Raw genomic sequence first — 57,671 nt, 5'->3', positions numbered from 1 at the left:
CGACGATGATGCAACCGGCAACGGCAGCGCACCTGATCTGGGCAAGTTACAAACCGGACTAGGCATCGACGACGATGACGAAGAAGACGATTCGGAAGAAATTCCGGACGGTATCGAAGACCAGCTTTCCCAAATGGAAGCGCCGGACGACGATGATGAAAATCTTGATTTCTCCGCCGACGACGATGAAGCTGATGATGATGAAGATGACGACGAGGAACAAAAATAAATTTGCGTTCTTCGCTTGACCTCCAGTCTAAAAGCAGGTATTATGTTTTTTGGGCTCCTTGCTACTTGTAGCGAGGACAACTGGACGGTAAGCTCCCTATTCTTATGGATAGGGAGCTTTTTTTATAGTTTTCCGACCCTAAATAATCTTACGAGGAGTTTGCACATGACCAAATATATTTTTGTGACTGGCGGCGTGGTTTCATCACTAGGTAAGGGGATTGTGGCCGCTTCCCTAGGACGGTTGCTGAAGAACCGTGGCTTGAACGTAACCATTCAGAAATTCGATCCGTACATCAACGTGGATCCCGGCACGATGAACCCCTATCAACACGGGGAAGTCTTCGTGACCGACGATGGGACCGAAACGGATTTGGACTTAGGCCATTACGAACGGTTCATTGACAACAATTTGAACAAATATTCAAACGTCACCACTGGTAAGATTTATTCAGAAGTATTGGAAAAAGAACGGCGCGGCGACTACTTGGGCGCGACGGTTCAGGTCATTCCGCACATCACCGGAATGATCAAGGAAAAGATCATGCGGGCCGGCAAGACGCTGGGCGCCGACTTCGTGATCACGGAAATTGGCGGGACTGTTGGGGACATCGAATCCCAACCGTTCTTAGAAGCCATTCGGCAGATGAAGGCGGAAGTGGGCGACGAAAACGTGGTCTACATCCACACCACGTTGGTCCCAACCTTACACGCCGCACACGAAATGAAGACCAAGCCGACGCAACACTCTGTGCGCGAACTGCGGAGCATTGGGATTCAACCCAACATTTTGGTCGTGCGGACCGAGGCGCCAATCACGGACGAAATGCGCAACAAGATTGCCCTGTTCTGTGACGTTAAGCCAAGTTCCGTCATCGAATCCATGGACGTACCCACGATTTACTCGATCCCACTGCGGTTACAAGACCAAGGCTTGGATCAAATCGTCTTGGATCATTTCCAAGTGAAGGCGCCTAAGGCCGACATGGCCAAGTGGGCCAAGATGGTCGACCACATGCAAAACCTGTCACGGACCATCAAAATTGCCTTGGTCGGCAAGTACGTGGCCTTGCACGATGCCTACATTTCTGTCGATGAAGCCTTACAACATGCCGGTTACCCGGTCGATGCCAAGATTGACCTGCAGATGATCGATGCGGAAAAGATTACGGATGACAACGTCCAAGACCTGCTGGGCAGTGCCGATGGCATCATTGTTCCCGGAGGCTTCGGGGACCGGGGCATTGAAGGCATGATCACAGCCATCAAGTACGCCCGCGAACAAGACGTGCCATTCTTAGGAATTTGCCTGGGGATGCAAGTGGCCAGCATCGAATTTGCCCGTGACATTTTGGGCTATAAGGATGCCAACTCCACGGAAATGGACCCTAGCACGACGCACAAGATCATTGACCTGATGGCTGATCAAGCCGACGTCGAAGAAATGGGCGGGACCCAACGATTGGGCCTGTACCCTTGCAAATTGAAGCCGGGTAGTGTGGCTGCGGCCGCTTACGACAACCAGCCAATGGTTGAGGAACGTCACCGTCACCGTTATGAATTCAACAATCAATACCGTGACGAAATGGCGGCCAGGGGCCTGGTCTTCTCCGGGACGTCGCCTGACGATCACTTGGTGGAAGTCATTGAATTGCCGAAGAAGAAGTTCTTCGTGGCAGCGCAATATCACCCAGAATTCTTGTCTCGCCCCGACCGGCCAGAAGGCTTGTTCCGCGACTTTATCGCCGCTGCTAGCAAGGAAGTTCAAGACTAGCCTGGTGTAGGCAGAGCGGAACCGGTTGGCTTTTGGCGATGTCAAGACTCGGTCGAGTTTGACTGCAATCCTAAAAGTAAATAACATTTTTTCCGAAGAGGTCAGTGCAAACTGGCCTCTTTTTTATGGCCTTTTGGAGCTAAAAAACTGAACTATTAGGTTACCAGACTTAGCCAAACGGTCGGTTGGATTGCCCGAGATAATTCGTGCTGACAATTATTTGGTAACGCATTGGTTTAAGTGTGGCATAGGTCTTCAAAAAGACGAATTGCTGGTCAATCCCTGGTCTACCAGTGATACACCACCCGTTCAGCAGTTTTGTGTATTAAGAAATATTTAAGGTAAACATGTTTGTGGACCTTAACCACTATTCGTGTTATTCTAAAGGTCAAAAATGAAACATTACTTATAGTAACGATTTATTTTTAAAAGTTGGGAGGGCTGTGTCGTGAAGAAGAGATGGCTGTGGTTAATGGGTATGATGGCAATCTGGGGACTGGGAACTGGTATCGTGGTTGCCCGCGCTTCCGATACGGCGGTGACCAATAATTTACCGAACAGTTTTGCCATCAACGGGATTTTTAATACGACGAGTACGATTACCGGGGCAACCAACAATGCGACGCTGGTCGCTAGCAATCACGGGTTACAGATTACGGATAATCAGGCCGGTCAAAATGGCGCGGCCTGGTCGACGAGTGATAACAAATTTGACTTGAGCAAGAACGGTCGCTTTTCCATGTGGCTGTACATGGGCAAGAACGGCGCCACAAAATCCGGGCAGGGGATGGCTTTCGTCATGCAAAATGCGTCGGCCACCGGTTTCACGAATTTTCCCAGCTCCAAACAACCGGCGGGACAATCGCTAGGAGTCTGGGGGGTGGCATATAATCAACTGGCCACAGATGCAAGTGCAATCGCCGCTTCAGCGATTCCCAAAAGCTGGGCGCTGGAATTTGATGAGCAAGTCAACGACAGTCGGGTTGGTGGCGATAATGATAGCTTTGATTACGAGTTTATTTATTCTGATCTCCAGCACGTTGGGTCAAACTACCCGGCCGAAACCGCGACCTACGTCCGGCATGGGAGTTCAGACGGTGGTGGCAAGTATTTCTACAACGTCGCGCACAAAGGGGCCTTCGAAACGACGCTGTCCGACGGTGCCTGGCACCACCTCACCCTAGACTGGACGGCACCAACTGGTACCAGTAACACGGGGACCATGACCTATACCCTGGGGGATAAGAATCCGGATACGGGGGCCGCGCAAACGCCAACCAATACCAAAACGGTCGAGGTCGACCTAAGCAAACTGGGTATCAACGCTACCGACAGTACTAAACAGGTTTACTGGGGGTTCACTGGGACGACTGGGAGCCAGTACGCCAACAACGTCGTGGCCTTTGAACACATCCCCGGGTTGGTCAATGCCAGCTCGACCGTGGCCGTGACTGACACAACGACCGGCAAAACGATTACCGACGGCGACAGCGTCAATGGCAACGATGACCTGACTTACACCTACAAACTAAATTATGATGGCGGTAACCAGAACTGGCAAAATATTGAGGCGCAACTACCGAAACCTAATGGGGTCAGCTTCTCCGCCGGGACCATTACCTATGCGGATGGCAGTACCGAGGCCCTCAGCAGTAGTGAGCTGTCCGCCAGTTCGGTGGCCCACACGTTGGCGAAGAGTCTGTCGACGGCCAATGCCAGTGCCACCATCAAGTTGACCGGCAAAGCCGATGCGGTGACCACAGATACCACGGTGAACAGCACGACGAGTTATTTCAATGGGAGCAACGAAATCAATTCGGTGACCACCCCCAGCTACACCATTTATCCTGCCCAGCAGTGGGTCTTGGCGCTGTCATCTGGCAGTACGGCGTCCGTCCAGCCGGGTGAGTCGGTCGACGTGGCCGGTGGGGTGAGCATGGATGGCGGCACGGCTGACACGACGACCAACGATCAGATCACGATGCACGCCAGCTTGGACAATGGCCATACCATTGATGATTTCACCTTGAATGGCAGTGCCAGTGATCCGGACGCGCATGGCGCCTTCCATCTGACCATTCCCGCAGATAAACTCACGACGGGGACGAATAACTTGACCCTGTACGCGACCGACGACCGTGGCAATAAGTCCAATACAGTTCCGGTCACGATTACCGTTTCCGGGACGCTGGCCTTCAAGCAGGTCAATCCGGAGAGCTCCTTTACCACCACGCAATTGACGGGAACGTCGGCTCTGATTGGGCGCGCATCTGACTGGGACGTGTCCGTGGACAACGGGATGGGCAAGGGCTCCACGTGGGCAGTGACGGCTAAAGCCAGTGACTTCACGGAAAAATTAACGTCGGCCAAGCTGGCCGGTGAAGCCGTCTGGGTCGATTCTCAGGGCAACCAGCATTCCCTGAGCCAAAGCCAAGTCGTGGCCAGCGGCACTAACACGGCCGCCAGCCAGACCACCGATATCATCGACGGCTGGGGCAGTGAGGGCGGCGTGATGCTCAAGGTCAATAGTGATGCCTTGGAGGGGGACTACCAGGGAACCATCACGTGGACGTTGAGCAATACGGTTAGCTAAAAGCCATGTAAATGAAAACAGGTCCGAAACAAAGTGCGGTTTCGGACCTGTTTTTGAGTTGAGAATCATGAAGTGGCTACGCTAGAATCACGCGTGGGATAGTGCTGTGTGGAAGTGAGTTACTATCCGCTAGAAAATAGTTGGCAGTGATGGGTCGTAGTCGGGTGACTAATGGGTAACAATCACCACCGTAGCCGAGAGTTCGTTAGAGATGGGTTCAGCTGTGGGAGTTCCCTTAGCGGCATGGTTCACGGCGCTTAGGGAACTGGCAAGTTGGAGACGCGGGTTACCGGCTCCAACTTGAGGTCCAAGACCGTACTTTGGCTTGGACCGGCGCCCTCAGCGTTCCAACCCATCTCTAGCGAACGGTAAGGCGGCCAGTGTCCCCCATAGCAGGCGGAACGTTCGGGCCACTGACGGAGGCGCTGATTTAGCAGATCTGATTTTATTCAGACCGCAATGCCGTAGCGGCGTCCTTCTTGGCGGCCATCCGTGCGGGGATGTGGCCTCCCAACATGGTCAAAACGGTACTGATGACGATCAGCACGATCCCATGAACCGGGTTCAGATGGGCGACGTTGCTGAGATCCGTGATGTTTTTCAAGACCACGTTGATGGGGAACGTCAGGAGCCAAGCGATGACGACCCCGAGGACCCCTGAGCCAATCCCCAGAATGAAGGTTTCGGCATCAAACACCCGGGTGATATCCTTCTTCCGGGCCCCTAAGGCCTTTAAGATCCCGATTTCTTTGGTCCGTTCCAAAACGGACGTGTAGGTGATGATGGCGATCATGATCATACTCGTGACCAGAGAGATTCCGGCGAAAGCGACCAGGACGTAGGTAATAGCATCCATCAGGCCCCCGGTCAGGCTGGAAACGGTCCCGGCCATATCGGTGTAGATGACCTTGTCGGCTTTCTTCTTGCCGTGGTTGTATTTGTCCAGGTAATGCAGCACCTTGTCTTTGTTTTTAAAGGTGTTGGGGTAGATCAGGATGCTAGCTGGCGTGGTGGAGCCACCCAGGTAGCTGACTAGCGACTTCTTGGTCGTGCTGTCGACGCTTTGGCCGGTCATGACGTTGTCGTCGGCCTGCTTTTGGGCCTTAACGATCTTAGAATCTTTGTTCTTTTGAATGATGTTTTGAGTTAACTTATCACTGTAGGCAATGCCGGAGGCCAAGACATTTTCGGAAGACTTGGACTTGACCTTGACGATACCCGCGATTTTTAACGTCGTGTTGTTCTGGTTATTGTAAAGGGCGTTCGTGGCCTTGTTGGGCACGTAATTCCCGGTCGGCAGGCTTTGGTAGTAGTCGTTGTTGTTGACGACCTTCAGCGTAGTGCCGACGATTTGGTTGTAGCGGAATTTCTGATTGTCCTTGGCGGTGAAGCCCAGGTTCTTCAAGGCGTTGATGTTGGTCGAGCCGTCACGGTCAACGATCAAGATGACGTCGTTGGCGCTTTTCGGATAGCTTCCGGAGACCAGCTTGTAGTGTTTCTTTAAGAAGGTGACGCCGCCGTCACTGGCGCTCGGGTAAACGGATCCCCCGACCCCGGTCGACGCGGCCATTGCGGATTGCATGGCGCTAGCGTTGTTCGAGCTGTTGCTGTCGGCATTGGAGAAGGAGACGGTCTTGGTCTTGCCGTTGACCTGCCGCAAGAGGTTCATGCCCGTCGAGTAGGTGTAGGTCACGTTCTTGCTTAACTTCGAATCCAAGTTTTTAATATACTTTAAGTATGACTTGGTAAGCTTATTGGTATGGGTGGCCTTGTCTTGCTCACTCACCTTGGCCGTGACCCGTTTTTTGTTGTTAGCTTTCACCTTATCGTTGGCCTGTGTGCCAGTGGTGTTGGTTGCCGTTTGGGCAATGGTGACTGGGAACTGCGCCAAGGTGTTGGCCTGCGTCTTGTTGATCTGCGTTTGGAACCCGTTGGACAGAGCCAAGACGACGGCGATGCCGATGATCCCGATACTGGAGGCAAAGGCGGTCAACGCGGTCCGGCCCTTCTTGGTACGAATGTTGTTGAAGGATAGCTTCAAAGCCGTCCAAAAGGTCATCCGGGTCTTCTTGAGCTGAAATTGTTCGGCGTCGGCGTGTTCGTTGTAGGGATTCGAATCGTTTTGAATCTTCCCGTCGGCAAATTCGATGATCCGATCGGCGTATTGCCGGGCCAAGTCAGGGTTGTGGGTGACCATGATGACCAGCCGTTCCGCGGAGAGTTCCTTGATCAGCTGCATGATCTCATCGCTGGTCTCGGTATCCAGGGCACCGGTCGGTTCGTCACACAACAGGATCTCGGGCTCGTTGGCGATAGCCCGGGCGATGGCGACCCGTTGGAGTTGCCCCCCGGACAATTGGTTGGGTTTCTTATTGATGTGGTCGGTCAAGCCAACGCGGTCTAAGGCTTTGAGAGCCTTGTCCTTCTTTTCGGCATTGCTGACACCGCTCAAGGTCATGCCCATTTCAACGTTGTCGAGGATGCTTAAGTGGCTGATGATGTTGTAACTCTGGAAAATGAAACCGACCGAGTTATTCCGGTAGGCGTCCCAATCGGCTTCCGAGAAGTCCTTGGTCGACTTGCCTTCGATCGCCAGGTCCCCGGAATCGTAAATATCCAGGCCACCGATGCCATTGAGCATGGTCGTCTTCCCGGAACCACTCGGCCCGAGAATGGCGACGAACTCTTGGGAACGAAACGCCACAGAGACATCATCCAAGGCCTTGGTGACGGAATCACCCACATGATAGTATTTCTTAATATGTTTGAGTTCCAGCATTTTAAAATAATCCTTCCATTTTTTGATTTCGGCTGTTGTTAGCAGTAGTTTTCTGATAAAATATACATTATTGCAACACCGTGTCTTATATCTTATAAAAGGAACCTGACACTTGGCAACCGCCAATGTCAACAGAACTGTTGTGAACGCAACAGTTTTGGCCAACCTGTTGCTACAATCAGTTATTGATGGCTCAGGTGGTGTTAACCTTACCATATTAATGGGGGTAACGGCACGTAATATTACTTAGCAATGCGCGTAAGTGAAACTGTAGGTAGAGGTGAAGTGTGATGGTGGGTGTCAAAAATAACCGGCGGGCGCAGTATACCCAGCGAGTTATTCAAGAGACAGTGTTATCTTTGTTGGAAAGTAAACCGATCAACGCCATATCGGTCACAGCCGTTTGTGCTCAGGCCGATGTGAACCGCACGACCTTTTACCGTTACTATACAGATATTTATGACTGCGTTGCCAGCATTGAAAAGGCCTTTGTCAGTGAGCTGCACCCGTTTGAGAGCGGTACACCGACCCAGGCCTTGGAACATCTATTGACGGCGTTTTATCACGACAAGAAGCTCAGTAATCTGGTCTTCGTCGAGGGGAAAACCAAGCTGCTAGAGCGCATGCAAGACCTGATGCGCCAAAGCGGCCCGGAACCGCCGTTGATCAACGATTACCAGGGGATGTACATCGGCGCGGGTCTGCAGAGTATTCTGAAGAAATGGGTCAAAGACGGGATGCCTGAGACGCCGCACCAATTGACGCAAATTATTATCGATACGATCCTGGCCAGAAACCTAGATGACCTGCGGAAGACTGCTGGTAAGCTGGGATGACTGATAGCGGCCATTTTGGCGGTGATTGGTATCGTCCGTTTACTGAACTAATGAAGCCGAAGTTCTTCGCTGGCTGGCTGTTGCGTTAGCCACCAGTTCTGACTGGCAAGATGACCCGTTCAGACCAGCGTGACTGGCTTAACCGCGTGCAGTGAAATTGCAAATGATCAGCTCAAATATTACATTTTGCCCGAAATACCGGGAAACAGTTGTCTTTTTGCCTGGGTTTATTTATCATGGTATCTGACTGTATGGAATTAAATGGAAGATAAATTAAGTGAGGAACACATCACAATGAAGAAAATGATTATTCACGGCGGCCGACCACTTTCAGGAGAAGTGACCATCGGCGGCGCTAAAAACAGCACAGTAGCTTTAATTCCGGCAGCGATTTTGGCTGATACGCCGGTCCGGTTCGACATGGTTCCGGATATCCTTGATGTGCACAACCTAATGTTAATTTTAAAATCAATGAACGTGCATTCCACGTTTGAAGACGGGGTCTTGACCATTGACCCGACGGAAATTGTGGAAGCACCCCTCCCAAGTAAGGCCATCAAGAGCTTACGGGCATCGTATTATTTTATGGGGTCCTTGTTGGGGCGGTTCCAACGGGCCACGCTGAGTTTTCCTGGCGGTGACAACATCGGGCCACGGCCTATCGATCAACACATCAAAGCGTTCAAGGCGCTGGGTGCGTCGGTGGATGAGCACGATGGCACGGTGCGCATCACGACCGGTCCGGAAGGCCTACACGGTGCGCGCATCTTCTTGGACATGGTCTCCGTGGGGGCCACCATCAACTCCATCTTGGCGGCGGTCAAGGCTGTCGGCACGACGGTGATTGAAAATGCGGCCAAGGAACCGGAAATCATCGACATCGCGACCTTCCTGAACAACATGGGCGCCCATGTCCGCGGTGCCGGGACCGATGTGATTCGGATCGAAGGGGTGCCAACGCTGCGGGCGATGAACACCCACACGATCATTCCCGACCGGATTGAAGCCGGGACTTACCTGTCCATGGCAGCGGCCGTGGGCGAGGGCGTCGTGGTCAAAAACGTGATTCCCGAACACTTGGAGGCCTTCACCGCCAAGATGATTGAGATGGGCGTTCGACTCGAAATCAATGAGGATAGCATTTACGTACCGCGCGCAGAAAATCTCAAGCCGATTCAGGTCAAGACCATGCCGTTCCCTGGCTTTGCGACGGACCTGCAACAGCCGTTGACGCCGTTGTTATTCAAGGCGGACGGCAGTAGTGTCGTCATCGACACGATCTATCCCAAACGCATCAAGCACATCGCCGAGCTACGTAAGATGGGTGCGCACATTCGTTCCGAAGAGGGCACGATTGTGATCGACCCGAGCGATGACCTGATTGGCGGGCAAGTGCAGGCCGGCGAGATTCGGGCCGGTGCGTCACTGGTGATTGCCGGGCTGATGGCCGAGGGCGATACCGAGATCAGCCAAGCCGATAACATTTTGCGGGGGTATGACCGCATCGTTGAAAAATTAACGGCGCTGAACGCCGACGTTGAGATTGTCGACGACACTTTAGTGGAAAATGGCCAAGATTAGGCATTGCCGCTAAGCGCGATTCATGGTATAATTCAACGGTTGACGATAAAATCAATCTCTGGTCCAGTAAATGGATCAGGGCAAAAGGAGCGTATTACATTATGAAGCAAGGAATTCATCCAGATTACCGCGAAGTTGTGTTCCAAGACTCAAGTACTGGCTTCCAGTTCTTGTCTGGTTCAACGGCAACTTCTGACGAAACGGTTGAATGGGAAGATGGCAACACTTACCCATTGATCCGTGTCGAAGTTACTTCTGATTCCCACCCATTCTACACGGGTAAGCAAAAGTTTACTCAAGCCGATGGTGCTGTGGATCGTTTCAACAAGAAGTACGGTTTAACCAACGACTAATTATAAAATTTATGATTTGTCTTCGCCGGCGCGCAGGTTTTCCTGCCGCCGGTTTTTTTTGACCATTTCTATGGAGAAATCGGGCACCTAACGCTTCGTGGTGTCCTGGCCGGGATGGGTGGCTGTGGGCAATTTTCGGCGAATTTCGTTAAGTTTTTGACCGCGGTCGATCCTAAAGCTTTGTTTTTGGGTGGGAAAAGGGTAGAATGCAAAGACGAAGAGACCGAATTATTTGGGGATTGGAGTAAGTGCTATGGCCGACAAAAAACAACGACAACCGAAACGGCGGTGGCGGTGGTTGTGGAGTACGATTTTTGCCCTCCTGATCGTCATCTCGCTGGGGTTGATTTTCAATGAACAAATTAAAAATTGGCTGATTTCGTCTTATCAGCCGCGCATTTCGCGCAAGTCAGTGAAGAAAAATGAAAAGAAAAAGGCGTCGTACGACTTCAGTAAGGTCAAGTCGCTGGACTTCTCGACGGTGGCCAAGGCCCGCTGGAATTCGGCGGACATCCACGTGGTCGGCGAAATCTTGATGCCACAGTCCAAGATTCACCTGCCGATTGCCAAGGGCGTCAGCAATGCCGTGTTGGCGTTGACGGCGGGGACCATGCGGCCGGATCAACAGATGGGGCAGGGCAACTACCCGCTGGCCGGGCACCACATGTCGTCACAGACGATTTTATTTAGTCCGTTATATTGGAAGACTCGGGTGGGGCAGCTGATCTACCTGACCAATGCCAAGCGCGTCTACGTCTACAAGGTCAGCGTGCGGAAATTCATTCCGGCCACGGACGTTGGGGTGGTCGCGCAGACCAAGCAGAAGTTGGTCACACTGATCACCTGTGACGCCACCGGGGCCAATCGACTAATGATTCGCGGCAAATACGTGAAGCAGATGGCCTACAAGAACGCCCCAGTCTCGGTCCAAAAGGGCTTCCACAGTGGCTTTAACAATAAGTAAGCTAATGAAATCAGCATTTTTCTGTCCAGACGACGAAAAATGCTGATTTTTTTAGTTTTTTTGAACTTTTTTTAAAATTTTTTTGGACAAAATCCCATGTTGCCGGGATTAGCCGGAAATCCAGATGTATCAAGGGTTTTGCACTGGTCGTTTATAGGGATTAAAACTAATGTGGTTAGTCTAACACCCGTATGAAGTATTAACGAAATCACGAGCAAAATGGCGTTTTGAAACAGAAAATCCCGACTGAACCGTGAATTGAAAATGGCTATAAATGCCGGTATGACGGCGTTTAAATTGTAATCACATTTATATTATAAACGTTTATAACAGACATGAAAGGATTTTCCCCTTACTGGTTCTCGCCACAGATAATTAAGAGTGGACAAAGACGGAGAAATGCGCTATTATATGTTTGTAAGGTTGATACAGAGATAACCGCCAAGCATTGGGGGCACGATTAACTAGGGTAATCCCGCAAGGCAGTGACATCGATCAGCCAGGGTTGACAGAAATTTATATTTAGCCGAAAAGGCTCAAAGGGGATAATCAATATGTTTAAGAAGACTTTAGGTTTCGTCACTGTTGCTGCTGCAGTTGTTAGTTTGGGTTTAGCTTCAGCGACGACTGCCAACGCTGCTGATACTGGTGATCAAAATTCAAAAAACACTACTGCTAGTGTTGAATTAAAAGCTGGCACAGGTACTTCAGGAGCTGTTACCTTGGTTTCTGCACCAAGCATTGTATTTACTGCTGGAAACTTAACTGGGTCTGCAATCACGGCAACTAGCGAAGTTTCGAGTGACCTGGTTGTTAAGGATGCCGGATCAGGTGCTGGATGGAATGTTACGGTTTCCGCAACACCAATGGCAGACTCAGCTAAGAACGTTTCGTTATCTGGTGGTAGTTACACCATGAACTTTAATCCATCAGCTGAACAAACTGGAACAGATCAAAACACCTCTACTGCACCTATTGCACCAAGCACGAAGATTGAAACTGGGGCTGATACGACTGACTCTGCTACAAACGTCTTTACTGCTGAAGCTGGGACTGGTGTTGGTACTTGGAAGGCTGGAATGACGGCAACTGAGTTGGCAGTTCCATCATCTGCTGTTGAAGGAAACTACGTGTCTACCTTGACTTGGACTTTGGGTCAAGCTCCAGCTTAAGTATAAGTAATTTAAAAAAATAAATTCTAAGGGTGGTGGCTAATGTAGCCACCACTTTTTTATCTAGCGTATAAACTTGTTGTTAGGACTTTCAGCAAATTTGAAATTGGTTTTAATGGTTACCGAACTGCATTAGTGGATAATATGATTAATATGCTTTTAAGAGCTATATAATTGGAAAATAAAGAAAAATAGGCGAATGCTTTAACTATTTGTATGCCCCCTATAAAGATTACGACAAAAATATTTTTTACCACAGATATTTAATTGTGGACAAAGACACAAAACGGTGCTATTATAATTTATGTAATCAGATGAATTCATCAGATGTTTTGTAATAGATATTGTTAATTAAATGTTAGGCAAGTGGAACAGGACGTGAGGATGGGACAGCGATGCGATTACGAGATTTAGGTTTGCTGGTGCTGAGCCTGCTGATCGTCGGTTGGGGCCTCCCAACGACTGCTCGTGCGGATGATGTTCAGCAGTCACACTACTCGGTGACGCTCACTAAGCCGGCAACGAGCACGTCACCAATCACCAATAACGGTGCTGGAGCATTAATTACGGGTGATGATGGTGACCAGGTGAGCGGCCAAAAGGGTAATGGCAATCGTCATTCAGCCGGAACAACATCACCGGCCAAAACTAACGGCGGTCAAGGGGCCACTGTTAGTCCAACAAATAGTCGGAATGGTCAGGCGGCCTTGGTCGCTAGCCACAGCACGACGGGACGATTGCCACAAACTTCTGAAACCTGGTTCGGATTGGGAACCATGGCGGGCGTCATCTTATTGTTGCTGGTTTGGATTGGAATCTTATTTAAGAAAAGAAAACAACAAAATTAGTTGAGGGAGATCTTTATTATGACTAAGAAAACTTTACAATTATTAGCTTCTGTTGCTTTGGTTGCAGGCTTGGGTATGACTACGGTTACGGCCAACGCTTCTAAGGAATCCGGACAAGGGACTCAAGACACGACTGCTAAGGTTACATTGAACAGTGACAATGGTGCTGGGGATAATGGTAACGATGGTGATGGTGATGGGAGTAACGTTGCAGGTAAATTGGCAATTGTTTCTGCGCCTGATGTAACGTTTGACAATGGGACTATCAACGGTCAAGAAGCTTTGAAGCTAGACGGAACTTTTTCTACGAGTGAAAATTCTTGGAAGGATAAGGGAAGTGGTGCTGTAGCTGTTGTTGATCCCGGGACTGCGAGTGGCTGGAAGGTTTTAGCCTCTAATACGGTGATGAAGAATGATGATACTTCTATTACCACTGGTGCCGCTGCTGCTATTCAAGGTGGGACTATTCATTATACTGGTGCCACGCTCAGCTCATTAGATAGCGGGGATGCCAACCCAGCAAGATTGGATAACGAAACGGTCTCACTACCAACGGCCGGAACTGATAACGTACCTGTTTACAGTGCTAATACGGGTAATGGTGTTGGGACTTGGCTGGATACTTTTAGCGGCGCAAGCTTGACAGTGCCTGCTGGAAACGCTGCTGGCTCATACACTTCAACAGTAACTTGGACCTTAAGCAACACCCCTGGTACCACGGCATCAACAACTGATGCTAAGTAATTAATCGCAGTCAAGAACGAAAAGGGAGGGCTGCGTAGTGACTAGATGGACATCGTTAATCGTGACTTCGTTGGCCCTCACGGCTTTGGTCTTGGGTGGGTCAACCGTCGCGCAAGCTAGTACTACTCCCGATGGTAGCCAGAACACGACTGCCAAAGTTACCCTCAAAGGTGGCGACACCTCTGGGTCCGTTTCTCCCCAGAATCCGGATGGGTCGGGGAGTGCGTTTCCCGGCGATGACTTAGATCCTGACAATCAGGGGACTGGGTCGACCGGGGACCTGACGATTGACTACGCATCGAATCTGGTATTTGATGAAAATAGTTATGCAAACGGGATCATCACCGCGACGGCGACGAACCATCAAGCCTTCGTGCAGGTGAGTGACCGCCGCTACACTGGGGATGGCTGGCAATTGATGCTGACCCCCAGTGTTTTGGTGGGTCAAGCGGACTCGACGAAGATTGACGGCAGTGATGCGTCGGTCGAATTGGGCGTGACCAAATTTCTCGCGTCGGGGGCGACCGTCAGTCAGTATCCGCACGTCACCACGACGAGTACCACCCGCTTACCACTGGGAGAAATGGCTAAGGTCGGTCAAGCTGACTACGGCACCGGGCTCGGCACCTGGATTTATCGGCTCAATTACGACACCGCGGCGCCGACCAAATTGCTGGTCAACGGCAGTGCGGTCGCCGAGACACAGACCTACACCGGGGTGCTGAATTGGACCTTAACCGATTCCTTACACTAAAAATGTTAAAGTTTCTGAATGCGGTGGCGACAGTCACCGCATTCTTTGTTACAATGAGTTTAAAGTTGAGTTTTTATGGAGGTTGGGAGAATCATGAAACGTTGGCTAAAAATTTTGGTAACACTTGGGACGTTACTAATGGCGTTCGGTTGGGTCCAACAGACCGAAACGGCTCACGCTGAAAGTGTTGGTTACTCGGTCAGTGCCGTTTTGCCGAAGAACCAAGACGATAAGAAGGTCACGTATTTCGCGTTACGGGTTAAACCAAAACAACAACAGAAATTAACGATTGTTATTCGTAATACCAGTAAATCAATGAAACGGTTCCAAGTGGGGGTCAACCAGGCCATCACCAACGACAACGGGGTCATCGACTACAGTAAGGCCAATCCGACACTGGATAGCTCACTGAAGGTCGGTATCAAGGACATCTTCAGCAAGGACAGCACCCAAAAGGTCAACGTCCCGGCGAAGAGTACCAAGCGTGTCTCCGTCTCCTACACCATGCCAGCCGACAAGATCGACGGGATGATCTTGGGTGGGGTCTACGTCAAGCAGTTGACCGCTAGTGACAGTTCCAGTGCCAAAAAGGGTGTCACCATCAAGAACGCCTTTGCCTACGTCATCGGGGTCCGGCTCCGTGAAAGCAGCGTCGATGTCGCCCCTGACATGCGCCTGCACACGGTCAAGGCGGGACAGATCAACTCATACAACCAAATTCAAGCCAACTTGCAAAACCCGCGGCCAGGCCTGATGAGTGAACTTAAGATCAAGTCGAAGGTCACCAAGGCCAACGATTCCAAGACGGTCTTGAGCAATCAAAAGAGCAACATGTCCATGGCGCCAAATTCAAACTTCAACTACTCCATTCCGTGGGGCAGTACGCAGTTAAAGGCCGGCGAATACACGCTGACGCTGGATGCCTACGCCAAGGGCGGGTACCACTGGCACTTCGTCAAGAACTTTAACGTGACGCAAGCCCAGATCAACCAATTAAAGAACAAGATCAACACGCCGCAACAAAAGAATTACTTCTGGTGGTTCGTGGCCGGCGGGATTTTGATTCTCCTGCTTCTGCTCATCATCATCTACCTGTTATTGAAGAACCGGCGTCGCGATGACGACGATTCTGATCAGACGGATGCAAAATAACTAAAATGACTACGCCCGACTGGCGGTTCTGCGAAGAACCGTTGGCCGGGCGTTTTTGTATTTATCAGCTGTTAGTTCACTTAACTGAGTAAGTCCTCTTTCTAGGGTCAGACAGCCCCCGAACCCGGCCGGAACCCCCAATCTGGGGGCGGAACATCGTATAATGGGGTTAGATATTGAATGCGGTAATGATTAAGGTGCACGGACAGCACGGGTCGACATTGAGGGGGAATGTCGTTATGAGGTTGCGAAATTGGGGAATCAGTTTGATGGCGATACTGGCGTTCTTATTGGGCGGTATCCTGGTGGCCCATGCCGACGCGCCGGCGGGGTTGCCCGTCTCGCCGTACTTTAAGGCGGGGACCTTTAGTGGTGGCAGCAATTCGGCGACGGTCTTGCCCGGGCAACAGGACACGGTCCAACTGACCGATGCCGCCAACCAGTTGGGCACGATTTGGGCCAACAAGGATGACTATTACTTTGAGTTGGACCACGACCAAAAGGCGTCGATGTGGCTGTATTTTGACAACAAAGGCGGGAACGCCGGCGATGGCATGGCGTTCGTCTTGCAAAATGACCCGCGTGACTACGCAGCCGTCTCCCGGACCCAGCTGACCGACGTGCCGGCCGCGGGGGAAACTCTCGGCGTGTGGGGGAGTCCAGACGCCTACACAGTTCCCGGGACGGACGTTGTTGCACATCAGGCGATTCAAAACAGTTGGGCGTTAGAGTTCGATACCTTCCCGAATACGACGCCAATGCCGAGTGGGCTGGGCAAGTCTACGACCTTTGATACCTTTATCAACTACGTGACGGATGAGAAGACCAAAAAGCCCCACATCGCTTCGAATTATCCGGCCAAGTCGGGTACCTATAGTAAGCGCAGTTATGGCGACCAATACTATACGGTCATGTTCCACAAGGGCATTTTGAACCCAAGCCTGTCCAACGGTGCGTGGCATCACATGACGTTGCAATACACCGCCCCCAGCAGCTATCCGGGGACCGGGCAGATGACCTATACGTTTGACGACAAGGACCCCGCAACCGGAATGCAAACGGGGTCGGACCAAACGGCGACGGTCGATATTGATACCAGCACGGTGGACCCCGATAACACGGGCCGGGCCATGTGGGGCTTCACCGGAGCGACTGGCCAGCTGTACGAAACCAATCAGGTCGTCTTCGAACAGATTCCGGGGCTGGTCGATGCCAGCGCGGCAGCCCATGTGTATGACCGCACGGAGGACAATTTGGAGGTACCCACGAACGGCACAGGCCTGATCATGGGGGGCGACCGGCTCCTGTTACAATACACATTAAAGTATGAGGCTGGCCGGAGATCCTGGGATGCCATCAAGGCGGCCATGAAGCTGCCGGCGGGCGTCACGGTGACGTCCGGTAAGGCTACCTACGCGGACGGGTCACAAGAAGACGTTGCGTTGGGAGACTACCAGGCCGGCGATGACGAGCTTGATTACCCCCTGCAAAAGGGCCTGTCCGCGACTAATCGCACGGCAACGGTGTCATTGTACGCGACGGCTGACAATCCGGCGCAAAATACGGTGGTGGCCGGGACCACCAGTCACTTTACCGGTCCGCTGGCGATTGCCACGGCGGATATGACCGGTTTTCAGGTGTACCATTCGGCCGTCGACTTGACCACTGCCCTGACCAGCGCTAGCCACGTGACCGTTCAGCCGGGTAAGACCACGACGGTGACCGGGACCGCCACGCTCAAGGGTGCCACCGCCAATGCGGCCTTCACCTTACACCCGACGTTAAACGGCCAAGACATTGCGACGTCGTCCTTCGATTCGACGAAGCAGGCGGATGGCAGCTACACCGGGAATTTTAGCTATCAACCGTTGGCGGGGGACCTCCACACGGGACTCAACACGCTGACCCTGTACGTCGCCGATGCCAGCGGCAATGCCTCGACGGACGTGACGGTGCTGATCAACGTGGCGGGCATCCTGAGCTATGCGACGGTGCCCAAGACCGTTGCCTTTGCCGACACGGTCTTGACCGGCCAGGCACAGCAGTTGGCACGGCAGGGAAATTGGCAGCTCCAGGTCAATGATGCCCGGGGTACCGGGTCGAAATGGCAGCTGACCGCGCAGTTGACTCAGCCCATGACGGCGACCAACGCCCCAGCGACCCGGCTAGATGGCGACCTGACCTATCAGGCTAGTGCCACCGCCACGCCCGTTGTCATCGATACGACCGGCGTGGTGGTCGCCAGTCATCAGGCCACTAGTGATGATGATACGACCAACGCCTTGAACTGGGATGCGGATGCGGGCATGCTGCTACACGTCAATAGCAGCGCCGTCAGCGGCACCTATGAGGGCGAGATTACTTGGAACCTGGCGAATGCGCCGGGTTAATGAATTGTATAAGTGTGGCGAAACGGAGGACTACCAGCTATGGCTGGTGGTTCTTTTTTGGGCTTTGAGGATAGTATTACTGTCAGTTACACTTTGAACTTGATGTACCTTTGAGTAGTTTTGCTGTTGCTGATGGTCAAATGGATAAATGCGATAAAACCGCCGATAGAGGATGTCTAAGACGATAATTAAATAAAATAAATTATCGTTAAAGGCCTAAAACGTTGGCGACTTGTGATATAATAATAGTCGTTGCGAGTGTTAAACGTTTTGGGGAGTAGTGATTATTTTATAATTAAAATGATTTCGGCTATCCGCCATTAGCGTAGACAACTGGTAGTAAAGGCAGTTGTTGCCCCAGCCGTTAGGTCATTTAACTAACTGAGCTGGGCTGAGAGTGAGCCAAAAGGCTGAACCGGCTGCCCTTTGGCGCACGTTTCAGCTATGTAAAGGTGAAACGTGCCTGGGGTAGTTTTGTCCCAGGAACCTGATTTTTGAGAGTTGGAGAAGGGTGACAAAATGAAATTGCGAAAGATGATGATGGGGCTCGGGGCCTTGGTGCTGGCGGTTAGTTGCCAGTTGGTAGTCGCACAGGCGACGTCCATGCCGGAAAATGTTAGTGTCCCCTTGAGCAAAGCGCCACGAGGAATCAAAATTGATAATTATTTTAAAGTCCCGGACGAAAGCGATGGGATTGCCAATAACTCCGCGAAGATTGCGGATACAGATTACGGTGACCAGCAGGCCGTTCAACTGACCGATGCCAATAAAACCGGTGGTGAACTGGGGTTGATTTGGACCAGCGATGGTGCCGAGATGGATCTGAGTCAGAATCAAACGGCGTCCATGTGGTTGTATACGGGGAACGAGATGAGTAGTAGCGGTGACGGGATGACCTTTGTTATGCAAAATGACCCCCGGAAGCTGGGGGCCAGTGCCATCAATACCTCTGATTCAGCGAATCCCACGCCCGCAACTGGGGAAACACTGGGTGTGTGGGGCGATGATTATGACAACGAGAAGTTTACGACGCCGGAGTCACTCGCCGCTACGGGAATTCAGAACAGTTGGGCATTGGAGTTTGATACGTTTTTGAATAACAACCTTCCTGATATCCCGGACAATAGTTCTGCAGGGAATACCGTCTGGAAAAATTATTTTCAAGATTTAGCCAATAGTGGGAACCAATTTGACGTCGGTATGAAAGGGATGCACATTGCTTCGGGGTATCCGGGAGCGGCTCAGTCGTACGACGTGGTCACCCAGGCCTTTAATTGGACGGATTATGAGAGTTGGGATATCCTTCATCTAAATGGAACGCCGCAGTCGGCTTCATATCACTATGCAAAACTCTTGCACGACGGGGCCATCGACACTGGCAATATCTTGTTGGGGAGGGGTGTCTGGCAACACATCACCCTGAATTGGGATGCCGCCGCTAGCAAGATGACTTATACGTTCGACGATAAGGACCCGAACACCGGGGCGGCGAAGACGGGGACTTCCAGGACGGTAGCGGTGAATAAGAAATTATTGGGCTTGACTGAGGACAATCAAAAGATTCGCTGGGGCTTTACCGGGACGACTGGGGGCAACTTTGAAAACAACCTGGTCGTCTTCGAACAGGTCCCCGGTCTGGTCAGTGCTAATGCGACGGCCAAATTGACCGATGAGACTAAAAACCAGACCATTGACGACGCCAGCGATGAGGTGAATGCGGGTGACCGGATGCACCTGGATTATAATTTAACTTATACCGGCGGCCGGGAATCCTGGAAGTCGATTCAAGCCAAATTGAATTTGCCAAGCCAGATTAAATTTAGTAGCGCCCAGATTTCGTATGCCAATGGCGATTCTCAGACGATTAGTGGGTTAGATAGCGACAGCGTCGATGGTCAGACCATCAGCGCAGCCTTGAATCAAGAGCTCTCCAGTACCAATGCCAGCGCGACGATTTCCTTTACCGGAAAAGCCGTGGCGGGGAGCGATAGCGAAACGACGGTGGCGGCGACTAACAGTAGCTTTACCGGCGCTAACGCCATTACGCAAGCGACGCTGAACGGTTTTAAGGTCGAGAAAAACGACGATGCCGCGATGACGTTATCGCTGACTGGCGAAGGCGTCGATGCGACCGGCACATTGGGCAGCCAGAAATTGACCAAGCCCGCCGACGTTGCCGTGACCGGGAAGATTACCTACACCGTGGGCATCGCCGACACCAACAGTAACCTGACGTTGTATCCGACCTTGAACGGAACACCCTTGCCGACGCAAACGTTAAGCAATAACGACGCCGCCGGAACCTTCACTTACAAATTGACCGCGAGCCAGCTTCTGTCAGGCCAAGACAACAAGTTGACGCTCTACGCAACGGACAGTAAGGGCCACTCGACCAACGACGTCGGCTATACGGTGACCCTCTCGCCGGGAACGCGCGAACTAGCAGTGGGGACCCGTTCCACTTTCAATGCCGACAATCCGGTGGATATGACGGGAACGGCGATGACACTGCAGCCGGATCACAACTGGGACGTCACGGTCAACGATACCAAGGGTAAGGGGGACAAATGGACGCTGACCGCCGCGGCAACACCGTTCATTTCCAAGCTGCGGGGCAGTCTGTCCGCCCACCTCGACTACGTGACCAGCGACGGTAGCGTGTCGAACCTCCAGGCCGGTGCGGCCGAAATCATGACGCACACAGCGGCTTCGGATGACGATGTGCTCAACGTAGCGGATGACTGGAGCGATACGCAGGGACTGTTACTGAAGGTGAATTCGGACGCCACTCAGGGCGCTTACTACAGTACCGTGACCTGGACGTTGGGGGATGCCCCCGCTTAAGCAATTTCATGCAAGACAATGGGACCTACAGACCTGATGGCTGGGGTCCTTTTTCTTTGCGGTATTTACTGACTTTCACGCAGCGTGGTCTGCTAAAGAGTGGATGAGTATTTGTGAAAAAATGTTTTATAAATATTGTTATATCAACGATTTGACTAGCATAATCTGGTTGATGTGGTATACTAAACGAAACTAGTAGGCAGTGTTACTATTGTACAGTGAGTAATATAAAAATACTGATATGTCATTGCCGGTGAAAATCATGCGTAAGGGGCATCGGCGTGGTTAAATTTTTGGGGGCGTCAAGGCCATTTGGTGGTGTCCAGGCAACGCGAGGGGAAGTTCAGTGATGAAGTTAAGCGAATTCGTATTGGGATTGCTGACGGTAGGGATGCTGACTGGTGGCGTCATTAAGGCGCATGCCGATACTCCCGCTGAGGGCGATGTCAAAAGAGCATTGCGGCTGGCACCGCAGGGCGTGAAGATTGATGATTATTTTGAAAAGGGAGATATTTCTAATAATTCGGCGAAGATTGTGGATACTGGGCGAGGAGAAAAGCAGGCCGTGCAGTTGACTGACGGGGGCCAAAATGAGTTGGGCATCCTTTGGACCAGCGACTTGGCGAAAATGAACTTGCAGCAGGATCAGACCGCCTCCATGTGGTTATACACGGGAAATAGCTGGAACAGCGGTGATGGTATGGCCTTTGTAATGCAAAATGATGAACGGGGTATCCAGGCCAGTGCTCTTGATCAGCGTAATGGTACGGCGATTCCGGCTACTGGTGAGACTTTGGGGGTCTGGGGTTATGATGTTAACAACCAGTACAGTGCGGAACAGCTGGCTAAGGCGGGTATTCAAAAAAGTTGGGCGTTGGAATTTGATACTTTCTTGAATAGGAACCTCCCCACTGAAGAAAAGGACGGGGATAGTAAAAATTCAGATAGATGGAAAGAGTTCTTTCTTAAGCAAGAAAATTTTGCCACGCAATTTGATTTGGATAAGCATATCAATGGTAAGCATATCGCTTCGGGCTATCCGGGGGATGCAAGCGCGTATCAAGTATTTCGTAGAAACTTTAAATGGGACGTAAATTGGACTACCGAGGAATGGGGATGGGGTCTCTTAGGTTATGCTAAATATCCTGTACATCATACAAACACCCACACCTCATCATATCCGTATGCCGTTTTAAAACACGACGGTCTGATCTTAACGAAAGGGTCGACGAGTCCCTTAAGCTCAGGTTACTGGCAACATGTTACCTTAGTTTGGGACGCTTCAGCTAGCGAGATGAAATATACTTTTGGGGATAAGGATCCTAAAACGGGTGCGGCCCAAGCAGGTACTTCTTGTACTGTCAGAATTGATAAGTGCAAGTTGGGCTTGAAAGATTCTGACACAGACCAACGTATTCGCTGGGGATTTACAGGATCAACTGGCGCCAATACAGAAAGTAACCTGGTCGTTTTTGAACAGGTCCCCAGCCTGGTTAGTGTCGCCGCGACGGCACAACTAACAGATATGACTAGAAATAAGTCTGTCAATACAACCGATAGTGTGGTGCACGCGGGTGATCGGCTCAAACTGACTTATGATTTGAAGTATATTAGCGGACGAGAGTCGTGGAAGGATGTTCAGGCCAAGCTGCAGCTCCCAAGCAACGTTCGTTTCACCAGCGCAAAGGTTGAGTATAGCAATGGATACTCACAAACGCTTCAGGTCCCCAACAACTCACTGGCTAAATTGGCAGATAAACTAAATCAGGAACTCTCTGCAGACAATCTGAGTGCGACCATTTCGTTGAATGGAATTGCTGCTGCTGGGCCGACCGCTGAAACAGCTGTGTCGGCGACTAATAGTAGCTTTGCAGGGATAAACGCTATTGCCCAGACGAGCTTAACGGGGTTTAAGGTCATTCAGACTGATGATGACAAGATGCAATTGAGACTTACGGGTCCCAACAGCAGTGCGGATGGGACGAGCGGTGCCAGTGACTTGACCAAACCACAAGACGTCGAGATAACGGGTAATGTTTCTCATACGAAAAGTGATTTGCAAAAGGATCAAATTCTAACGATCCAACCAGTGTTAAACGGAATCGAACAGCCAACGCAAGTCTTTGACAGCACTGCCGGTAAAGGGAATTTTACGTATAAATTAGCCGCAGACCGCATTCTTTCTGGTCGGGAGAATACGTTAAAACTCTATGTCACGGATAGTGAAGGACGCTCGACCAATGACGTGACGTATACGGTGACCTTAGCTGCCGGTTTTCGGGAATTGGCCGTGAGCCCTAAGGCGTCATTTAATCACGGCAATCCCGTCGAGCTGAAGGGGGCCGCCATGACGCTACCGCCAGATAATAATTGGCAAGTGACGGTGAACGATACCAAGCAGATAGGGGATCAGTGGGAATTGACCGCCAAGGCAACCTCCTTTATTTCCAAGTTAAATCAGCCACTACCGGCGTATTTGGCGTATGTGACCAAAGATGGCACGAGTGACCTGCAACAGGGGATGGTAACCGTCCTTACTCACAGGAAGACCACGGCCAATCCAGAAGTGGTGAACGTGGCCAATACGTGGCAACAGGGGCAAGGGTTGTTGTTGAAAGTGGGATCAGATGCGGTTCAAGGCTCCTATTACAGCGAGATAACCTGGGTTCTGCGGGATGTACCAAAGTCGGATTGACCGACCGGTGAGAAAAAATGTGTTTATAAAATTTGCGTATAATACTGTTAATAGCTGGATTGGTAACCAGTAAGATTCATTGTAGGATTAGCTTGTAATGAAACCTTTGCAGGCAGTACAGCACAGACGATTGTGGGGGAGAGCATATGTGGAAAGCGTTATTGATTGGTGTATTGGGGTTGGGGATTGGTTGGCAATTGCTAGCAAGTCCGGTAGTGGTTGCCAAAAGCGATGAAACCAGTGAAACCAGTGCATTAACGACCACGCCGCAAGGTATCCCCATCAAAGCTTATTTCGATACTGTTCAGTCAGGGTTTAGTAAGGCGACGGTTGAAGGGTCCCAGAATCCCATGGCTAAGCGTACCGAAGTTGCCCGATTAACGACTGGTTCTTGCCAGGTAGGAGCGATTTGGTCGAAGCCCGAACAACGCTTTGACCTCACGCAAAATCAAACAGTATCGATGTGGCTGTATTTTGGAAACCAAGGGAAAGACGCGGCGGAGGGCATGGCGTTTGTGTTACAAAACGATCCGCGTACCACTGAAGCGATGACGCGGTTTCCCGGTCAGCATCCCAAGGATATTCAAGGGGAAACGCTAGGCGTTTGGGGTGTAGATAATCATAATCAGGAATTGAGTCGTAAGAAAACCCAACAGAATGTTGCTCAAACGGCGATTCAGCGTAGTTGGGCCCTGGAGTTTGATACCCACTTGAATACAGACTATGTTTACCGCGGGATAAAGTCGGCGAATTCGTTTGATTTGGCAGGAAACCAGCGTCCTTTGGTAGGGCCTCACTTGGCGGCGAATTATCCGGCGGAACCCAGCAGCTATAGCCCCCGGCTCACGTATAATGTTTTTAAATATCATCGGTATGTCTATTTAAAACATGAAGGTCTCATTCAAGCCGGAAAAGGTGATTACACGTTCCTGGCTAATGGCCAGTGGCATCACGTGACCCTCAACTATAAAACCGAATCGGCTGACAGTCCAACGGCCCTGATGACCTACAGTTTTGACGATCGTAATCCAATCACGGGAATCTCAAATCGGGAAGGGGCGGATGCAACCTTTAAAATTGACAAAAGTAAAATTGATCCCGACAAAACCGGAAAAGCATATTGGGGCTTCACGGGTGCCACCGGATCAGGGATGGCGGATAATCTGGTCGTCTTTGATCAAGTCCCCGGAGTGGTGACCGGTGACGCAACCGCTACGTTGACTGACAGCAAGCAACGGGTTATTGAAGAGGGGGATGTGGTGGCGCAAGGTGAGCCGCTACAGCTGACTTACAAACTCAAGTATCAACAAGGCAGAACCAATTGGCAAAATATCCTGGCGCAAATCAATCTACCGGAGAAAGTCGCCTTTGATACCGTGACGATTCACAATGCCGATGGGAGCTTAGATGAAGTACCCGCGACGGATTGGTCAGCTAACACTAAGACGTTTAAGCATCAGCTGACCAGTCCATTGGGGCCACACAATACGTGGGTCACACTCACCTTCACTGGAAAGTCCCTGGCGCAAAGTGGTGTCGTCCATCCCCAAATCAGTAGCTTTACCAGTGACGAGGCGGCCGCGGAAAGTACGACGCCGGAGTTCAATCTTGGTCAACCGGCCCTGTCACTGGTGTTGGATACGCCGATATCTGGGCCGATCGATAACGAACACGATTACTTTTTGAAGGGCCACGTGGTATTTCATGAGAAGCCCTATCCCAATACCGACTTACGCATTGTCAGTAAGCAAAATGGAGTCACGCAATATCAGTCATTAAGTAAGAAGGACGCTGCTGGTGAATTCACCTATAAAATTCCGGCTAACAGGCTGCATACGGGTAAGAATTCCTTGGAGCTGATGGTTATTGCCGAAGATGGGGTGTCTAGTAACCCGTTACTGGTGACAGTCGAGCCCCAGGAAAAGGAGGAAACTGAGGCAGGGCAATTGGCCTTTGGCACCTTATCCGAAAAGCTAGAATTTACAGGAAGTTTGGCTGGACGATCTCAAGAGTTATTTGGTCATAAGGGCTTTCGACTGGTGGTCAAGGATGAGCGTCCCCACGGTGTCTGGTCGCTTCAGGCGGTTGCGGAGCCGCTAATAGAGCAAGACACTAAGAAACCTCTAGCAGGGCAATTGGTATACAAAAGCCAGTTTGGAGACCAACCTTTAAACGGGGCCGATGCGCAGCTGATCGATGAGCATGACAATGAAGGCAAGCAGACTGAAACAAATGTTGCTGGTGATTGGCAACATAACAAGAAAATGGACCGGGGCCTATTCCTCAGACTAGCCAGCAGTGCCATCGCCGGCAACTACCAGGGGAAAATCACTTGGATCCTCACCGACGCCATGTAAAAGAGCCTGGAAAACCTCCCAGGCTCGTTCGCATTACCTTTACATAGCTGAAACGTGCACCAAAAGGAGCCGCGCCTTTAATGCTCGCCGACTAATCTCCTTTTGGCCCACTCTCCATAACTAAAACTAAGCAGTCGTCAACGCATCCAACCAGGCCGGCAATGCTTCCGCCAGTTCCTGATAGGTCAGTTCAAACTTGTGCGTATACCACGGGTCGTCGATGGCTTGACCGGCTCGTCCCGGTAAGATGTCCAAGCACAGCTTGATTTTCTCCCGGTCAGCGGCTGACGGGGCCATGCGCTGCAGGTTGTAGACGTTGCTGTGATCCATGGTAATGATCACGTCGGCCCAGTCGAAGTCGGCCGCGGTGATGGGACGGGAGCGGTGCTGGCTGGCATCTAGACCGTGGGCGCGCATCGCCTTTAAGGCGCCGGGGTGGGGATGATTGCCCTCCTCTTCGGGACTGGTGGCGACGGAAGCAGCCGTGAATTGGTCGGTCAGATGTCGTTCTTTGATCAACTGATTGAAGATAGCCTCGGCCATGGGAGAACGACAGATGTTGCCAAGGCAAACAAAGAGTACGTGTTGCATGGGAAACCTCCTAATTAATGGTTAAGACGGGCAGAGTTGCTGGAGTCCGGCTTCACCGTTTGTTATGATGAGTGTACCAGAAAAATAGGAGGAGTGAGCATATGGTAGCAACTATTATTATCATCGTTATTGTGGTCTTGCTAGCAGCTTGGTACATTAGTGCCTACAACGGCTTGATTCGGACCCGGACTCACGTGCAAGAATCGTGGAGTCAAATTGATGTGCAATTGAAACGGCGAAACGACCTGATTCCCAACCTGGTCTCAACGACCAAGGGGTATGCCAACTTTGAACAGTCGACGTTAAAGAAGGTCGTGGCCTTGCGTAACCAACTGACGGCCGTGCCTGACGGCGACCACCAACAGACCATGGAAGTTTCCAATCAACTGTCCACGACGTTACGGTCACTGTTTGCCTTGTCAGAAAATTACCCCGATCTGAAGGCCAACACGCAGTTTACGCAATTAATGGAAGAGTTGACCAACACGGAAAACAAGATTGCCTACTCTCGGCAGTTGTACAACAGTTCCGTGGCGAACCTGACCATGAAGATTCAGTCTTTCCCTAGCAACATTGTCGCCAAGGTCCATCATTTCCAAGAAAGCGACTACCTGCAGGTTCCAGAAGAAGAAAAAACGGCGCCGAAGGTTAACTTCGATGACTTTAATCAAGATAAGTAGGCGATAACATGTTATATGACCAAATTGCCATGAATAAACGGCGAACCGGCTATGTCATGTTTGGCTTTGGCGCGCTGGTCCTGGCCTTGGGCGCGGCACTGGGATACTTGTTTTGGAATAGCTGGGTGTCGGGTACCGTAATTGCGGCCGTGGTGGCGGTCGTCTACATGTTGATCATGATCAGCCAGTCGACCAACGTGGTCATGAGCATGAACCATGCCCGCGAGATCACGGACGTCAGCCAGGCCCCGCAATTGTGGCACCTGGTGGAAGATATGGCGTTGGTTGCCCAGGTGCCCATGCCACGGGTCTTCATCATTGATGATCCCAGTCCCAATGCCTTTGCGACGGGCAATGATCCGCAACACGCGGCGGTGGCGGCCACGACCGGTATCTTGGAGCGATTGAATCGCGAAGAGATGGAAGGCGTCATCGGCCATGAAATGTCACACGTCCGCAACTATGATATTCGCCTGCAGACGATTGCGTTGGCCTTATCCGCGGCCATCAGTCTGCTGGTCAACTTTGCCAGCAACTGGTTTTGGTGGGGCGGCGGTCGCCGGCGGGATGATGACCGCGATTCGACTGGCAATGTCATTGGCATCGTCATTTCGATTTTCCTCGTGATCTTGGCACCGTTGGCCGCCAGCATCGCGCAGATGGCCTTGTCGCGGAATCGAGAATACCTGGCCGATGCCGCTAGCGTTGAACTGACACGCAATCCCCAGGGATTGATCAGTGCGTTGCGCAAGATTGACGACAGTGAGCCCATGAAGGAAGCCGACCCTAACAGTGCGGCCTTGTACATCAGTGACCCGTTCAAACACCAGCAGAAGTTTGCCGAGTTGTTCGCGACTCATCCGCCAATCGCGGACCGGATCGCCCGGCTCGAAAAAATGTAAAAAAGGTGGGTGTTTTGAGGGTGTTTCGTAGTACAATTAAGTGTGATTGAAACTAGGGGAAAGAGTGTGCAACCATGCGCGGAAATTTTATTTATTTAAGTCTAGAACCCGTGACGAATATGATTTATTCGTTGGGCATTTCACCAGCTGATTTTCTGAACGGCGTACCAGCCATACCGAATCAGCTGCTTTTGTTAAACGAAGAGTCTGGCGCCGATGTGGAGATCAATCCCCACACCCGCCTGCAGACCATCACGGGACAAGCGCAGATTCGGCGTTACCTGTTGGCCAAACATGACCGGCCCGTCAAGTGGTTAGACTATACGCATGGCGATGACCTCGACTTTTTATTGCCTAGCGAGATTGCGGAGCTTTTGTACTTGGCGCACATGGAGACGCATTTGCGGACGCCATTTTACGCCAAGCTCCAAAACGAGTACGCTTTTTTGACCCTGCGCGATGGCTTTTACAAGACCTACTACCGGCACCTGGCCGACTTCGACCACGTGTTGGAAGTGAGCATCAAACGCCATCTGCGGGCCATGCACAACAATCGCTGGGTCTTTGCCCGGCCGTTAGCCATCAGTGATGTGCCCCACGAAATTCTTCTGCAGCTGATTCAAGGCTTGCTGGATGGGATGATCGTGGCGTTTGACCAGCTGGTGGAACGGCACCGCATCTACGTGATTCCGGTGCGCGCCATTACCCATCCGGAGCGACAAAACACCTGGTACACTCAAGAAGAGGTGTACGCCGATTCGCGGGAAGTGGCGAGTTTACGCTACGACCTGGCCACGCGGGAATGGGCGTTGAGCATCCATGATAATCAAGTTTTCAGTGATGTCGCGGATTTAATTTAACTTAAACTAAAGGGAGTTAGACCAGCGTCTGGCTCCCTTTTCATACACCCGGTGATAGATTTTTGCGGGAGTTTTAAGTTAGTAACCGGTAATCCATGGTATAATGTGACTCAGAATCTAATGCGGAACGAACTAAGCGGACCAAGTGGCCGCGTAGCTTGCAATTTGAAACCGGAACGGTCGAGGGGATCGTTTCGTTAAATTAGGAGCAGAAAACATGAAAATGCAGCTTGCCGAAATTGCTCATGCTGTGGGCGCAATCAATGATTTTGAAGAATGGCGGAGTGTCAGTGTCACGAGTGTGGCCTTTGACAGCCGACATTTGCAACCAGGGGGACTCTTTATTCCGTTGACTGGTGAACAGGACGGGCACAAGTTTGTCCAGTCTGCCATCGATCACGGGGCCGTAGCCACACTGTGGGCCCGCGACCTGGCCACGGCGCCAGTGGATTTTCCAGTGATTCAGGTCGCTGATTCGCTGAAGGCCTTGCAGGATTTGGCACAGTACTACCTGTCCAAAATCAATCCTCGGGTTGTGGCCGTGACCGGAAGTAACGGGAAGACGACGACCAAGGATATGATTGCCGCCATCTTGAGCACCCAGTTTAATGTGACCAAGACTCACGCCAATTTCAACAACGAGATTGGTGTGCCGATGACCGTCTTATCCATGGAACCCAACACCGAAATGTTGGTCGTGGAAATGGGGATGGACCGACCGGGGCAACTGGACTTTCTCAGCAAGCTAGTCTCACCGGACTTAGCTGTAATTACGATGATTGGGGAAGCCCACATCGAGTTCTTTGGGACCCGTGACCGCATCGCCGACGCCAAGATGGAAATCACCCATGGCCTCAGCGATGATGGCATCTTCGTCTACAATGGCGACGAACCATTGCTCCAAGAACGGGCCGCGGACCTGACCCAACGCCAAGTGACGTTTGGGCAAGCGGCCACCAACGATTTGGCCGCAACCGACATTCAAGGGACTGCCACGGCGACGACCTTTACCACGAACCAGTGGCCAGACTTAACGTTCACGATTCCCATGATTGGGACCTACAACGTGAACAATGCCCTGGCAGCCTTGGCCGTGGGTAACGTCTATCGGATTCGGCCGGAGAGTGCCCAAAAAGCGCTACAAAACGTGCCGTTGACCGAAAACCGGGCCGAATGGCTACAGAGTGCCAATGGTGCCGCAATTCTGAGTGACGTGTACAATTCCAATCCGACGGCTGTTAAGGAAGTCTTAGCGGCCTTCTCGAAGACGCCGGTCACCGGTAAGCGTTACGTTGTCTTGGGTGACATGCTGGAATTGGGTGATCAAGCCGACGCCATGCACGCGGGGCTGGCCAGTGCCATCGATCCGACTGCCATTAGTCACGTGTACTTGGTTGGACCGCACATGGTGGCCTTGCAACAAGCCTTGGCTCAGCAAGCCCCAGATCTAGCGGTGACCCATTACGAAAGTGCCGACCTGGCAGCGCTTTCAGCCGATTTGCAAACCATTTTGACCCCCGCTGATCAGATTTTATTGAAGGGATCTCACGGGATTCATTTGGAGCAAGTATTGGCGGCATTACAGGATTCTAGTGAAAAATAAGTCAATGATTAAGCAGCTGCCGCAAGTCGTGGGAGTTGCTTATTTTGTTTCAGCGTTGTATGATGGCTTAGTTGTATTTAAGAAACGAACTTACCCCGCCTTAGCCAATCATGGTCCGCGTCACGGAAAACGGATTTTTTCCAAGAACCTTGAGGCACTAAGGCGACGTACCCATTTAGGAGGAAATTATTTTTGAAGTTTAAAGAACTGGGTCTTTCCGAGGACCTACTGAACGCAGTTACGACAGCAGGTTACGAAGAAGCGACCCCAATTCAAGCCGAGACAATCCCCATGGTTTTGGCTGGTCAAGATGTGATTGGACAAGCCCAAACCGGGACTGGGAAGACTGCGGCCTTCGCCTTACCTATCTTGGAAAAGATTGATAAGAGCAATGAAAACGTTCAAGCGTTAGTGGTTTCACCAACGCGGGAACTTGCCATTCAAACCCAAGAAGAAATTTACAAATTAGGTCGTAACGAACGGGCTAACGTCCAAGTCGTTTACGGTGGGGCAGACATTCGTCGTCAAATCAAGTCCCTGAAGAACCACCCGCAAGTGGTTGTTGGGACCCCGGGTCGGTTATTGGACCACATTCGTCGGCACACCCTGAAGTTAGACCACGTCCAAATGTTGGTCTTAGATGAAGCCGATGAAATGTTAAACATGGGTTTCTTGGATGATATTGAAGACATCATCAAGCAATTGCCAGAAAAGCGGCAAACGCTGCTCTTCTCCGCAACGATGCCACCCGAAATCAAGCGGGTTGGTGTGCAATTCATGCAAGATCCTAAGCACGTGAAGATTAAGGCCAAGGAATTAACGACCGACTTGATCGATCAATTCTACGTCCGTTCACGTGACTTTGAGAAGTTTGACATTATGACGCGCTTCTTCGATGTACAATCACCTGATTTAACGATTGTCTTCACGCGGACGAAGCGCCGGGTCGATGAAATCTCTAACGGACTGCAGGCCCGTGGTTACAACGCTGCCGGTATCCATGGGGATTTGACCCAAAAGCGCCGGACGCAAATCATGAACCAATTCCGTCATGGGCAATTGGATATCTTAGTCGCAACCGATGTGGCTGCCCGGGGGATCGATATCAACGATGTCACCCACGTGTACAACTACGATATTCCGCAAGATCCTGACAGTTACGTGCACCGGGTTGGCCGGACTGGCCGTGCCGGGAAGCATGGGGTTTCCATGACGTTTGTAACGCCAAACGAAATGGATTACCTGCGTGAAATCGAGAAGCTGACGAAGGTGCGCATGCTGCCTTTGAAGCCGCCTTCGGATGAAGAAGCTTTGGTAAGCCAATTGGGCGCTGCCAAGGATAAGGTTGCCGAATTGGTCAACAAGACGGACACCGAAAAATTCGCCAAGACTGCGGAAGCTTTGCTGAACGAATACGATGCTGAAGACCTGGTAGCCGCTTTATTGAACGACTTAACCAAGGATGACAGCAGTCAAGTACCCGTTAAGATCACGCCAGAACGGCCATTGCCTAAGCGCGGTGGCAAACGTCATGGCGGTGGCGGCTACCATCACGGTGGCGGCAACCGTCGCGGCGGTGGGTACCGTGGTCACCGTGGGAACGATTCCCGTGGCGGTCGTGGTGGCTCTCGTGGGCGTGACTCACGGAACCATGATTCCCGTAATCATGGCGACAACCGGAATCGTCGGAGCAACGGCGGCAACGGTGGTCGGCGTAACGAAGGTGGTAGCCGCGGCTTCACCATTCGGAAGAAAGACTAATTTGATTCACTAAAAATTGATTAGAAGGAGCTCGCCTCGTGGCATACGGGACGGGCTTTTTTGTTGGCTTAAAGGGGATGGGGTGTGGGCAGTGGTCCCGGATTTTTTTGGCCGAACAATTTAATCAAAAAATTTTTAAACCCACAAAACGTTGTGCCACCGGGGCTTGTGAAATAAATTTACACTATAAATGGATTTTGGATAAAAATATTAGTTGCAATTTGAAAATAGCCGTGATATTATTCCCTTATCGAATTGATACGAGATAACTTATACAAGATAACGGAGGATTCTAACATGGCAAATCATTTTGACTTACACGCTGCACTGACGCTCGCCACTCAGCCGGGGCCATTTATGACCATGACCCTACCGGTAACGGGGATTCCGGCCACTGACCGGACCCAATTTAAAAGTCTTCTCAAACAAGGAAAGGAACGCTTAGCAAAAGTCGCACCTGACAGAGCGTGGTCGGCTTACGATGAAGCATTTGGCCCATTTAGTCACGGTCCACTGACCAACGGGAGTGCGGCGGGCCTGCTGATCATGGCGGGGCCCACGGATAGTTACCACTACTGGCTACACACGCCGGTGACGGCCACGGTGACGGTCACTTACCAACCTAACGTCCTGCCCATTTTACAGGCGCGGGATCAAACCAGTGACTTCGACCTGTTGTTACTCAGCCAGGAGGCCTTTGAGCTGGCGCAGGTCCGTAGCGGGCGGCCGGAACTGGTCAACCTACCCGTCGACGCGCCGGTCACGCTGACCCAAGCGCTGGGCAGTGAGCAACGCGGTCGCGGACGGTGGCAACGGTCAGCGGGTGACCAGACCCATTACAGCGGGACGGGGTCACTCGACGCGGCTCAGGCAGCCGACCAGCGGAATTATTTCCTGATGGTCGACAGCTACGTCAGTCAGCACTACTCCAACGTGGACCAGGTGCCGTTGATCTTGGTAGCCAGTGCCAGCAACCAGGGGAATTTCCGCAAGGTCTCCCAAAACGCTTACCTGGACCCCGTCGTCCAGTTGGTGCAAAATCCCAACCTGGCGGCGGCCAACCAGACCTTGGCGGCAGTGACCCTCAAGGTATCTGAACAGCGCCACCAGCAAGCCACTCAGGTTCGCCACGACGTCTATGCTAAGGCGCGGCAGGGACAGCAGGTCGTCCAAGACCTCGGTGCCCTCGCCACGGCGGCGGTCCAAGGGCAGATCACCAAGCTCTGGATTCGCGCCGATGCCACCCAACCCGGTCATCTGACCGCACAGGGGGAAGTCATGACGACCACGGCCCTTAGCCGGCAAAATAACCTCTACAACGACCTGGCACTCCTGGTGAGTCGCCTGGGCGGCCAAGTGGAGGTCCTCCCGGCAGAGGCAATGCCGACCCGGAGCCCCGTGGCGGCGCAACTCCAGCTACGCGCGGCGTTGTTACACTAAACCACGACATAACATAGTTTATCTAGGCCAGCGGACAGAGAGACGCTGGTCTTTTACTTGCAGTTAGCTGACGAGATTTGCTGGGCCGGCCGCCTTGCCGTTCGTCAAATAGGCGCTGGAACGCGGTGGGCGGCGGGTCGAGCCAAAGTGCCGTCTCGACACCTCGCTTTGAGCCGCAGGTCACGTCTCAAAGACGCCAGTTTCCTAACCGGCCAAGCCCCAGCCGCTAAGGGAACTCCCACGGCTGAGCGCCTATTTGACGAACTATCGGCTAGGGTCGTGGTTGACGGCCACGGAAGTTGAAGACGACGAGCTGATAGCACTGTTTGTGGGCACTAACGTTGTCGGAGAAGCGGGCTTCCACCTCGCTTGAAAGTCTGGCCAAACCCGCCAGTCTCTCAAGTCGTCCCGCGCTGTAACCTGGCAAATAACGCCAGGTAACACCGCCGACACAGCTGGCTCCACCCCTGACAGCCTCCGGTAGCTTGTCTGTTAACGACGTATGTCAGTGTCAGCCGATTGGTCCCTGCTGATGATCTGATCAAGTGCCAGCGTAGCCGTGAATCTGGCTAGTATGAGGCCAACCGTAGAGATCCACTTAGCAGTAGGCTTCAGTTAGGGAACTGGTAACTTTGAGACGTGGGCTTCGGCGCGAAGTCGAGATGGTGAGACCGGTCTTTGGCGCGCCCCGTCTGACTGTCGTATTTCAGTTCATCTTAGCCGGCCAGCAACGGCGACCAGCGCCCAAGCCTTGTCAGTTCACTTAGGTAATTAAGTTTAAGATTCGACTTAACCGGGCAAGTTGAGGGGGTCAATCGCGAAGGGCTGTGCTAAAATATAACGTAGACATTAATAGGAGGCGTGACGCGATGATCTACGGAACCGGCATTGATATTACCGACTTGGCCCGGGTGCAAGCCGTGGTGGCCAAACAGCCACTGTTTTTAAACAAGGTGCTGACGCCTAACGAACTGCACGACTATCAGCAGTTACAAGGGCAACGGGCAGTCGAATTTATCGCCGGACGCTGGTCAGCCAAAGAATCTTACAGCAAAGCCATGGGTACTGGTATTGGGGCCACCGTGGGCTTTCAGGACATTGAGATTCGCGACAATGCGGCTGGTCGGCCCATCGTTGTCCACCACCCGTTTGGGGGCATTGCCCACGTTTCCATTTCACATACGGCGACGTTGGTGATGACGCAGGTTATCCTAGAAAGAGGGAAATAATCATGGTAGTTGGGGTTCATCGGCCAACCAAGTTAGTGATTGATCGGCAAGCGTTACGGGAAAATATTCACACGGCGGTCTCGCGGTTAGCGCCCGGGTGCGAATTGTTTATGGTTGTTAAGGCTAACGGTTACGGCCACGGGGCCATCCAGGTCGCCCAGGCGGCCAAGGATGCTGGCGCCACGGGGTTTTGTGTGGCCATTTTAGATGAGGCCTTGGAGTTACGGGCCGCGGGCTTCAACGAACCCATTTTGGTATTAGGGGTGGGGGACCCAGCGGATGCGCCGTTGATGGCTGAAAAGCGTATTTCGGCGACGGTCGCGGCACAAGACTGGTTGACGGAAGCGCACCAATACTTGGCGTTGGCCCACGTGACGGCGCCGTTGCAAGTACACTTGGGTCTGGATACTGGCATGGGCCGCATTGGCTTTAAGACTAGCGCGGCCTTACAAACGGCGGTGGCGTACCTCAACGCGCACGCTGATTTGAATTTTGAAGGGATCTTCACGCATTTCTCCACGGCCGACAGCGCAGACGACCACTATTTCAAGCAACAGGTGGCGACGTGGCACGCTTTGACCAGCAAATTGACCCGGTTGCCGCGCTACGTCCACGTGTCCAATTCGGCTACCAGTCTGTGGCATGCGGAATGCAACGACAACATGGTGCGGTTTGGCGTGGCCGGGTACGGATTAAACCCTTCAGGGACTGAAGTGGCGGCCCCGTATACCTTACACCCCGCCATGCGTCTAGAAAGTGAATTAGTTCACGTAAAACGGGTCGTTGCCGGCGAATCCGTCGGGTATGGTGCGACCTACACGGCGCAAGAGCCGGAATGGGTCGGGACGGTTCCGATTGGTTACGCGGACGGCTACGAACGGCGGCTACAAGGCTTTCACGTCCTCATTGCCGGTCAGCCTTGTGAAATCATTGGTCGCGTCTGCATGGATCAACTGATGGTGCGGTTACCTCAGGAATTTGCCCGGGGAACCCAGGTCACGTTGGTGGGTCGTGATGGTGACGAAAGCATCAGTCTACAAGACGTTGCCGACTATTGTGGCACAATTCACTATGAGATTGCCTGTGGCTTTACCGCGCGGTTACCGCGGGTTTACGAAAATTAAATTATGGGCTTCTAGTGTCCTGATTCATCGTTTCGTGGTAAACTAGATGAGACGAAGGATTAACTTGAGGAGGGGCAATTCATGGCTCAGTTACAACAATTGAAACGGCCGCAGTTACGGCTGCGCATCACCCGAACAGCACGGCATCAATCGTTGGTTCCCCTGCGTTCAGCAGCGGCGAACAAGCTAGCTTTAATTGTTGGGTATCAGGCAATGGCGCTTATCAACCGAGATTTGGCGCGGGCCTTCACCCCATGTGAAGAGGAAGCCGAACGGCGGTTAACCCAGTTTCGTAGAACCGAGATCAAGAATTAAGTCTAAAAATTAATACAGTTAGGGGATGGCGGCCCATGGCCCGTGTTGAAGTCAAACGCGGTGACGTATTCTTCGCCGACCTATCACCAGTCGTTGGTTCGGAGCAAGGTGGCATGCGCCCCGTGTTAATCATCCAAAACAACGTGGGGAACCACTATAGTCCGACCGTAATCGTGGCGGCAATCACCGCTCGGATCGAGAAGCCTAAAATGCCGACACATGTCGGCATTTCCGCAGCTCGAACCGGAATTGAGCGGGATTCCGTCATTTTGCTTGAGCAAATTCGGACCATTGATAAGCAGCGATTGAAAGATCAGGTTACCCACTTGGACGTAAAAACGATGGCGGCGGTCGACGCTGCCCTTGCAACCAGTATCGGCTTGGTGGACAAGGCGCGTAAGAGAAAAGCGAAATAGATTTCGTACATAGCATTGCGGCAAAAAAAGCTGGAGAATCACCTCTTTTTGGTGATTCTCCAGCTTTTTGTCTACCGCTATCCGCAATCAGTGGGCTGAGCTGACGATACTGGTTCTAGCTGTCGCCTTACCGTCCGTCCCATATGAGACTGGAACGCGGTGGGCGGACCGGTCGAGCCAAAGAGCGGTCTCGCCCTCGCTTTGAGCCGTAGGGCACGTCTCAAAGACGCCAGTTCCCTAAGCGCCATGAACCGTGCCGCTAAGGGAACTCCCACGGCTGAGCTCATATGGGACGGACTCTCGGCTAGGTTGGTGATTGATGGCAACGTGTGTGAAGTTGTAGCAGTCAGACAATCGTGGTTGCCAGCGGCTGGCCTGAACGAAATCGATGTTGCAGTATAGCGCCATTTCGCCGGAGGAGGTCAGGGGTGGAGCCAGCTGTGTCGACGGTGTTGGCCGAGGTCCTTTCTCGGCCTACAGCGTGGGGCGACTTGAGAGACTGGCGGGGTTTGCCAGGCTTTCAAGCGAACCGGAAGACCGCCCCTCAGGCTGGAGGTGTCCCCCATAGCAGGCGGAACCCCTGACAGCCGCAGGCACCAGTACATCACACATAAGCTAAAAACAGCCAAATCAAAAAGGCCAGCCGCCGTGGCGACTGACCGGGAAAGCTGGCTTAGTTTTCGTGCCGGAGATCTTCAATTTCTGGCACGTGGAATTCTTTACGTTCCAGCGCCTTGACGATGCGGTCGAGTTTTTCCTCGTCCACTTCGGCGGGCAGGGTGAACATGGTCCGGTGAACCAGTTCGCCTTCCTGCGCGTCCAGACTAATGACACTGGCGATGGACGTGTACTTGGTGATGATCTTGGCCATGCCGGCCAGGTCGCCACGTTCACCAGCAGAGACTACCGTGATCACGTAACTGCCGATGTTGACGTTCCAAGACTGGGACAGCATGTCCATCAACCGCGTATGCGTGAGGATGCCGTAGAAGGCGTTCTTGTCGTCCAAGACCGCGATGTAAGGTAAATCCTTGATGGAGAAGAAAACGTTGAAGAAGGCCGCGTTAACGGAAATAAACTTGGTGGCGTTCTTCAGTAATGATGTCACCGGGAGCTGCATGTCGCCGCCCCGGGATTTATGACGATAGATATGCATCTTGTAGATGTTTCCTCGGAAAATTTGCCCCGTTTCATCTAGAATTGGCACACACCGATAGCCTGAGTCTTCCAAGACCTTCAAGGCTTGTTCCAAGGTGACGTCCTCGCGAACCGTAACCAAACGTTCCTTCGGCTTCACTAGGGATTTAAGCAGCATAGCAGATGACCTCCTAAAAATTAGAAACTTCTAATAATCTCCTCTAATAATACCATATTTTACCCCCCAACGGGTAGCAATTTCGGGGGAATTTCGTGTTAAAATAAAAGAAAGTTGGTTAAGGAGGGAAGACCCCGTGAAGAATTCAAACGATCCCGAAGATAAGCCAATCATTACGAAAAAATGGTTGTATTGGACGTTGGCTGCCTTCGTGGCCATTTTAATTTTATTGGCCATTGGGATGATTTTCTAGTCCCCAAAAGTGGCCGCAAAAAAGTGGCAACTCTTCGCAAAGGAGAGTTGCCACTTTTTTTAAAATTCAATTAGAAGACGATAACGGGGGTGCCCACTTTGACGTTGGCAAAGACTGCCGCAATCTTCGAAGGTGGGGTGTTCACGCAACCGTGAGACCCGTGTGTCTTGTACCAGGTGCCACCGTATTGTGGTTGCCACGAAGAATCGTGGATCCCCACGCCGGTGTCATCGATTGGCATCCAGTACTTCACTGGGGAAGCGTAACTGGACCCATTGTCGTTTTGACCACGTAAGGTGGCGTTGCGTTGCTTACTCCAAATGACCCAAACACCAGTTGGCGTGTGGTGCGCAGTCGTTGGTAACCCAGTCACAACGTCGGTTGAAACGACGACTTTTCCGTTCTTGTAGACCCACATGTGCTGGTTAACTTTATCAACTTCAACGTACGATTTACCGATGTCCGTGCCATCGCTATGGTAGCCGCTGCCTTGAATGGCCGGCGTCCGGTCCATGCCTTTACCCGCCAACACATCTTTACTCAGTGCAGGGGTTTCGGACTTCACTTTGATGCTCCAGCCATACAGACCAGCCTTGACCTTGACCGTACCGCGCTTAGTTGACTTAAACGTCCGGGTCTTGTTGATGGTCCCGTACTTGCTGCTGAGCTTGGTCAAATAAGTCTTGATGGCCGCATTATCCGTGGTCAGCTTGCCGTTCTTAAACGTTAACCAGCTGGCAATCGTCTCACTTGGAATCGTGATCTTATGCCCGCTGAGTTTGTAACGGTAAGTTTCTTGGGTAATGGATTGGGCCTTGGCTTTCGCCGTCTTAAAGGTCGTAGAGGTCGTGGTGACTTTCGGTTGGAGATAATCGCCGGAAACGTCGACCGTGTTCGCGCCCTTTTCGATGGCTGAAGTGATGGTTTTGGCTAACTTGCTGGCATCGAGTTGGTTACCTTTTTGTTCTTTGGTAACGACCCAGCTGCCATCTTGGTAGCTAAATGAGGCATCTTTGGCAGCCGTCCGCGTCTTGTTCGCCTTAGTCGCAATCGATTTGGCGAGGGCCTGGACGCTTTCTTGATTCTCGTCACTGGCATTGAGCTCGAGGCTGTCTGCGGTGGCGGTCGTCACGTGGACGGGCCAACTCCAAATATTCTGCTTACCAATCAATTGTTTGAGGGCCGCCGTGGAGGTGACTTTCAGGTCAACTTGTTTGGTTTTAATGGTGGTGACGGTTTGACTGCCATCCTTTAATGTATATTGCTGATTCTTCAGCGCCGTTTTTAACTTGGCCGCCGCTTGGCTAGCCGTGTTGCCACCGACGTTAACGCCGGCAATCTCCGTGTCCTTAAAGAAGACTTGGGCTGAAGAGTAATGAATTGCTTGTCCAACGTAAATGGCACCGACCGCAACTACTGCGGTCACTAAGCCAATCACGAGGCCTTTTTTCTTTTTCATGGGTACAACCTCCTAAAATAGCCAGTGGAGGAAAAGTCGTCATGCTTAATTATCCCTGTTAGCATACTCCCAGCTTACTTCAAAGTACCTTAAATGGCAACGTGAACGCATTTATGATAACGGTTACATTACTTTCAGGGCGCCTATCACACGAATTCAAAAAAATTCTGAGTGCAAGTATTCGGGTGACTTAACCGTTTTGCTATCACGCGATAAACGACACTGAATGTCGGCAGAAAGAAACGCCAACCGGCTGTTAGACGTGTCAAGTAACATGCACGGTACACCTGGTTTTGCAGACTAGGTATCGATCGAGTGGGCACGTCACTCAGCGGCTAGCAGAGGCTGCTCTGACTATCTCCAACTTTCCCAGTATATAGTTTTAATGCTGACCAGTCGCGGCAAACGGGCTTGTCAATCGTCAGTAGATAGAACGGGAGCGTTATGGTGAAGACTAGTCCCGTTATCAGACTGACCATCAGAGGACGGGGGGCAGGACGCCTGGTTAGATTGAGCAATCAACTGGTGGTCCAATTTACAGACCGGTGATAACCGTCTCTTGGAAGAGAAAAGGGCATCACTAGGATGACACGGTCGACGGGACCGGCGGATTCAAACGTTGGAGCTAAGCGGCTGGTTGCTGACCACCACCACGTAGCCGATAGTTCGCTAGAGATGAGTTCAGCTGTGGGAGTTCCCTTAGCGGCGTGGGCCATGGCGCTTAGGGAACTGGCACCTTGGAGACGCGGGTTATCGGCTCCAAGGTGAGGCCCAAGACCGCTCTTTGGCTTGGGCCGGCGCCCTCAGCGTTCCAACTCATCTCTAGCGAACGGCAAGGCGGCCAGCTCCATCCAGGTTGCGGACAACAACCACCGCATCCCAACCCACAAAAAAATCGCCGCTCCAGTGAAGGAGTGGCGATTCAAGTGATTTAGCTTAGCCTTCGAGGGCAGCTAAACCATCAGCAGTAACCTTCTTTAAGGTTTCAGCTGACTTAGCCATCAAGTCCTTTTCCTTGTCAGAAAGAGGCACTTCGATAACCTTTTCGATCCCCTTAGCGTTGATGATTGCTGGGGTACCGATGAAGATATCGTTCAAGCCGTATTCACCGTTCAGTGGGGCACCGACAGGCAATACCGCGTTTTCGTCACGCAGGATAGCCTTGGTGATCCGCATCAAGCAGGTGGCAACACCATAGAAGGTTGCGCCCTTACGGTTAATGATTTGGTAAGCCTTGTTACGGGTGTCATCTTCGATCTTAGCTAAGTCGTCATCAGTGATGCCGTGTTCCTTAGCGATGGCCTTCAATGGCTTGGAACCGATAGTGGCTTCGTCGTAAGCGGCGAATTCGGAATCACCATGTTCACCCATGATGTAAGCTTCAACGTTCCGTGGGTCAACGTCCAGCTTGTTAGCCAGCGCAACACGCAGACGAGAAGTATCCAATGAAGTCCCAGAACCAATAACCTTTTCCTTAGGGAAGCCAGAGAACTTCCAAGTAGCGTAAGTTAAAATGTCAACTGGGTTAGCAGCAACCACAAAGATACCGTCGAAACCGGAATCAACGACTGGCTTAACAACAGCCTTGATGATCTTCAAGTTCTTGTTGACTAAGTCCAAACGAGTTTCGCCTGGTTTTTGAGCGGCACCGGCAGTGATGACAACCACGTCTGCATCCTTGCAGTCAGAGTAATCGCCAGAGTATACCTTTTTAGGTGCGGTGAAGACTTGTGCATCCTCGAGGTCAAGGGCGTCCCCTTCGGTCCGTTCCTTAACAACGTCCACAATAGCTAATTCTTCTGCTAATCCTTGGTTTACCATTGAGTAGGCGAAAGCTGAACCAACAGCGCCGTCCCCAACTAAAACAACTTTTTGATGAGTCTTAGTAGTCAAATTCTTCATCTCCAAATAAGTATTTTGACATCAAGGTACGCAATAATACCCGTGAGTTAGTATACCATGTTAAAAGCCTGAAAGCTATCGCTCAGACCCGAATTTTGTGAAAAACATCATTTATTTTTTCATGGGTCAGTTATCTAGACGAAAACACGTCATGACGGTGAATGAGCAACTTGCTCCCCGGAAAGACGCGCTTGGGACGTGAAAATAACCCGGGAAAAGGACCGGCTAAATTCACATGGAACTCCCGATGAGAAGTGATTCAGCGGCGAGATTTCGGCAAGTGAGCCGGCCGTAGCAGCCTTTCACAAGCTAACAGAAAACGGTCATTTTTTACCAGTTTCATGGAAAAGTTTGGTCACATTTCACAAGTCACAGGGCCCACATGACGGCCCCGTTCAAAATAAATTTAATTATTTTTCACATGACCGATTTTTAACCGAATTTGTGAAAATCGGCAGCGGGGGCAGTTGGCCGATTGCGCAAGCAGGTTCCGTGAAGTTCAGGGGGGACTATGCTATACTCAAGGGTGGTAATTTTGAATCGAGAAAATAATCTGAGCGGCTGAACGGTGAGGTATGGCTTCCGTCCAGCTCTTTTGTCTCTAGCTCAGGAGAACTGCACTAAGGGAGAATAATTTTAAAATGAAAATGATCGTTGGTTTAGGAAATATCGGTCCGCAATATGACGGCACTCGGCACAACACCGGTTTCATGGTCGTGGATGCGTTTGCCAAGGAACACAACATCACGCTGAACACGCGTAAGATGGATGCCCGCTTCGGCAGTGGCGTGGTCAACGGCGAAAAGGTTTTGTTGGTCAAGCCCACCACCTTTATGAACGAATCCGGCCGGGCCGTGCACCCCATCATGAACTATTTCAAGATCGACGTGGACGACATCATGGTCGTTCACGACGACATGGACCTGCCGGTAGGGCGGATTCGCTTGCGGGACCACGGTTCAGCCGGGGGGCACAACGGTATCAAGAGCATCATTGCTCACGTGTCGACGGAGAAATTCAAGCGGCTGCGGGTCGGCATCGCCCATCCCCAACAGCACACCGTCGTGGATTACGTGTTGGGCAAATTTACCACGGACCAGCAACCACTCTTCAACCAGGCCACGGATCAAGCCGTCGCGGCGTTGGACGACTGGTTAGCCGGAAGTGAGTTTACGCAGCTGATGAACCAGTACAACTAGGATAGGAAGTTATCGCGTGAATTTAGAAGAATTTATGACGCAGACCGTGCAATTTCAAACGATCAAGCGGACCTTAGCGCCGGGCCAGCGCCAACTAGTGACCGGGCTAAACGGGTCCGCCGAAACGTTGTTCATTGCCAGTTTGCTCCATGACCAACAACGGTCAATCGTCTATGTGACGGACACCTTATATCACGCCGGCCAACTCGTCGATGATCTCGCCAACCTCTTGCGCGACGACGAGCTCTTTGAGTTTCCCGTCGAAGAATTATTGGCGGCCGAGGTGGCCACGAGTTCACCGGAATACCGCTCGGCTAGAATCGACGCCTTGCGCGCCTTACAAAGTGACCATCCCGTCGTCATCGTGACGGCACTGTCGGGGTTGCGGCGCTTCTTACCCGCGCCCGACAATTTTGCGGCGGCCCGGTTCACGGTCAAGGTCGGCGACGATTTTGACCTCGAAGCCCTGCAGCAGAAGCTGTTTGCCATGGGGTACGCCCACCAGAAATTAGTGGCGGCCCCCGGGGATTTTGCCGTGCGGGGGTCCATCGTGGACATTTACCCGTTGGCGGCGGACTATCCGGTGCGGCTGGACTTTTTTGATACCGAGGTGGACTCCTTACGGTACTTTGACCCCGCTACGCAGCGGAGTATCGAAAATGCCGAACAGGTGGAAGTCTTGCCGGCGACCGACTTCATTTTAACGGCCGCGGAACGGACGGCGGGGGCCAGTGCCCTGAGTGATGCGTTGCACACGCAGGCGGCCAAGCTAGACGCCGAGGGGGCAGAAACGCTGACCAATCAGGTCCAACCCCTGATCGATGGGTTGCAAAAGGGCTCCGTTGACCCGCAATTAATGGAGTTTGCCGACTATTTATTCCCAGAACACCACCAACTGCTGAACTACTTACCCGCAGATGGACTGGCCTTGTTCGGGGACTATTCGCGTCTTCAGGATGCCGAACGGCAATTGCTAGAAGACGAGGCCAATTGGGCGACCGATAAATTGAGTCACCACCAGATTTTTGAACAACAGGTCTTTGGCGGCGAACTACGGCCCATCGTCAAGACCGACGATCACGCCCAGATCATGTTGGCGCTGTTCCAAAAGGGGATGGGCAGCTTACGGTTCCAAGCCATCACCAACGTCACGACCCGGGCTATGCAACAGTTTTTCGGGCAGTTGCCGGTCATGAAGACGGAGATCGACCGCTGGCAGAAGCAAAAACAAACGGTGGTTCTCTTAGTTCAAGACGAGGAACGGTTGGAGAAAATCGAAAAAACGCTGGATGACTTTGAAATCAAGGTCGTGCTGACCAAGTCGGCCAACCTACAAGCCGGCATTACGCAACTGGTTCCAGAACGACTCCACACCGGGTTTGAATTGCCCGAGGCCAATCTGGTGATCATCACGGAAGCCGAGATGTTCCAGAAGATCACCAAGAAGCGGCCGCGGCGCCAAACCATGGCCAACGCGGAACGGTTGAAGAGCTATACCGATTTGAAGCCCGGCGATTACGTGGTCCACGTCAATCACGGGATTGGGAAATTCATCGGGATGCAGACGTTGACCGTCGATGGCGTGCACCAAGACTACATGACCATCGATTACCAGGACAACGCCCAACTGTTTATTCCGGTCACGCAGCTGAACCTGATCCAAAAGTACGTGTCCTCCGAGGACAAGAAACCGAAGATCAACAAGCTGGGCGGATCCGAGTGGGCCAAGACTAAACGCAAGGTTGCGGCCAAGATCGAAGACATCGCTGACGAATTGGTCGACCTGTACGCCAAGCGTGCGGCCGAAAAGGGCTATGCTTTCCCACCGGACGACTCGCTACAGACGGACTTTGAAAATGACTTTCCGTACGCCGAGACGCCTGACCAACTCCGGACGATTGAAGAAGTCAAACACGACATGGAAAAGCCGCGGCCCATGGACCGCTTGCTGGTCGGTGACGTGGGCTACGGGAAGACCGAAGTGGCCTTGCGGGCGGCATTTAAAGCCGTTGAAGCCGGCAAACAGGTCGCCTTTTTAGTGCCCACGACCATTTTGGCGCAACAACACTATGACACCATGGTCAGCCGCTTCGAGGGCTACCCCATCAACGTGGAAATGTTCTCGCGGTTCCGGACGACCAAGCAGATTCACCAGTCCATCAAGGACCTGGAGAGTGGCAAATTAGACATCGTGGTCGGCACGCACCGGTTGTTGTCACAGGACGTGAAGTTTAAGAACCTGGGACTGGTACTGGTCGATGAGGAACAACGCTTTGGAGTCAAGCACAAGGAGCGGCTCAAGCAGTTGAAGGCCAACGTTGACGTGTTGACGCTGACCGCCACGCCAATTCCGCGGACCCTGCACATGTCGATGCTGGGGGTCAGAGACCTTTCTGTCATCGAGACGCCACCGGCCAACCGGTTCCCCATTCAGACCTACGTCATGGAACAAAATGCCGGGGCCATTCAAGACGGGATTCGCCGGGAAATGCAACGGGGCGGCCAAGTCTTTTACCTGCACAACCGGGTGGAGGACATCGAAAAGACCGTGGGCCAGGTCCAATCCCTGGTTCCCGAGGCCCGTGTCGGCTTCATCCACGGGAAGATGACGGAAGCTCAACTCGAAGGCGTGCTCTTTGACTTTCTGCGCGGCGAATACGACGTGCTGGTCACGACGACCATTATCGAGACGGGGATCGACATCCCTAACGCCAACACGCTGTTCGTCGAAAATGCCGACCGAATGGGCCTGTCGCAGCTGTATCAACTGCGGGGGCGGATCGGGCGCAGCAACCGGGTGGCTTACGCGTACTTCACGTACAAGCCTAACAAGGTGCTGACCGAGGTCAGTGAAAAGCGGCTGGAGGCCATCAAGGACTTCACTGAGCTGGGATCCGGATTCAAGATCGCCATGCGGGACCTGTCGATTCGGGGCGCGGGTAATTTACTTGGCAAACAGCAACACGGGTTCATCAATTCCGTGGGGTATGACTTGTACACGCAAATGTTAAGTGAAGCTGTGGCCAAGAAGCGTGGGAAGAAGACGCAACCGAAGACCGATACCACGGTCGAACTGGGTGTCGAAGCTTACCTGCCGAGTGATTACATTGAAGATGAACAACAGAAGATTGAAATGTACAAACGGATTCGCCAACTGGAAAATGACGACGAGGTCAGTGAGATTCAAGCCGATCTGATCGACCGGTTTGGCGAATACCCCGAAGCCGTAAGTCAGTTACTCACGATTGGGCAATTGAAGCTGGCGGCCGATTTGGCCCTGGTCGACAAGATTCGCCGGGTCAACGGGGATGTCTTCGTCACGATTTCCAAGCAGGGGACCGATATCTTAGGCGGCGAGGACGTCTTCAAGGCGTTGGCCGCCATGGATCTGAAGGCAACCGTCAGCATCAACGACGACCGCCTGCACATCAAGCTGGTCATCCAGCCGAAGATGACGGTCAACGACTGGTTGCCGCAGGTGCACCAATTCTTGGCCGCCCTGCGCGACATTGTCGCCAAAACCACGAAGCCCCAAGACAATGCGGCGGCTACGACGGACAAGTAGCCGTTACCGTGGTGGTGGCTGGCCGCCTTGCCGTTCGTCAGTTATGAGACTGGAACGCGGTGGGCGGACTAGCCGACCATAGAGCGGTCTCGTCTTCGCTTTGAGCCGATAGCTCGCGTCTCCAAGTTGCCAGTTCCCTAAGCGCCGTGGATCATGTCGCTAAGGGAACTCCCCCAGCGTTCCAGGCTAGATTTCGCGCCACGGTAAGGCGGATTAGAAAAATATTAGTCATTTCAAGGAGGGTGTCGATGGGCAACCGCAATGTAAATACGACCTTGCAGGGGGCCCTGATTCTCTCGATAGCCGCGTTTATCGCCAAGCTATTGAGTGCCGTCTACCGGGTACCCTTTCAAAATATGGTCGGCAACACCGGGTTTTACGTGTACCAACAGGTCTACCCGCTTTACGGCATTGGCATGACCTTTGCGTTGAGCGGCTTGCCGGTCTTTATTTCCAAATTAATTGCCGAGGCGCCAGACTTGCCAAGCCAACAACTGGTGGCTCGCCAGGTCTCTCGGTGGGTCTGGGGATTGGCCATTCTCATTTTTGGTGGCCTGATGCTCGGGGCGCCCGCCATTGCGCGAGGCATGGGGGATGCACAACTTGCGCCATTGATTCAGATGGTCGCGTGGATGTTTCTCCTGATGCCCGCGTTGTCCGTGGGCCGGGGCTATCACCAAGGGCGGTTTCACATGTTGCCCACGGCGCGTTCCCAGGTCGTTGAGCAGCTGGTCCGCGTCGTCGTTATCTTAGTGGCGGCCGGCTGGGCGACCAGCCACGACTGGTCCGTTTATCGGATGGGGACCTGGGCGCTCAGTGGCGGAACGGTGGCTGCGGTGGCGGCGTTAGTCGTGTTGCCCCGCTGGCGTCAACCGCAAGCGCCCACCCGCTGGCGCGTACCGCATTTGGGCCGGCGCCTACTGATCGAAGGAGGCACCTTGTGTCTTCTGACAGCGATGATGGTTTTGTTACAACTGGTCGACTCCTTTACGGTGAAAAATGGCCTGGTGACCGGCGGCATGAGCGACTTAGCCGCCAAGAGTCTGAAAGGGGTCTATGACCGAGCCCAGCCGTTGGTTCAGTTGGGACTGGTGGTGGCGGTGGCCTTTGCTACGTCGCTCCTGCCGGCCTTGAGTGAGGCCCAACACCAGGGGCGGCCGCAAGCGTTTAAGCGGCTGACCACGACTATGATGCGCATTGCGTTGATGATTGCCAGTGCCGCCACAGCGGGGTTGATCAGTCTGATGCCATGGATCAACCGGTTGTTATTTGGCGATACGCAAGGGTCGGGAATGCTGGCGGTCTACATGCTGGGCATCATCCTGGCCACGCTGATTCAAACGTACAATAGTGTGTTACAAAGTCAGGACAGCTACCGGCTCACGGTACTGGCCCTGACGGTGGGGTTGCTGGTCAAATGTGTGGCCAACCGCTGGGCCGTGGTGCATTTCGGCGCCGGTGGGGCCAGCTGGCTAACGGTGCTGAGCTTGGCGGTCATGTTCATCGTGATTTGGTACGGCTCGGCTCAAGAGTTGCGAGCTGGGGTCTGGTCACGGGCGTTCATTCGCAAATTGTTAGGGTGTACCATCCTGATGGTCGCCGGGGTCCGCATCGTGGCCACGCTCCTGACGAGCTGGTGGCCGGTGCTGGCCACGGGACGCTTGGCGGCCGGCGTCGGGCTATTACTGACGATTCCGGTGGGGGTCGTGCTCTTCTTTGGCCTGGCTTTGAGCTGGCAATTGCTGAGCGTGCGCGAATGGCTGGCGATTCCCCACGCAGAAACAATGTTAAGATTGTGGCAAAAATTGCGTCAACACGGAGGAAAATAATATGCGATTAGATAAATATTTAAAAGTCTCACGGATCATCAAGCGGCGTTCAGTCGCTAAGGAAATTGCGGACAAAGGCCGGATCGAAATCAACGGGAAGGTCGCCAAGTCCTCAACGGAAGTCGCCCCTAAGGATGAGTTAGTTATCAAGTTCGGGAACAAAACGTTGACGGTCCAAGTCGACGAGCTTCTGGAAACCACGAAAAAGGACGACGCGGAACGGATGTACACCATCGTCAAGGAAGAGTACGCCCAAGACTTCCGCCAAGACTAACTTTATAGACGCGCGTAGACTGGCAATACATTCGGGGCTGGTCGCCTAGCGTTCGCATATTAGGCGTTCTGTCTGTTGTGGGAAACGTCGGCAGCCTCAGGACAGGCTGTGGTTCGCTGGCACTACGCTTAGTTATTGCCGGCGGATAGGCATATTTGTCCTCACTGACTTAACAAACTTAGCCGTAAAACCTGACGAGGCTGCCAAGCACTACCGTAGCCGAGAGTGAAGCCAAATACGGGCTCAGCCGTGGGAGCTCCCTTAGTGACACGGTTCACGTCGCTTAGGGAACTGGCGTCTTTGAGACGCGGGTTGCCGGCTCAAAGCGAGGACGAGACCGCCCTTTGGCTCGACCGGTCCGCCCACCGCGTTCCAGCCCGTATTTGGCGAACGGTAGGCGACCAGCATGGTAAGTGTTGCCAAGCCAATGCTTGGTATACCGCGGAATGTGACGAATGTTTTACAATGTGCGTAAGGCGGTAGACGTGGTATTTGAAACTTGCTATACTCAAGTTAAACTATCTGGTGAAAACTGAGGAGTGAGGGCCATGGCGGACGCGAAACCGACGGCAAAGATTCAACGACTGGAAAACGATTATACGCGGAAATTAGATCACCAACAGGCGGTTGTGCACCATCACCACTGGTTGGGCCATCGGCGCATGCGGCGAGCTACCCGAATCCTCGTGGTGTTCGCGGTATTTGCGGTCATTTTGGGTGTCCAGTTGATCAGAAGCCACGCCAGCCTGCACCAAGTCGATCAGCAAGTCACGACTAGCAAACAACGCCTGGCCAAGTCCCAGGCGAAGAATGCCGACTTGAAGCTAGAAATCAAGCAGCTAAACGATAAGGATTACTTGGGCCAGTTGATTCGGTCCAAGTACTATTACTCCAAGACCGGTGAGACGATTTACAGTCTCCCGGGCGACCACGCCAGTGACGTGACGGCGAAGTAAGGTTATTACAAGAGTCTGGGATTTGATTCCTGGGCTCTTTTTGATAGGGTGGTGCCTTGGCGTAGTGGGTGACCGGAGTCATGGTCGGCACGCGAAATAATCGCCACCCGTGTCCCTGGTTTACATCGTTAGCGCAACCGTTTGATGTGCTGACTAATTGGAGCGAAAGTTAATTTAACAAGGTTTACCGGGCGATAAAAAGTTGGTCAAGGGGCTGTAATTTTTTTGTTTGGACGTGTGGCATTGGGGAGAATTGTGTTATACTGAAAGCACTTATTTTAAGGAGGAACTTCTTGTTTATGGCAATCGAGGTTGGAGCTAAAGTTACCGGAAAGGTCTCCGGAATTACGAACTTTGGTGCATTTGTTGATTTAGGTGACCACAAGACCGGGCTGGTGCACATTAGTGAAATTTCTGACGGGTATGTTAAGGATATCCATGACGTGTTATCCGTTGGTGACGAGGTAACGGTTAAGGTATTAACCGTGGGCAATGATGGAAAGATTGGGCTGTCGATTCGTAAGGCGACGGACCATCCGGCGTCAGAACGGCCACATCACAACCACAACGAACACCGTGAGAACAATCACGGCGGCAACCGTGACTTCCACGGCAATCGTGGTGGGGAAAACCACGGTCATGGTGGCCGACGGTTTGAAAACAACGGGTCGCGGCCACATCACGGTTCAGCGAATGGCCGTTTCTCAGGGCATCACTCGGCTAAACATGAAGAAAGCTTCGACGACTTGATGTCAGGGTTCTTGAAGCAAAGTGAGGACCGTTTGGCAACGATTAAACGTAACACTGAAGGTAAGCGTGGTGGCCGTGGTGGCCGGCGCAGCTAATCTGCCTTCAATCAGGACCGCATTCGTGCGGCCCTTTTTGCTAACGGAAGTGGGGGTGTGATGGGTGACACTAGAAACGGCCTTTCAGCAAAATTGGCGGGCCAACGGCTGGGCCGACCCTAAGCGACGTGTCTTAGTGGCGGTGTCGACCGGTGTGGATTCCATGGTGCTGCTGCAGTTGATTTCCCGGCTACCAGCGACGCAACGACCAGCCATCACGGTGGTGCATGTCAATCATCAGTTGCGTCAGCAGAGTCAGACGGAAGAGGCCTTTTTACGCCAATGGTGTGCCGACCACCAGCTCCCATTGGCGGTGGCAACTTGGCCAAGCGCGGCCCATCCCACGCACGGCATCGAGGCGGCGGCCCGCGCGTTTCGTTACCAGTTCTTTCAAAAACAGTTGCAACAACAGCACGCCGCCTGGGTGGCCACGGCGCATCAGGCCGATGAACAGGCAGAAACGATACTGTTGAAACTGATACGCGGGGGCCAACTGGATCAGCTGACCGGCATGGCTGCGAGCCGACCATTGGCACCGGGCCAAGTGATTCACCCGCTGCTGCCCTTTACCAAGGCCCAGTTGGTGGCCTACGCGCGTGAGCAGCAGCTGCCTTGGTACGAAGATGCCACGAATCAGTCACTGGTTGCCAGCCGGAATCGGGTGCGTCACGAGATTTTGCCGCAACTGCAACGGGAGAATCCGCAGGTCGTCCAGCATTTAAATGGATACGCGCAACAGCTACAGGCGACCCTAGCCGTCGCCAACCGGTCGCTGGACCAGCAATTGGCCCGCATCGTGACGTCTCATACCCCGGTGACGGGGCAAACGGAGCGCCTGTTGGCCGCGCCGATTGCGGAGCAGCGACTGTTGTTAGCCCGCTTGCTCAGTCGGACCGCTCCCGGCACGTCGGTGAGCGAGACCCATTTGACGGCTTGTTTACAACTGTTGGCCAGTACGCAACACCCCACGGGCACCGTGGCGTTCGGTCGAGATTGGGTATTCATTAAAACGTATGACCGCTTTCAATTTTTACAACCGAAAAAATTCAAGGAAAAATCCGTGGAACATTTTAGATTTATGGTAGACTTAAACCAATGGCGGTCGGTTGGTAACGGCTGGCAGATTGGTTGCTTTACCACAGCACAGCAACCAACGCTTTCTCCCCACGAAACGGTGGCCCTGACGCCGGACCAGTTACCCTTGATGGTCCGATCGTGGCAACCGGGTGACCGCTTACGGCTGGCCACGGGGCATCATCAGTCGGTCCGCCGGGCATTGATCAATGCCAAGGTGCCCCAAGATGAGCGCTCACGGCAAGTCGTTTTGGTCACGGCGACGGGAGACGTGTTGGCCCTGTTGGGGGTGAAGTGGTCGGTCTACCCACCACGGCCGCACACAAAAAACTATCATATTGTTTGGAAACATGAATAGGCGAAAGGGGAACAGCATGAATAACGATATTTTAAAGGTCCTTTACAGTGAGGAAGACATTGCCGCAGCTTGCAAACGGTTAGGCACGCAACTCGCCGAGGATTACAAAGACAAGACGCCCTTGATCATCTGTGTGTTGAAGGGGGCCATCTTGTTTATGACCGACGTGATCCGCGACATGGATATTTACGCAACGATTGACTTTATTGACGTCTCCAGTTACAACGGCGGCACGGCTTCTTCCGGGACCATCAAGTTACTCAAGGACCTGGATACCGACGTTGCCGGTCGCGATATTTTGTTAGTTGAAGACATTATCGACACCGGGCGGACTTTGAAGTACTTGGAAGACCTGTTGAAGGACAGAAACGCCAAGTCGATCAAGGTCTGCACCTTGATGGACAAACCCAGTGGCCGCGTGGTTGAGGCCAAGGCGGACTACGTTGGGTTCAACGTGCCGAGTGAGTTTGTCGTGGGCTATGGTCTGGACTATGAAGAAAAGTACCGTAACCTTCCGTACGTTGGTGTTTTAAAGCCCTCAGTCTATTCAGATAAATAATTAGTCAATGATAGTCAATTGTGATAACATCTTATTTAGTTAAGGGGCATTTGCCCTAAATTCTGTTCCTATCTTAATGCTGGGAACTGTGGGTAAGGAGGCACGACATGAATAATCGACGAAATGGGCTGTTTCGTAATAGTCTATTTTACATTGTGATCTTCTTGTTGGTCATTGGTGTTGTTTACTTGTTTAACGGTAACAACAGCAGCTCACAATCCCAAGAAATCCAATCGAGTCAGTTCGTTAAAGATTTAAATGCGAACAAGATCAAGAATTTCTCCATTCAACCTTCCGGGGGAGTTTACAAGATTACCGGTGAGTATCGGAACGCCCAAAAGCGGACGACCAATACAGGCTTTAGTCTCGGCGGTTCACAAAGCACCGCTGTGACCAGCTTCACCACGCAAGTCTTGACGAATAACTCGACGGTTTCCGAGATTGACAAGACCGCCAAGAGTCACAATGTAAAGGTCAACACCAAAGCTGAAGAGTCGAGTGGCTTCTGGATTAACTTGTTAGTCTACGTAGCGCCACTAGTCATTTTCTTCTTCTTCTTCTACATGATGATGGGTCAAGCCGGCCAAGGCGGCGGCAATGGCCGTGTCATGAACTTTGGGAAGAGCAAGGCCAAACCAGCCGACAGCAAGGAAAACAAGGTTCGCTTTGCTGACGTTGCTGGTGAGGAGGAGGAAAAACAAGAACTGGTCGAAGTTGTCGAGTTCTTGAAGAATCCGCGTAAGTTTGTTTCATTAGGTGCCCGGATCCCATCTGGGGTTTTACTTGAGGGCCCACCTGGTACTGGTAAAACGTTGCTAGCGAAGGCGGTGGCTGGTGAAGCCGCTGTACCATTCTTCTCGATTTCTGGGTCAGATTTCGTGGAAATGTTCGTTGGTGTCGGGGCCAGTCGTGTCCGGGATCTGTTTGAACAGGCCAAGAAGGCCGCACCTTCCATCATCTTCATTGATGAAATTGATGCGGTTGGTCGTCAACGGGGTGCCGGCATGGGCGGTGGCCACGATGAACGTGAACAAACGTTGAACCAATTGCTGGTTGAAATGGACGGGTTTACTGGGAGTGAAGGCGTCATTGTGATGGCCGCTACCAACCGTTCAGACGTGTTGGACCCTGCCTTGCTGCGGCCAGGCCGGTTTGACCGGAAGATCTTAGTGGGTCGGCCAGACGTTAAGGGTCGTGAAGCGATTCTGAAGGTTCACGCTAAGAACAAGCCATTAGCTAATGACGTTGATTTAAAGGAAATTTCCAAGCAAACCCCTGGCTTTGTCGGGGCTGATTTGGAAAACCTCTTGAACGAAGCGGCCTTACTGGCGGCACGGCGGAATAAGACGCAGATCGACGCTTCTGATTTGGATGAAGCCGAAGACCGCGTTATCGCTGGGCCAGCTAAGAAGGACCGGGTCATCAGTCCCGAGGAGCGCAAGACGGTGGCTTACCACGAAGCGGGGCATACCGTTGTTGGGTTAGTCTTAAACGACGCCCGCGTGGTCCACAAGGTAACGATTGTCCCTCGTGGTCGTGCTGGCGGGTACGCCATCATGCTCCCACGGGAAGACCAAATGCTGATGTCCAAGAAGGATGCCATGGAACAGATTGCCGGCTTAATGGGTGGTCGGACGGCCGAAGAGTTAATCTTCCACTCCGAATCATCCGGGGCCTCCAATGACTTTGAACAGGCAACGCAAATTGCCCGTTCCATGGTAACCCAATACGGGATGAGTGACGCCTTAGGGACCGTTGCGCTGGAAAGTGCTGGCGGCCAACCATTTGCTGGTGCTGGCTACCCCGGTCAACCAAGTTACTCAGAACACACGGCTAACTTAATTGATAGCGAAGTTCGCCGGATCATCGGGGAAGCGCACGACACTGCCCGGAAGATTCTGGAAGAACACAAAGCAGAACACAAGATTATTGCGGATGCCTTGCTGAAATACGAAACGCTGGACGAAAAGCAAATTCTCAGCTTGTTTAACACTGGGAAGATGCCGGAAAAGGACGGCAATGACGAATTTCCAAGCGAAAAGGCGGCCACGTTTGAAGAATCCAAGCGCGAATTAGAACGGCGTGAAGCCCAACGACAAGCTTCTACGGAAGCTAAGTTAGCTTCGTCCGCGGCCCAAAACCAGTCCTCAGCGGCTGATTCAGCGGCAAGTTCGGCAGCAGACGATTCACACGATGACACCGATCATTCAGAATAGTCACACGAAGGGCGAGACCTGCATCTCGCTCTTTTTGTTTGGCATTTAGGGTGGGGGTAACGAGAGCGGAACCGGCTGCCTTTTGGCGCACGTTTCAGCTAAGTAAAGGTAACGCGAACGAGCCTGGGAGGTTTTGCCTCAGGCTCGTGGGTAACGACCCGGATGTTGGGGCGAGGCAGTAGGTGACCCGCTGGCAAAGACAGCCGTGATTAGTGACTATCGCTGACAACCCCGTGAGAGTGGCCCGGGTAAGTAAATGGCGGCAATCTGATATGCGCCTTGGGAAAGTCGACTTGAGTGGCCAATAAATCTCAAGTAAACGACCGGCGACCAGGACGCTCACAGTCGTTACTATTTGCAAAAGCCGCGGTTTCTGGTAAGGTAGGGCATGGTGAAAAGACACGAAAGGACGTTTACAAGAATGGCAGATTATTTAGTAAAAAGTTTGATTGATGATGGGATGTTCCGGGCCTATGTGGTCGATGCGACCGAGACCGTGGCCGAAGCCCAACAACGACACGACACCTGGAGTGCCGCCACGGCAGCTTTGGGGCGGACCTTGATTGGGACCATGTTGTTGTCAACCTCCCTATTGAAGGGTGAAGAAAATCTAACGGTCAAGGTCAATGGTCACGGACCCGTCGGCGCTATCGTGGCGGACGGCAATGCCAACGGGACGGTCAAGGGCTATTTGCAATACCCACACGTGAGCCTGCCGTTGAACGAAAAGCACAAGATCGACGTTAAGAAGGCCGTGGGGGTCAACGGGATGTTGACGGTCACCAAGGATCAAGGCTTGGGACAACCCTACACGGGACAGGTGCCGCTGATCTCTGGTGAGCTGGGCGAAGATTTTACCTATTACCTGGCCAAATCCGAACAGATTCCAAGTGCGGTCGGTGTGTCGGTATTCGTGCAACCCAACAACACGGTCAAGGTGGCCGGGGGCTTCATGATTCAAACCATGCCGGGGGCCTCCGACGCGGCCATTTCACGACTGGAACAACGGCTCAAGGAAATGCCGATGGTCTCAGAACTGCTGTTGGACGGGCAGACACCAGAAGAGATTCTCCAGTTACTGTTCAAAGACGAAAAGATCAAGATTTTGCAGAAGATGCCAGTCTCCTTCAAGTGTGACTGCTCTAAGGAACGGTTTGCCAAGTCGCTGGCAGCCATTCAACCGGCGGCCTTACAAGAAATGATCGATCAGGACCACGGTGCAGAGGCCGTTTGTCATTTCTGCGGAACCAAGTATGAATACTCAGAAGACGAGTTGCGGCAGATTCTCGCCCAGGCTCAGGCCAAGTAAGGAGGCCGCACATGTCTTGGAAAATTGGGGATGTTGAAATTGCCAATCGCGTGGTGGTCGCCCCAATGGCAGGGGTCACAAACGTCGCTTTTCGCCGTATCTGTAAGTCGTTTGGTGCGGGGCTGGTGACCTGTGAGATGATCTCCGGGCAGGGCATTCACTACCACAATCAACGGACGCTCAAGATGATGGCGGTCGATGCCCATGAGCACCCGATGAGCATTCAGATTTTTGGCGGGACGCAGGAAACGTTGGTACAGGCCGCCCAGTACGTCGACCAGCAGACCAATGCGGACATTATCGACATTAACATGGGCTGTCCGGTCAATAAGGTCGTGAACACGGATGCCGGGGCCAAATGGCTTCTGGATCCACAAAAGGTCCATGATATGGTCGCCGCAGTTGTCTCAGCAGTCGATAAGCCGGTGACGGTCAAGATGCGTACCGGCTGGGATGATCATCACATTTTAGCGGTGGAAAATGCGCTAGCTGCGCAAAGTGGCGGGGCCAGCGCCATTGCCATGCACGGACGGACCCGTAAGCAGATGTACCAGGGACACGCGGACTGGGATATCTTAGCGCAGGTCGCCCAGCACCTAACGATTCCCTTTATGGGTAACGGGGATGTGCGCACCCCCCAGGATGCCAAACGCATGTTGGATGAGGTCGGCGCCGATGCCGTGATGGTCGGACGTGCGGTCATGGGCAATCCCTGGCTCCTGCAGCGCATCAATCGGTACCTAGCGACGGGGGACCTTCTGCCGGAGCCCACGCCAGCAGAAAAAATTGCCACGGCGAAGGAACATTTGCATCAGCTCTGTGAGGCCAAGGGGCCAGTAGAGGGGCCACGCGATTTTCGCAATCAGGTCGCTTACTATCTAAAGGGCATTCCGCACGCGGCCCGCACCAAGGTCGCGCTGACGGATGCCACGGACGAAGCCGTCATGATGACGTTGTTAGATGACTTTTTAGCTAAAATGGCGGCTCGTAGCCAACGCACACCGGTGCACCGCTTTACAGATTGATAACTCACTAGGGTGAGTGGGCTCAAAGACGATTAGCCAGCGAGCATTGAGGTTGATCACCGAGTAATTCTGATTTTGGATTGCTGGTGATCAGGTTTAAGCGGAACGGCACACGTTTCAGCTATATAAAAGTGATGTGAATGAGTCTGGGAGGTTTTTCCAGGCTCTTTTTTTGATTTATTCTGAAAATTCCCTTGACCGGGATGCAGATAATTGATAAGATATTACCTGTTGCTGATTAACGCAGCCGATGCATAAAGAACAATTTATATGAATAGTCATACAAATTCAAAATTGTGCTTGACGAGTTAAAACGTAACTGATACAATGATTTATGTTGTCACGACGCAAAACAACTTGATTTAGAGATTTGAATATTGAATAAATATTCAAATCAAAATAAAAAAAGATGTTGACACGTTTTAAACGACATGATATACTTTAAAAGTTGTCACGGAGCGATTGCTTCTCTGATAACTTGGTAGACCTTTGAAAACTGAACATTGTTTCGACAAACCAAATATGTGTAGGGCGGTTTGATACTTGGT

At 52.3% G+C, this 57,671-nt stretch carries 43 protein-coding genes (1 of these 43 running past the window's edge); 38 read left to right on the top strand and 5 right to left on the bottom strand.

The window, feature by feature from the left end; translation table 11 throughout:
- From rpoE to EGT51_RS09260, 3 genes are all read left to right on the top strand, one after another.
- Window positions 1-229, top strand: the 3' end of a protein-coding gene (gene rpoE / locus EGT51_RS09270; protein WP_135368435.1) for a DNA-directed RNA polymerase subunit delta. 431 nt of this gene lie to the left of the window's left edge; only the last 229 of its 660 coding nucleotides appear in the window; the start codon falls outside the window, past its left edge; it ends in the stop codon at window positions 227-229.
- A gap of 165 nt (window positions 230-394) precedes the next feature.
- Complete coding sequence (locus EGT51_RS09265; protein WP_135368434.1) at window positions 395-2,002, top strand: CTP synthase; 1,608 nt, start codon at window positions 395-397, stop codon at window positions 2,000-2,002.
- A gap of 448 nt (window positions 2,003-2,450) precedes the next feature.
- The gene (locus EGT51_RS09260; protein WP_135368433.1) at window positions 2,451-4,595 is read left to right on the top strand and encodes an L-type lectin family protein; all 2,145 of its coding nucleotides are present in this window, start codon (window positions 2,451-2,453) and stop codon (window positions 4,593-4,595) included.
- A gap of 445 nt (window positions 4,596-5,040) precedes the next feature.
- Here EGT51_RS09260 and EGT51_RS09255 read toward each other — a convergent pair whose 3' ends face one another.
- The gene (locus tag EGT51_RS09255) at window positions 5,041-7,374 is read right to left on the bottom strand and encodes an ABC transporter ATP-binding protein/permease (RefSeq protein WP_135368432.1); all 2,334 of its coding nucleotides are present in this window, start codon (window positions 7,372-7,374) and stop codon (window positions 5,041-5,043) included.
- A 350-nt stretch (window positions 7,375-7,724) separates the two neighbouring features.
- On the opposite strand from EGT51_RS09255, the gene EGT51_RS09250 reads away from it, so the two are divergent.
- The 13 genes from EGT51_RS09250 to EGT51_RS09190 all read left to right on the top strand — a co-directional run bounded on the left by EGT51_RS09250 (window position 7,725) and on the right by EGT51_RS09190 (window position 26,064).
- Window positions 7,725-8,210 (top strand): TetR/AcrR family transcriptional regulator, encoded by a 486-nt coding sequence (locus tag EGT51_RS09250; protein ID WP_225428713.1) that lies wholly within the window; start codon window positions 7,725-7,727, stop codon window positions 8,208-8,210.
- Between the two features lie 294 nt (window positions 8,211-8,504).
- Window positions 8,505-9,791: a UDP-N-acetylglucosamine 1-carboxyvinyltransferase gene (locus EGT51_RS09245; RefSeq protein ID WP_135368430.1), complete on the top strand. Its 1,287-nt coding sequence runs from the start codon at window positions 8,505-8,507 to the stop codon at window positions 9,789-9,791.
- Window positions 9,792-9,892: 101 nt separating this feature from the next.
- Window positions 9,893-10,144: a type B 50S ribosomal protein L31 gene (locus tag EGT51_RS09240; protein ID WP_135368429.1), complete on the top strand. Its 252-nt coding sequence runs from the start codon at window positions 9,893-9,895 to the stop codon at window positions 10,142-10,144.
- Between the two features lie 253 nt (window positions 10,145-10,397).
- A complete protein-coding gene (locus EGT51_RS09235; RefSeq protein ID WP_135368428.1) occupies window positions 10,398-11,108 on the top strand; it encodes a class A sortase in 711 nt (236 codons plus the stop codon).
- Between the two features lie 554 nt (window positions 11,109-11,662).
- A complete protein-coding gene (locus tag EGT51_RS09230; protein ID WP_135368427.1) occupies window positions 11,663-12,280 on the top strand; it encodes a WxL domain-containing protein in 618 nt (205 codons plus the stop codon).
- A gap of 395 nt (window positions 12,281-12,675) precedes the next feature.
- Window positions 12,676-13,128 (top strand): LPXTG cell wall anchor domain-containing protein, encoded by a 453-nt coding sequence (locus EGT51_RS09225; RefSeq protein WP_135368426.1) that lies wholly within the window; start codon window positions 12,676-12,678, stop codon window positions 13,126-13,128.
- Window positions 13,129-13,146: 18 nt separating this feature from the next.
- Window positions 13,147-13,872, top strand: coding sequence for a WxL domain-containing protein (locus EGT51_RS09220; RefSeq protein ID WP_135368425.1), 726 nt, complete (start codon window positions 13,147-13,149; stop codon window positions 13,870-13,872).
- 37 nt (window positions 13,873-13,909) lie between these two features.
- Window positions 13,910-14,626 (top strand): WxL domain-containing protein, encoded by a 717-nt coding sequence (locus tag EGT51_RS09215; protein WP_135368424.1) that lies wholly within the window; start codon window positions 13,910-13,912, stop codon window positions 14,624-14,626.
- A 93-nt stretch (window positions 14,627-14,719) separates the two neighbouring features.
- The gene (locus EGT51_RS09210; RefSeq protein ID WP_225428711.1) at window positions 14,720-15,778 is read left to right on the top strand and encodes a DUF916 and DUF3324 domain-containing protein; all 1,059 of its coding nucleotides are present in this window, start codon (window positions 14,720-14,722) and stop codon (window positions 15,776-15,778) included.
- A gap of 239 nt (window positions 15,779-16,017) precedes the next feature.
- Window positions 16,018-18,168 carry a lectin-like domain-containing protein gene (locus EGT51_RS09205; RefSeq protein WP_135368422.1) on the top strand — a complete coding sequence of 717 codons (2,151 nt, stop codon included), beginning with the start codon at window positions 16,018-16,020 and terminating at the stop codon, window positions 18,166-18,168.
- Window positions 18,169-18,687: 519 nt separating this feature from the next.
- Window positions 18,688-21,012, top strand: a complete 2,325-nt coding sequence (locus EGT51_RS09200; protein WP_135368421.1) for an L-type lectin family protein — start codon at window positions 18,688-18,690, stop codon at window positions 21,010-21,012.
- 349 nt (window positions 21,013-21,361) lie between these two features.
- Complete coding sequence (locus tag EGT51_RS09195; RefSeq protein WP_135368420.1) at window positions 21,362-23,707, top strand: L-type lectin family protein; 2,346 nt, start codon at window positions 21,362-21,364, stop codon at window positions 23,705-23,707.
- Between the two features lie 146 nt (window positions 23,708-23,853).
- Entirely contained in the window at window positions 23,854-26,064 is a 2,211-nt protein-coding gene (locus EGT51_RS09190; protein ID WP_135368419.1) for an L-type lectin family protein, read from the top strand.
- A gap of 126 nt (window positions 26,065-26,190) precedes the next feature.
- Here EGT51_RS09190 and EGT51_RS09185 read toward each other — a convergent pair whose 3' ends face one another.
- Window positions 26,191-26,655: a low molecular weight protein-tyrosine-phosphatase gene (locus tag EGT51_RS09185; protein WP_135368418.1), complete on the bottom strand. Its 465-nt coding sequence runs from the start codon at window positions 26,653-26,655 to the stop codon at window positions 26,191-26,193.
- Between the two features lie 101 nt (window positions 26,656-26,756).
- On the opposite strand from EGT51_RS09185, the gene EGT51_RS09180 reads away from it, so the two are divergent.
- The 11 genes from EGT51_RS09180 (at window position 26,757) to EGT51_RS09130 (ending at window position 36,985) form a co-directional block, all read left to right on the top strand.
- Complete coding sequence (locus EGT51_RS09180) at window positions 26,757-27,335, top strand: LemA family protein (RefSeq protein ID WP_135368417.1); 579 nt, start codon at window positions 26,757-26,759, stop codon at window positions 27,333-27,335.
- Window positions 27,336-27,343: 8 nt separating this feature from the next.
- A complete protein-coding gene (gene htpX, locus EGT51_RS09175; RefSeq protein WP_135368416.1) occupies window positions 27,344-28,237 on the top strand; it encodes a zinc metalloprotease HtpX in 894 nt (297 codons plus the stop codon).
- Between the two features lie 74 nt (window positions 28,238-28,311).
- Window positions 28,312-29,097 (top strand): hypothetical protein, encoded by a 786-nt coding sequence (locus EGT51_RS09170; protein WP_135368415.1) that lies wholly within the window; start codon window positions 28,312-28,314, stop codon window positions 29,095-29,097.
- 217 nt (window positions 29,098-29,314) lie between these two features.
- The gene (locus EGT51_RS09165; RefSeq protein WP_135368414.1) at window positions 29,315-30,700 is read left to right on the top strand and encodes a UDP-N-acetylmuramoyl-tripeptide--D-alanyl-D-alanine ligase; all 1,386 of its coding nucleotides are present in this window, start codon (window positions 29,315-29,317) and stop codon (window positions 30,698-30,700) included.
- A 192-nt stretch (window positions 30,701-30,892) separates the two neighbouring features.
- Window positions 30,893-32,461, top strand: coding sequence for a DEAD/DEAH box helicase (locus tag EGT51_RS09160; protein ID WP_135368413.1), 1,569 nt, complete (start codon window positions 30,893-30,895; stop codon window positions 32,459-32,461).
- Window positions 32,462-32,499: 38 nt separating this feature from the next.
- On the top strand, window positions 32,500-32,730 hold the full coding sequence (locus EGT51_RS09155; protein ID WP_135368412.1) for a hypothetical protein: 231 nt from the start codon (window positions 32,500-32,502) through the stop codon (window positions 32,728-32,730).
- 28 nt (window positions 32,731-32,758) lie between these two features.
- Window positions 32,759-33,901, top strand: coding sequence for a baeRF6 domain-containing protein (locus EGT51_RS09150; RefSeq protein WP_135368411.1), 1,143 nt, complete (start codon window positions 32,759-32,761; stop codon window positions 33,899-33,901).
- Window positions 33,902-34,770: 869 nt separating this feature from the next.
- A complete protein-coding gene (acpS, locus tag EGT51_RS09145) occupies window positions 34,771-35,130 on the top strand; it encodes a holo-ACP synthase (RefSeq protein ID WP_135368410.1) in 360 nt (119 codons plus the stop codon).
- Window positions 35,131-35,132: 2 nt separating this feature from the next.
- Entirely contained in the window at window positions 35,133-36,254 is a 1,122-nt protein-coding gene (gene alr / locus EGT51_RS09140; RefSeq protein WP_135368409.1) for an alanine racemase, read from the top strand.
- Window positions 36,255-36,335: 81 nt separating this feature from the next.
- Entirely contained in the window at window positions 36,336-36,569 is a 234-nt protein-coding gene (locus EGT51_RS09135; RefSeq protein ID WP_135368408.1) for a hypothetical protein, read from the top strand.
- 35 nt (window positions 36,570-36,604) lie between these two features.
- On the top strand, window positions 36,605-36,985 hold the full coding sequence (locus EGT51_RS09130) for a type II toxin-antitoxin system PemK/MazF family toxin (protein ID WP_125576347.1): 381 nt from the start codon (window positions 36,605-36,607) through the stop codon (window positions 36,983-36,985).
- 673 nt (window positions 36,986-37,658) lie between these two features.
- On the opposite strand, the gene cbpA is transcribed toward EGT51_RS09130, so the two are convergent.
- The 3 genes from cbpA to EGT51_RS09115 all read right to left on the bottom strand — a co-directional run bounded on the left by cbpA (window position 37,659) and on the right by EGT51_RS09115 (window position 41,914).
- The gene (gene cbpA / locus EGT51_RS09125; protein ID WP_048732552.1) at window positions 37,659-38,300 is read right to left on the bottom strand and encodes a cyclic di-AMP binding protein CbpA; all 642 of its coding nucleotides are present in this window, start codon (window positions 38,298-38,300) and stop codon (window positions 37,659-37,661) included.
- A 323-nt stretch (window positions 38,301-38,623) separates the two neighbouring features.
- A complete protein-coding gene (locus tag EGT51_RS09120) occupies window positions 38,624-40,012 on the bottom strand; it encodes a L,D-transpeptidase family protein (protein ID WP_135368407.1) in 1,389 nt (462 codons plus the stop codon).
- A 936-nt stretch (window positions 40,013-40,948) separates the two neighbouring features.
- Window positions 40,949-41,914: an L-lactate dehydrogenase gene (locus EGT51_RS09115; RefSeq protein WP_135368406.1), complete on the bottom strand. Its 966-nt coding sequence runs from the start codon at window positions 41,912-41,914 to the stop codon at window positions 40,949-40,951.
- 641 nt (window positions 41,915-42,555) lie between these two features.
- Here EGT51_RS09115 and pth point away from each other — a divergent pair.
- The 11 genes from pth to dusB all read left to right on the top strand — a co-directional run bounded on the left by pth (window position 42,556) and on the right by dusB (window position 57,123).
- Complete coding sequence (pth, locus tag EGT51_RS09110; RefSeq protein WP_125576353.1) at window positions 42,556-43,113, top strand: aminoacyl-tRNA hydrolase; 558 nt, start codon at window positions 42,556-42,558, stop codon at window positions 43,111-43,113.
- Between the two features lie 16 nt (window positions 43,114-43,129).
- The gene (gene mfd / locus EGT51_RS09105; RefSeq protein WP_135368405.1) at window positions 43,130-46,678 is read left to right on the top strand and encodes a transcription-repair coupling factor; all 3,549 of its coding nucleotides are present in this window, start codon (window positions 43,130-43,132) and stop codon (window positions 46,676-46,678) included.
- A 248-nt stretch (window positions 46,679-46,926) separates the two neighbouring features.
- On the top strand, window positions 46,927-48,507 hold the full coding sequence (locus EGT51_RS09100) for a polysaccharide biosynthesis protein (RefSeq protein WP_135368404.1): 1,581 nt from the start codon (window positions 46,927-46,929) through the stop codon (window positions 48,505-48,507).
- Window position 48,508: 1 nt separating this feature from the next.
- Window positions 48,509-48,781, top strand: coding sequence for an RNA-binding S4 domain-containing protein (locus EGT51_RS09095; protein ID WP_135368403.1), 273 nt, complete (start codon window positions 48,509-48,511; stop codon window positions 48,779-48,781).
- Between the two features lie 548 nt (window positions 48,782-49,329).
- Entirely contained in the window at window positions 49,330-49,737 is a 408-nt protein-coding gene (locus EGT51_RS09090; protein ID WP_135368402.1) for an FtsB family cell division protein, read from the top strand.
- 299 nt (window positions 49,738-50,036) lie between these two features.
- A complete protein-coding gene (locus tag EGT51_RS09085; protein WP_135368401.1) occupies window positions 50,037-50,582 on the top strand; it encodes a S1 domain-containing RNA-binding protein in 546 nt (181 codons plus the stop codon).
- A gap of 64 nt (window positions 50,583-50,646) precedes the next feature.
- On the top strand, window positions 50,647-52,014 hold the full coding sequence (tilS, locus tag EGT51_RS09080; protein ID WP_135368400.1) for a tRNA lysidine(34) synthetase TilS: 1,368 nt from the start codon (window positions 50,647-50,649) through the stop codon (window positions 52,012-52,014).
- Window positions 52,015-52,030: 16 nt separating this feature from the next.
- Window positions 52,031-52,573 carry a hypoxanthine phosphoribosyltransferase gene (gene hpt / locus EGT51_RS09075; protein WP_135368399.1) on the top strand — a complete coding sequence of 181 codons (543 nt, stop codon included), beginning with the start codon at window positions 52,031-52,033 and terminating at the stop codon, window positions 52,571-52,573.
- A gap of 107 nt (window positions 52,574-52,680) precedes the next feature.
- On the top strand, window positions 52,681-54,789 hold the full coding sequence (gene ftsH, locus EGT51_RS09070) for an ATP-dependent zinc metalloprotease FtsH (protein WP_135368398.1): 2,109 nt from the start codon (window positions 52,681-52,683) through the stop codon (window positions 54,787-54,789).
- A gap of 421 nt (window positions 54,790-55,210) precedes the next feature.
- Window positions 55,211-56,098 (top strand): Hsp33 family molecular chaperone HslO, encoded by an 888-nt coding sequence (gene hslO, locus EGT51_RS09065; protein ID WP_135368397.1) that lies wholly within the window; start codon window positions 55,211-55,213, stop codon window positions 56,096-56,098.
- A gap of 11 nt (window positions 56,099-56,109) precedes the next feature.
- Window positions 56,110-57,123, top strand: coding sequence for a tRNA dihydrouridine synthase DusB (gene dusB, locus EGT51_RS09060; protein WP_135368396.1), 1,014 nt, complete (start codon window positions 56,110-56,112; stop codon window positions 57,121-57,123).
- Window positions 57,124-57,671: the final 548 nt, after the last annotated feature.

This window comes from Levilactobacillus suantsaiihabitans (assembly GCF_004745505.1).
GTDB lineage: Bacteria > Bacillota > Bacilli > Lactobacillales > Lactobacillaceae > Levilactobacillus > Levilactobacillus suantsaiihabitans.
This window is presented reverse-complemented; position numbering and strand designations above follow the sequence as displayed.

Coding starts and splice junctions, on each gene's coding strand:
- EGT51_RS09235 (WP_135368428.1), top strand. CDS start 10,398: ATGGCCGACAAAAAACAACGACAACCGAAACGGCGGTGGCGGTGGTTG.
- dusB (WP_135368396.1), top strand. CDS start 56,110: ATGTCTTGGAAAATTGGGGATGTTGAAATTGCCAATCGCGTGGTGGTC.
- EGT51_RS09240 (WP_135368429.1), top strand. CDS start 9,893: ATGAAGCAAGGAATTCATCCAGATTACCGCGAAGTTGTGTTCCAAGAC.
- EGT51_RS09090 (WP_135368402.1), top strand. CDS start 49,330: ATGGCGGACGCGAAACCGACGGCAAAGATTCAACGACTGGAAAACGAT.
- EGT51_RS09230 (WP_135368427.1), top strand. CDS start 11,663: ATGTTTAAGAAGACTTTAGGTTTCGTCACTGTTGCTGCTGCAGTTGTT.
- EGT51_RS09095 (WP_135368403.1), top strand. CDS start 48,509: ATGCGATTAGATAAATATTTAAAAGTCTCACGGATCATCAAGCGGCGT.
- EGT51_RS09165 (WP_135368414.1), top strand. CDS start 29,315: ATGAAAATGCAGCTTGCCGAAATTGCTCATGCTGTGGGCGCAATCAAT.
- EGT51_RS09115 (WP_135368406.1), bottom strand. CDS start 41,914: ATGAAGAATTTGACTACTAAGACTCATCAAAAAGTTGTTTTAGTTGGG.
- EGT51_RS09245 (WP_135368430.1), top strand. CDS start 8,505: ATGAAGAAAATGATTATTCACGGCGGCCGACCACTTTCAGGAGAAGTG.
- EGT51_RS09150 (WP_135368411.1), top strand. CDS start 32,759: ATGGCAAATCATTTTGACTTACACGCTGCACTGACGCTCGCCACTCAG.
- EGT51_RS09200 (WP_135368421.1), top strand. CDS start 18,688: ATGAAATTGCGAAAGATGATGATGGGGCTCGGGGCCTTGGTGCTGGCG.
- pth (WP_125576353.1), top strand. CDS start 42,556: ATGAAAATGATCGTTGGTTTAGGAAATATCGGTCCGCAATATGACGGC.
- EGT51_RS09170 (WP_135368415.1), top strand. CDS start 28,312: ATGCGCGGAAATTTTATTTATTTAAGTCTAGAACCCGTGACGAATATG.
- hpt (WP_135368399.1), top strand. CDS start 52,031: ATGAATAACGATATTTTAAAGGTCCTTTACAGTGAGGAAGACATTGCC.
- EGT51_RS09195 (WP_135368420.1), top strand. CDS start 21,362: ATGAAGTTAAGCGAATTCGTATTGGGATTGCTGACGGTAGGGATGCTG.
- ftsH (WP_135368398.1), top strand. CDS start 52,681: ATGAATAATCGACGAAATGGGCTGTTTCGTAATAGTCTATTTTACATT.
- acpS (WP_135368410.1), top strand. CDS start 34,771: ATGATCTACGGAACCGGCATTGATATTACCGACTTGGCCCGGGTGCAA.
- EGT51_RS09190 (WP_135368419.1), top strand. CDS start 23,854: ATGTGGAAAGCGTTATTGATTGGTGTATTGGGGTTGGGGATTGGTTGG.
- alr (WP_135368409.1), top strand. CDS start 35,133: ATGGTAGTTGGGGTTCATCGGCCAACCAAGTTAGTGATTGATCGGCAA.
- EGT51_RS09185 (WP_135368418.1), bottom strand. CDS start 26,655: ATGCAACACGTACTCTTTGTTTGCCTTGGCAACATCTGTCGTTCTCCC.
- EGT51_RS09100 (WP_135368404.1), top strand. CDS start 46,927: ATGGGCAACCGCAATGTAAATACGACCTTGCAGGGGGCCCTGATTCTC.
- cbpA (WP_048732552.1), bottom strand. CDS start 38,300: ATGCTGCTTAAATCCCTAGTGAAGCCGAAGGAACGTTTGGTTACGGTT.
- EGT51_RS09180 (WP_135368417.1), top strand. CDS start 26,757: ATGGTAGCAACTATTATTATCATCGTTATTGTGGTCTTGCTAGCAGCT.
- EGT51_RS09085 (WP_135368401.1), top strand. CDS start 50,037: ATGGCAATCGAGGTTGGAGCTAAAGTTACCGGAAAGGTCTCCGGAATT.
- EGT51_RS09135 (WP_135368408.1), top strand. CDS start 36,336: ATGGCTCAGTTACAACAATTGAAACGGCCGCAGTTACGGCTGCGCATC.
- htpX (WP_135368416.1), top strand. CDS start 27,344: ATGTTATATGACCAAATTGCCATGAATAAACGGCGAACCGGCTATGTC.
- EGT51_RS09220 (WP_135368425.1), top strand. CDS start 13,147: ATGACTAAGAAAACTTTACAATTATTAGCTTCTGTTGCTTTGGTTGCA.
- EGT51_RS09225 (WP_135368426.1), top strand. CDS start 12,676: ATGCGATTACGAGATTTAGGTTTGCTGGTGCTGAGCCTGCTGATCGTC.
- EGT51_RS09265 (WP_135368434.1), top strand. CDS start 395: ATGACCAAATATATTTTTGTGACTGGCGGCGTGGTTTCATCACTAGGT.
- hslO (WP_135368397.1), top strand. CDS start 55,211: ATGGCAGATTATTTAGTAAAAAGTTTGATTGATGATGGGATGTTCCGG.
- EGT51_RS09120 (WP_135368407.1), bottom strand. CDS start 40,012: ATGAAAAAGAAAAAAGGCCTCGTGATTGGCTTAGTGACCGCAGTAGTT.
- EGT51_RS09130 (WP_125576347.1), top strand. CDS start 36,605: ATGGCCCGTGTTGAAGTCAAACGCGGTGACGTATTCTTCGCCGACCTA.
- EGT51_RS09205 (WP_135368422.1), top strand. CDS start 16,018: ATGAGGTTGCGAAATTGGGGAATCAGTTTGATGGCGATACTGGCGTTC.
- EGT51_RS09255 (WP_135368432.1), bottom strand. CDS start 7,374: ATGCTGGAACTCAAACATATTAAGAAATACTATCATGTGGGTGATTCC.
- EGT51_RS09210 (WP_225428711.1), top strand. CDS start 14,720: ATGAAACGTTGGCTAAAAATTTTGGTAACACTTGGGACGTTACTAATG.